Source organism: Centipeda sp. (in: firmicutes) (genome assembly GCF_057271695.1).
In genome coordinates this window covers 1-42,661 of record NZ_DBHIVL010000011.1, presented here as the reverse complement: position 1 = coordinate 42,661, position 42,661 = coordinate 1, and the positions used below count along the sequence as shown (strand labels likewise).

Annotated in this window: 47 protein-coding genes and 1 riboswitch; of the genes, 38 read left to right on the top strand and 9 right to left on the bottom strand. The window is 50.3% G+C overall.

Going from position 1 to position 42,661, the window contains the following annotated elements:
- Positions 1 to 88 precede the first annotated feature (88 nt).
- The 37 genes from ACO6BQ_RS03320 (at position 89) to ACO6BQ_RS03140 (ending at position 33,325) form a co-directional block, all read left to right on the top strand.
- Positions 89 to 412: a hypothetical protein gene (locus ACO6BQ_RS03320; protein ID WP_489119504.1), complete on the top strand. Its 324-nt coding sequence runs from the start codon at positions 89 to 91 to the stop codon at positions 410 to 412.
- 6 nt (positions 413 to 418) lie between these two features.
- Positions 419 to 805, top strand: a complete 387-nt coding sequence (locus tag ACO6BQ_RS03315; protein ID WP_489119503.1) for a hypothetical protein — start codon at positions 419 to 421, stop codon at positions 803 to 805.
- A gap of 33 nt (positions 806 to 838) precedes the next feature.
- Positions 839 to 1,762 (top strand): pentapeptide repeat-containing protein, encoded by a 924-nt coding sequence (locus ACO6BQ_RS03310; protein WP_489119502.1) that lies wholly within the window; start codon positions 839 to 841, stop codon positions 1,760 to 1,762.
- A 14-nt stretch (positions 1,763 to 1,776) separates the two neighbouring features.
- Positions 1,777 to 2,127, top strand: coding sequence for a hypothetical protein (locus ACO6BQ_RS03305; RefSeq protein ID WP_489119501.1), 351 nt, complete (start codon positions 1,777 to 1,779; stop codon positions 2,125 to 2,127).
- 267 nt (positions 2,128 to 2,394) lie between these two features.
- Positions 2,395 to 4,677, top strand: coding sequence for a DNA topoisomerase 3 (locus ACO6BQ_RS03300; RefSeq protein WP_489119500.1), 2,283 nt, complete (start codon positions 2,395 to 2,397; stop codon positions 4,675 to 4,677).
- Positions 4,678 to 4,713: 36 nt separating this feature from the next.
- Complete coding sequence (locus ACO6BQ_RS03295) at positions 4,714 to 4,806, top strand: DUF7129 domain-containing putative zinc-binding protein (RefSeq protein ID WP_489119499.1); 93 nt, start codon at positions 4,714 to 4,716, stop codon at positions 4,804 to 4,806.
- Between the two features lie 184 nt (positions 4,807 to 4,990).
- Positions 4,991 to 5,446 carry a single-stranded DNA-binding protein gene (locus tag ACO6BQ_RS03290; RefSeq protein ID WP_489119498.1) on the top strand — a complete coding sequence of 152 codons (456 nt, stop codon included), beginning with the start codon at positions 4,991 to 4,993 and terminating at the stop codon, positions 5,444 to 5,446.
- 198 nt (positions 5,447 to 5,644) lie between these two features.
- The gene (locus ACO6BQ_RS03285; protein ID WP_489119497.1) at positions 5,645 to 6,358 is read left to right on the top strand and encodes an HAD family hydrolase; all 714 of its coding nucleotides are present in this window, start codon (positions 5,645 to 5,647) and stop codon (positions 6,356 to 6,358) included.
- 235 nt (positions 6,359 to 6,593) lie between these two features.
- Positions 6,594 to 6,905, top strand: a complete 312-nt coding sequence (rplU, locus tag ACO6BQ_RS03280; RefSeq protein ID WP_314663675.1) for a 50S ribosomal protein L21 — start codon at positions 6,594 to 6,596, stop codon at positions 6,903 to 6,905.
- Positions 6,906 to 6,908: 3 nt separating this feature from the next.
- Entirely contained in the window at positions 6,909 to 7,229 is a 321-nt protein-coding gene (locus tag ACO6BQ_RS03275) for a ribosomal-processing cysteine protease Prp (protein WP_489119496.1), read from the top strand.
- Positions 7,226 to 7,528, top strand: coding sequence for a 50S ribosomal protein L27 (gene rpmA / locus ACO6BQ_RS03270; RefSeq protein WP_006691870.1), 303 nt, complete (start codon positions 7,226 to 7,228; stop codon positions 7,526 to 7,528). Before ACO6BQ_RS03275 ends, rpmA begins: the two co-directional genes overlap by 4 nt.
- A gap of 111 nt (positions 7,529 to 7,639) precedes the next feature.
- Positions 7,640 to 8,923, top strand: coding sequence for a GTPase ObgE (gene obgE / locus ACO6BQ_RS03265; RefSeq protein WP_489119495.1), 1,284 nt, complete (start codon positions 7,640 to 7,642; stop codon positions 8,921 to 8,923).
- 17 nt (positions 8,924 to 8,940) lie between these two features.
- Entirely contained in the window at positions 8,941 to 9,240 is a 300-nt protein-coding gene (locus tag ACO6BQ_RS03260; RefSeq protein WP_006691872.1) for a YhbY family RNA-binding protein, read from the top strand.
- Positions 9,237 to 10,361 carry a glutamate 5-kinase gene (gene proB / locus ACO6BQ_RS03255; protein ID WP_489119494.1) on the top strand — a complete coding sequence of 375 codons (1,125 nt, stop codon included), beginning with the start codon at positions 9,237 to 9,239 and terminating at the stop codon, positions 10,359 to 10,361. Before ACO6BQ_RS03260 ends, proB begins: the two co-directional genes overlap by 4 nt.
- Before the next feature lie 9 nt (positions 10,362 to 10,370).
- Positions 10,371 to 11,624, top strand: a complete 1,254-nt coding sequence (locus ACO6BQ_RS03250) for a glutamate-5-semialdehyde dehydrogenase (RefSeq protein WP_489119493.1) — start codon at positions 10,371 to 10,373, stop codon at positions 11,622 to 11,624.
- Between the two features lie 190 nt (positions 11,625 to 11,814).
- Positions 11,815 to 12,435, top strand: a complete 621-nt coding sequence (gene nadD, locus ACO6BQ_RS03245) for a nicotinate-nucleotide adenylyltransferase (protein ID WP_489119492.1) — start codon at positions 11,815 to 11,817, stop codon at positions 12,433 to 12,435.
- Entirely contained in the window at positions 12,419 to 12,994 is a 576-nt protein-coding gene (yqeK, locus tag ACO6BQ_RS03240) for a bis(5'-nucleosyl)-tetraphosphatase (symmetrical) YqeK (RefSeq protein WP_489119506.1), read from the top strand. The genes nadD and yqeK overlap by 17 nt, the downstream gene beginning before the upstream one ends.
- Before the next feature lie 34 nt (positions 12,995 to 13,028).
- Positions 13,029 to 14,078 carry an LCP family protein gene (locus ACO6BQ_RS03235; protein ID WP_489119505.1) on the top strand — a complete coding sequence of 350 codons (1,050 nt, stop codon included), beginning with the start codon at positions 13,029 to 13,031 and terminating at the stop codon, positions 14,076 to 14,078.
- Between the two features lie 14 nt (positions 14,079 to 14,092).
- On the top strand, positions 14,093 to 14,437 hold the full coding sequence (rsfS, locus tag ACO6BQ_RS03230) for a ribosome silencing factor (protein WP_489119491.1): 345 nt from the start codon (positions 14,093 to 14,095) through the stop codon (positions 14,435 to 14,437).
- A 5-nt stretch (positions 14,438 to 14,442) separates the two neighbouring features.
- The gene (locus ACO6BQ_RS03225; protein ID WP_489119490.1) at positions 14,443 to 15,351 is read left to right on the top strand and encodes a CvfB family protein; all 909 of its coding nucleotides are present in this window, start codon (positions 14,443 to 14,445) and stop codon (positions 15,349 to 15,351) included.
- A gap of 89 nt (positions 15,352 to 15,440) precedes the next feature.
- The gene (locus ACO6BQ_RS03220; RefSeq protein WP_489119489.1) at positions 15,441 to 16,391 is read left to right on the top strand and encodes a chemotaxis protein; all 951 of its coding nucleotides are present in this window, start codon (positions 15,441 to 15,443) and stop codon (positions 16,389 to 16,391) included.
- A gap of 104 nt (positions 16,392 to 16,495) precedes the next feature.
- Positions 16,496 to 16,984 (top strand): 5-(carboxyamino)imidazole ribonucleotide mutase, encoded by a 489-nt coding sequence (purE, locus tag ACO6BQ_RS03215; RefSeq protein WP_489119488.1) that lies wholly within the window; start codon positions 16,496 to 16,498, stop codon positions 16,982 to 16,984.
- A 125-nt stretch (positions 16,985 to 17,109) separates the two neighbouring features.
- Positions 17,110 to 17,823, top strand: coding sequence for a phosphoribosylaminoimidazolesuccinocarboxamide synthase (gene purC / locus ACO6BQ_RS03210; protein WP_489119487.1), 714 nt, complete (start codon positions 17,110 to 17,112; stop codon positions 17,821 to 17,823).
- A gap of 5 nt (positions 17,824 to 17,828) precedes the next feature.
- Positions 17,829 to 19,280, top strand: coding sequence for an amidophosphoribosyltransferase (gene purF / locus ACO6BQ_RS03205; protein WP_489119486.1), 1,452 nt, complete (start codon positions 17,829 to 17,831; stop codon positions 19,278 to 19,280).
- Positions 19,281 to 19,286: 6 nt separating this feature from the next.
- Complete coding sequence (purM, locus tag ACO6BQ_RS03200; protein WP_489119485.1) at positions 19,287 to 20,336, top strand: phosphoribosylformylglycinamidine cyclo-ligase; 1,050 nt, start codon at positions 19,287 to 19,289, stop codon at positions 20,334 to 20,336.
- Positions 20,329 to 20,961: a phosphoribosylglycinamide formyltransferase gene (purN, locus tag ACO6BQ_RS03195; RefSeq protein WP_489119484.1), complete on the top strand. Its 633-nt coding sequence runs from the start codon at positions 20,329 to 20,331 to the stop codon at positions 20,959 to 20,961. Before purM ends, purN begins: the two co-directional genes overlap by 8 nt.
- Positions 20,958 to 21,551: an IMP cyclohydrolase gene (locus ACO6BQ_RS03190; RefSeq protein WP_315452559.1), complete on the top strand. Its 594-nt coding sequence runs from the start codon at positions 20,958 to 20,960 to the stop codon at positions 21,549 to 21,551. Before purN ends, ACO6BQ_RS03190 begins: the two co-directional genes overlap by 4 nt.
- 10 nt (positions 21,552 to 21,561) lie before the next feature.
- Complete coding sequence (gene purD, locus ACO6BQ_RS03185; RefSeq protein ID WP_489119483.1) at positions 21,562 to 22,821, top strand: phosphoribosylamine--glycine ligase; 1,260 nt, start codon at positions 21,562 to 21,564, stop codon at positions 22,819 to 22,821.
- A gap of 163 nt (positions 22,822 to 22,984) precedes the next feature.
- On the top strand, positions 22,985 to 24,322 hold the full coding sequence (locus ACO6BQ_RS03180) for an MATE family efflux transporter (RefSeq protein WP_489119482.1): 1,338 nt from the start codon (positions 22,985 to 22,987) through the stop codon (positions 24,320 to 24,322).
- Positions 24,323 to 24,443: 121 nt separating this feature from the next.
- Positions 24,444 to 24,682, top strand: a riboswitch (cobalamin riboswitch).
- 149 nt (positions 24,683 to 24,831) lie between these two features.
- A complete protein-coding gene (gene nikB, locus ACO6BQ_RS03175) occupies positions 24,832 to 25,776 on the top strand; it encodes a nickel ABC transporter permease (RefSeq protein ID WP_489119481.1) in 945 nt (314 codons plus the stop codon).
- A complete protein-coding gene (gene nikC, locus ACO6BQ_RS03170; protein ID WP_314663725.1) occupies positions 25,773 to 26,585 on the top strand; it encodes a nickel transporter permease in 813 nt (270 codons plus the stop codon). The genes nikB and nikC overlap by 4 nt, the downstream gene beginning before the upstream one ends.
- Positions 26,586 to 26,596: 11 nt before the next feature.
- Complete coding sequence (locus ACO6BQ_RS03165; RefSeq protein ID WP_489119480.1) at positions 26,597 to 28,162, top strand: ABC transporter substrate-binding protein; 1,566 nt, start codon at positions 26,597 to 26,599, stop codon at positions 28,160 to 28,162.
- An 18-nt stretch (positions 28,163 to 28,180) separates the two neighbouring features.
- Complete coding sequence (locus tag ACO6BQ_RS03160; RefSeq protein WP_489119479.1) at positions 28,181 to 28,978, top strand: ABC transporter ATP-binding protein; 798 nt, start codon at positions 28,181 to 28,183, stop codon at positions 28,976 to 28,978.
- Positions 28,959 to 29,789, top strand: a complete 831-nt coding sequence (locus ACO6BQ_RS03155; RefSeq protein WP_489119478.1) for an ABC transporter ATP-binding protein — start codon at positions 28,959 to 28,961, stop codon at positions 29,787 to 29,789. Before ACO6BQ_RS03160 ends, ACO6BQ_RS03155 begins: the two co-directional genes overlap by 20 nt.
- Positions 29,790 to 30,020: 231 nt before the next feature.
- Positions 30,021 to 30,647 (top strand): DUF47 domain-containing protein, encoded by a 627-nt coding sequence (locus ACO6BQ_RS03150; protein ID WP_489119477.1) that lies wholly within the window; start codon positions 30,021 to 30,023, stop codon positions 30,645 to 30,647.
- Positions 30,640 to 31,638 (top strand): inorganic phosphate transporter, encoded by a 999-nt coding sequence (locus ACO6BQ_RS03145; protein WP_489119476.1) that lies wholly within the window; start codon positions 30,640 to 30,642, stop codon positions 31,636 to 31,638. Before ACO6BQ_RS03150 ends, ACO6BQ_RS03145 begins: the two co-directional genes overlap by 8 nt.
- Before the next feature lie 70 nt (positions 31,639 to 31,708).
- Positions 31,709 to 33,325 carry a uridine kinase family protein gene (locus ACO6BQ_RS03140; protein WP_489119475.1) on the top strand — a complete coding sequence of 539 codons (1,617 nt, stop codon included), beginning with the start codon at positions 31,709 to 31,711 and terminating at the stop codon, positions 33,323 to 33,325.
- 56 nt (positions 33,326 to 33,381) lie between these two features.
- Here the strand turns inward: ACO6BQ_RS03140 and ACO6BQ_RS03135 are convergent, their stop codons facing one another.
- The 9 genes from ACO6BQ_RS03135 to hisG form a co-directional block, all read right to left on the bottom strand.
- Positions 33,382 to 34,770: a pyruvate carboxylase subunit B gene (locus ACO6BQ_RS03135; RefSeq protein WP_489119474.1), complete on the bottom strand. Its 1,389-nt coding sequence runs from the start codon at positions 34,768 to 34,770 to the stop codon at positions 33,382 to 33,384.
- Between the two features lie 205 nt (positions 34,771 to 34,975).
- Entirely contained in the window at positions 34,976 to 35,680 is a 705-nt protein-coding gene (gene hisIE / locus ACO6BQ_RS03130) for a bifunctional phosphoribosyl-AMP cyclohydrolase/phosphoribosyl-ATP diphosphatase HisIE (protein ID WP_489119473.1), read from the bottom strand.
- On the bottom strand, positions 35,680 to 36,447 hold the full coding sequence (gene hisF / locus ACO6BQ_RS03125; protein WP_489119472.1) for an imidazole glycerol phosphate synthase subunit HisF: 768 nt from the start codon (positions 36,445 to 36,447) through the stop codon (positions 35,680 to 35,682). Before hisF ends, hisIE begins: the two co-directional genes overlap by 1 nt.
- A 20-nt stretch (positions 36,448 to 36,467) precedes the next feature.
- On the bottom strand, positions 36,468 to 37,190 hold the full coding sequence (gene hisA / locus ACO6BQ_RS03120) for a 1-(5-phosphoribosyl)-5-[(5-phosphoribosylamino)methylideneamino]imidazole-4-carboxamide isomerase (protein WP_489119471.1): 723 nt from the start codon (positions 37,188 to 37,190) through the stop codon (positions 36,468 to 36,470).
- Complete coding sequence (hisH, locus tag ACO6BQ_RS03115) at positions 37,187 to 37,816, bottom strand: imidazole glycerol phosphate synthase subunit HisH (RefSeq protein WP_489119470.1); 630 nt, start codon at positions 37,814 to 37,816, stop codon at positions 37,187 to 37,189. Before hisH ends, hisA begins: the two co-directional genes overlap by 4 nt.
- 9 nt (positions 37,817 to 37,825) lie before the next feature.
- Positions 37,826 to 38,425: an imidazoleglycerol-phosphate dehydratase HisB gene (hisB, locus tag ACO6BQ_RS03110; protein WP_489119469.1), complete on the bottom strand. Its 600-nt coding sequence runs from the start codon at positions 38,423 to 38,425 to the stop codon at positions 37,826 to 37,828.
- Entirely contained in the window at positions 38,422 to 39,486 is a 1,065-nt protein-coding gene (gene hisC / locus ACO6BQ_RS03105) for a histidinol-phosphate transaminase (protein ID WP_489119468.1), read from the bottom strand. Before hisC ends, hisB begins: the two co-directional genes overlap by 4 nt.
- Positions 39,470 to 40,825: a histidinol dehydrogenase gene (gene hisD, locus ACO6BQ_RS03100; RefSeq protein ID WP_489119467.1), complete on the bottom strand. Its 1,356-nt coding sequence runs from the start codon at positions 40,823 to 40,825 to the stop codon at positions 39,470 to 39,472. The genes hisC and hisD overlap by 17 nt, the downstream gene beginning before the upstream one ends.
- The gene (gene hisG, locus ACO6BQ_RS03095) at positions 40,822 to 41,487 is read right to left on the bottom strand and encodes an ATP phosphoribosyltransferase (RefSeq protein ID WP_315451805.1); all 666 of its coding nucleotides are present in this window, start codon (positions 41,485 to 41,487) and stop codon (positions 40,822 to 40,824) included. The genes hisD and hisG overlap by 4 nt, the downstream gene beginning before the upstream one ends.
- 154 nt (positions 41,488 to 41,641) lie before the next feature.
- Between hisG and ACO6BQ_RS03090 the strand changes: the two genes are divergently transcribed.
- Positions 41,642 to 42,598, top strand: coding sequence for a D-2-hydroxyacid dehydrogenase (locus tag ACO6BQ_RS03090; protein ID WP_489119466.1), 957 nt, complete (start codon positions 41,642 to 41,644; stop codon positions 42,596 to 42,598).
- Positions 42,599 to 42,661: the final 63 nt, after the last annotated feature.

The window sequence follows — 42,661 nt, the reverse complement described above, 5'->3', positions numbered from 1 at the left end:
ATACGAAAAGATAGACTGTTGCACAAAGATAAATTTACCTTCGTGCAACAGCCCCGCGTGCATGGTATACTCTGATTGAATCGTAACATTGGCGGCGGAGGATGTGGCGGCAGTGGAGAGCAATCAGCAGAAACTGGCACGCTTGAAGCGGCAGCTGGTTGAGACCAAAAAGCAGATGGATGCGGTTGCGGCAGATATGGATAAAGAGCGCAAAAGAATTCGATACGAGAAGTTTTTGCGTTTCGGTCTCATTGCGGAGGAAGCCGGTATTCTGGATTCCTGCAATGAGAACGACCTATATCTGCTGCTTATTATGAACCGCGAGTATCTGTGCCAGCATGGAAAAATAGTCGAGTCCGGCGGATTTTCCTCCATGCACAATCTAGGTCAACCAAAGATGGAAAGGAAATGATTCTGAGTGGCGAAGAAGAACGCAATGGATCGTCTTGCCAAAAAGCAAGAGCAGTTGGATGATCTGCTGACGAAGAAAAAGGATACTGAGAAGCGTATCGAGAAAATACGAAAAGAAATGAGCGAGATCAACAACGCACAGAATAAAAAATGGACGGATGCGCTGCAAGCTTCTCTGAACAAAAACGGAGACTCGATTGACCTCGCACGTATTCCCGTTGATGATGTACTTGCATGGCTGCAATCACGCTCCAGCGAATTGTCGCCGATGGGATCGCAAGAAGCACCTGTGGAAGAATCTACGGGCGGGACTTCTGAGGAGAATTCTTCTGTGGGCGACTCTGCAATATCTTCGCAAGAGAATGGTTACGAGTCCGAAAATACGATGCCGTAGTTTTTGACAAGAATGTGGCGAGGATGATAGTATATGGAAAAACGGCAGGTATCTCCGGACGAGGTGCGCCGGATTCTAAGCGATCATGACCTGTGGTGGAAAACGAATCACGAATCCGGCCAACAAGCAGATTTTACAAATTGCGATTTGCGTGGATTTGATTTTTGCTCCCCAAATAAGATTCATCCGTTTCACTCCATGATTTTTCGTGGAGCCGACTTATCGGGAGTTTCCATGGAGCGGCTGCATTTTAAGGACTGCGATTTCACGGATGCCAACTTAAACCAAGCCCGCATAACGGGCGTTCGTTTCGAAAGTTGTGATTTCTTAAACGCAAGAGTTACAAAAACTACTATGTTTAATTGCAGAATCGATCAATGCGATATGCAAAGTACACGGTTAGGGGACTCGAGGTTTATTCACTGCCAATTTTTTGATAATGTGCTTCGTGAGGCTAATATCAGCAATGTTTCTACCGAAAAAAATTGCCACATCGAAGGAAATCGTTTTTTGTCAGTAAATCCGGTTGGAGCAGATTTTTCAACTTCCATATTCACTGACAATAGGTTTTTGAATACAACATTTATACGGTGTAACTTTGACGATGCACTTTTTAAGAAATGTGATTTTACACGCAGCGGGTTTATGGACAGCTATATTGAAAAATGTCAGTTCCGACAATCTGATTTGCAAAACCAGTTTATGCAGGTGCAGTTTATTTCCAACAAGGGAGACACTCTTCATATTGCCTGTGATTTAGGATTGCGTACCGTAATCAGCAGAGATCTGTTTGATGATGAACTTCCTATGAAGGTTGATCGTTTTCTCAAAGAGGTTTCGTCCGAGCGTGTATCTACTGACACGGAACGAGCACTTAAAGACATCCTGATTACGTTGGGAAAAACATTTCAAGAAGCGTGCAATAAGTATAGAAACACCAATAATAATGTAAGATGATAGGAGATGTTGATATGCAGTATTGGGTAGATGCAAAACGGCTGAACGATTTTATTAACATGCGTGGACTTACCATCGAACAGGTAGAAGCTGAGTGTCATGTGAAAAAGCGGCACGATCTTTTTATGAAACTCGTAACCGAGGGCGGTCCAACACGAGATTTATTTTTGCTGGGAGATATTGGGCGAGCTATTGATGTGCCAACCCCTGAATTTGCTAAAGCTCACATAGGTGAAGAGGGGGACAACTCGAACGATGTTCAGGTTTTACAGGCACAAAAATCATGGCCGCTCGATTATGACGAGAGTCATTATATTGACCAAAGTATAGGGCTGGAAAAGCTGAAGGAATATAATTTGATTTAGGGAAACAAAAATTTGACGTTCGTGTTCATGGCAACGATTTGTATCGTTGCATTAAAGGCATAAGAAAACCCGCCTGACCCTGGCAAGTTTCGGCGGGTTTCTCGTTAAGCATGTATAGGGGGCTGACCGTTTACACGATAGCACCTTTTCTGTATCTATTATACGACATCGTTCCCTCATCATCAAAGCATAATTTTGGCACTTGAAAAATGATAGGATTTTCACGCTCCTTTTCGGGATATACTTATCCTGAAAGGGGCTTTGTATATGCGACTGTTTATTGCCGAAAAGCCAAGTCTAGGCCGAGCGATTGCAGAAAATCTTGGAAAGGGAGTTTCCAAAGACGGCTGCATCGAGATAAACAACGGTCAAGACATTGTTACCTGGTGTTTTGGTCATATTTTGGAGCAATACGATCCAGGCGAATATGACGAACGCTACAAAAAATGGATAATGGAGGATCTCCCCATCGTTCCTGAACAGTGGAAGCTAAAAGTCAAAAAAGAGGCTGCAAAGCAATTTAAGATTATCAAGGAGCTTACAAAAAAAGCGGACTACATCATCAATGCCGGGGATCCTGATCGTGAGGGGCAGCTGCTGATTGATGAGGTTTTGCTCCATATCGGAAACAAGAAGCCAGTGAAACGAATTCTTCTGAACGCACTGGATCAGAAAAGCGTGGTACAGGCGCTTGGAGACTTGCGCGACAACAAGGATTATATCGGTCTCCGCGACAGTGCCCTCGCTCGCAGCCAGGCAGATTGGCTCGTCGGCATGAATCTTTCACGCGCCTATACGATCAAGAGCCGGGATGCTGGGTATGATTCCGTTGTTCATGTTGGTCGCGTCCAAACGCCGACGCTTGCTCTCGTTGTACGCAGGGAAGAAGAAATACAACATTTTAAGCCGACAACACACTATGCGCTGCAGGTGATCTGGCAGCATGAAAACGGTCAGATTCCAACCATGTGGAAGTTCAAGCCGGATATGGAAGGGCTTGATTCGGAGAATCGGCTGCTTTCAAAAGATATTGCGGATGGTCTTCTTTCAAAAATCCAGTCAGCGGCGAACCATGGAGATGGTGCGCAGATTGTTGTTGTCGAGCAAAAGAAAAAGCAGGAGGGACAGCGCCTTCCATACAGTTTGTCCACGCTGCAGGTGGAAGCAGGTCGGAAATACGGTCTGACACCGCAGCAGGTGCTTGACACAATGCAGTCACTCTATGAGATGAAGCTGACAACATATCCGCGATCAGATTGCGAATATCTTCCGACCAATCAGATGGGCGATGCACTCGTTATTCTAAAAAATATGGGGAACATCGAAGAAGATCGTCTGGCCGAGTTTGCGCAGTGTGCTGATCCGCAGATTGTATCTCGTGCATGGAATGATGCGAAGATCTCTGCGCATCACGCTTTAATCCCCACTACTGTTCCTGTGGACATGGCAAAACTGTCCGATGAGCAAAAGAAACTCTACCTTCTTGTGGCCAGAGCTTACCTTGCACAGTTCTATCCAATCCACGTCTACCAAGCAACAAAAGTTGTGATCTCTTGTGCGGACGAGGAATTTGCAGGAAACGGAAAAACTATCCTGACAATGGGCTGGAAGGAAATCTACCAGAAGGATAAAAAGGATTCGGATGACAATGATGAGGAGGCTCCTGTCCTTCCAGCCGTTGCAGAAGGTGATGTCGTACGTTATGAACAGGGGACAGTCAAGGAGAAAATTACAACACCGCCGAAGCGTTTCACAGATGCTACGCTACTTCAGGCAATGAAGGAGATCCATAAATACGTCAAGGATAAGGAGTTGGCAGCAAGCCTAAAGGAGTGTAAAGGGATCGGCACAGAGGCAACGCGTGCTGGAATTATTGAGGGACTGAAGAAAGCCCGTTTTGTCACAACAGAGAAAAAATTTCTCGTCCCTACTGACATGGGGCGCATGGTCATATCCATATTGCCGGACAAAATTACATATCCAGATACAACGGCATTATGGGAGGCCGATCTGGATCGCATCGCAGATGGATCTATTCCTCTGAATTCTTTTTTGACGAAGCAAGTCGATATTCTCAATTCATTGCTTACTGATGCGAAGAATGTGCAGATGCAGACCAACAAGGATCTTCCAATATGTCCAAACTGTGGAAAGACAATGCGTCTTCGTAAAGGAAAGTTGGGTAATTTTTGGGGGTGCTCTGGCTACCCGGACTGTAAAACGACGGCACCAGATAAAAAAGGAAAGCCTGATTTCACCGTCAAGAAAGAAGAACGGCATACAGATAAATGCCCATCCTGTGGAAAGAAATTACGTCAAATCAAAGGAAAATTCGGGACGTTCTGGTCATGTGAGGATCGGGAGGGCTGCAATGCTACATTTGCAGACCATAAGGATAAGCCTGTGATTGTGAAGTGTCCTGGATGTGGAAAGGGGTATTTAAGAAGAGCTGAGAGTAAGAAGAAAAAAGGTGCGTATTTCTGGTATTGCTCTGATCGCTGCGGAGCAGCCCCAATCTGGGATAAAAGTGGTCTTCCAGATCTTCCATGACGGAGACATGGTACAGAAGGGAGGAGGTGAGATATAATGGTGCATATAGCTATATATGAATGCCCAAACTGCGGGCATCGTCAGGATCATTCCGGCGCATGCGATAAATGTGGCACACAGACGAAATGAGGAAGCTGTGCTCATAACCTGTTAGGAGAAAATCTGAAAACCATCAGACAGCTTCCTAATAGTTTATGAAAATATCATAATTGCATCATAACTCATACTAAAACCTTCATATACATACATCAAATCTGTTTTCAGTTCGTAAAAGTATCACAATAATTCTTAAACTATTCATAGGAGGAGCATCATGAATATAGTTGCATTAAGCGGTCGTCTCGGAGCGGAAATCAGCGAACACATTACGCAGAGTGGCAAATACGTTATTCATTTTCCGCTTGCTGTTCGTAAGAGCTTCAAAAAAGATGAAAAGGGAAATTATCCCGTCAACTATTTCCAGATCGAGGTATGGGGAGCGTTGGCAAAAACTTGCAAGGAGCACTTATCCAAGGGACAGCTTGTCAGTGTATCCGGTCGGTTGGACGCAAAGTCTTATGACGATAAAAAGGGACAAAAGAGATACGCAACGATGGTTGTTGCAGCTACAGTGGACTTCCTGACACCGAAACAGGCATCTATGGTTGATGCAAATGCACTCAATTCTATGGCAACGGATCCAGATGAGCTGATCCAGGAGGAGGAGCTGGGGGATGAATCTCTCTTCCGGCAAGTCATGTCTTCCGATGACGACGATATTCCTTTTTGACAAGGAATCCTCTGACCCTCATTTGACCCCTAAAATCCAGAAAAAGATGGAGAATATGGAGAATCCGTAGAATAGAGAGAATGAAAAGGGCTGAAATACAGGGGTTGCAAAACAATGTTAATATGGTATAGTTGAGCTCGAATGAAGTTAATTCAGACGCGCCATCTTGATGCATCTATCTTATGAAATGAGGTTATTATGAGCATACGAGGTGTAGTATTTGATGTTGACGACACGCTGTACGATATGGCGCAGCCTTTCTATGCAGCCATGAGAAGGCTTTATGGGGAGCGCGCCGAGTTCGACCTGCCCGCACTTTTTCTGTCATTTCGTCAATACAGCGATGAGCGGTTTGAGGAATCGCAGACCGGAAAAATCAGTATGGATGAGTTCTACATCTACCGCATCCGTATGACACTCCAGGAGGCCGATGTTCAGACGACGGATGCGCAGGCACTTGCATTTCAACGTGTCTACATGGGGCTTCAGTATCAGATTAAACTGTCGCCGATCATGGTGCGGCTGTTGACCGATCTCCGCACACGCGTGAAGCTCGGTATCATCACAAATGGTGAGTCCGCCCATCAGCGAAAAAAAATCGCCTCCCTCGGCATTTCCAAATGGATGAAGGAGGAGACGATCATCATCTCAGGCGATCATAAATTCCACAAACCGGATCAGCGTATTTTTCAGCTGATGGCGGAGCGTATGGAGGTGGATGGGGCACAGCTTCTCTATGTCGGCGACGCTTTTGATCTGGATGTCGTAGGCGCTGTAGAAGCAGGATGGAATGCGGTCTGGTTCAATCGACGCGGCCGAAGTGTACCACAAACCGCAGCAGGGCTTTCTTTTTCCGAAGTTCCCTCAGAGGAAAAGCTGCTCTCGATGGTTATGAAGGCGGTACGCGGGTAGGCAATCAATTCATTGAAATAAATGAAAGGGGCTGCTGCATGAGTTATGTGTGGTGTCAATTTACATAAAACCACCGTGGATCAAGGGTTGACAGCACCACACGAATATGCTATTATCCACTAACGTAGGCGTATAGCCTGGTTGGGCGTGAGCCCATCCCCAACCGCACGACGAGGTCATCGAATCGGTCTTACCGAACCGTAGTCGGCGAGTAACCATATAGGGAGGTGTTTTCATGTATGCAATCGTAAAGACGGGCGGCAAGCAGTACAAGGTCGCTGAGGGTGATACCATTTTTGTGGAGAAGCTTGAGGCGGGCGAGGGCGAGGCTGTCGTTTTCGATCAGGTTCTCACTGTTGTGAGCGAGGGCAGCGTCAAAGTCGGTCGTCCGATGGTGGATGGCGCGAAGGTGACTGCTAAGGTCGTGGCACACGGCAAGGGCAAGAAGATCCTGGTCTTCAAGTACAAGGCGAAGTCCAATTACCGCAAGCGTCAGGGTCATCGTCAGCCGTTCACGAAGGTCGTTATCGAGAAGATCGAGGCGTAATGCGTGATTTTGGTTGAAATCCTCACGAATGAAAATGGATTGATAACGGGGTATCGTGTCACCGGACACAGCGGCACGGCGAAGCACGGACGGGATATTGTCTGTGCCGGTGTATCTGCTCTGACCCAATCTGCGCTTCTTGGTATCATGGAGCATCTGCATCGCACCGTCAACTATGACATTGCGAGCGGAAATCTCGAAATGCGGCTCATCGAGTCACCGAATGATTGTACCGAAGCGATTCTGCGGACCATGTATATGGGACTTGCAGAGATTGAAAAGATCAGTCCAAAGGGTATTCAGATTCAGGAAGTAAAGGGGTGAACAGATTGTTCTCGTTTGATTTGCAGCTTTTTGCACATAAAAAAGGGGTCAGCTCGACCCGCAATGGTCGCGACAGCCACTCCAAGCGTCTTGGCGTGAAGGAGCAGGCAGGCACGCACGTGACAGCAGGCAGCATCATCGTTCGTCAGCGTGGCACGCATTTCCATCCTGGGCACAATGTCGGCATTGGCAAGGACGATACGATCTTTGCAAAGATTGACGGCAAGGTTGCCTTTGAGCGCAAAGGGCGTCATCAGCGCCAGATCAGTGTGTATCCGCTTGCGGAGGCCGCTGTATAACTTTGTCATATGTGGATGCCTGTGCCCGTTATGGGTACAGGCTCTTTTAGAAGCTGTTTTCACAAGTGAAATGCTGCACTTGCGAAAGCAGCTTCTTATGTAGGGGGACATATGCAGTTCATAGACCGCGCACAGATCACGGTGAAGGCAGGAGACGGCGGACACGGAAAATCCGCATTCCGCCATGAAAAATTTATGCCAAAAGGCGGTCCGTCGGGCGGAGACGGCGGACGCGGTGGGGATGTCATTTTCCGCGCCGACCGCAACCTGAATACGCTCCTCTCGTTTCGTTTTCATCGTAAGTTTAACGCGAAGAACGGTGAAAACGGCGAACATAAGAACCAGTTTGGCAGAAACGCGCAGCACCTCTATGTCGATGTCCCGCCCGGTACGATTGTGATGGATGAGGCGACGGGGGAGGTACTTGCCGATCTCACCGAAGTCGGCATGGAGGCTGTAATTGCACGAGGTGGACGCGGCGGACGCGGCAATGCAAAGTTTGCAAATTCTGCAAACCGTGCCCCCTCCTTTGCCGAGTTCGGCGAGCCGGGCGAAAGCCGCAAGCTGCGGTTGGAACTGAAACTGCTTGCCGATGTCGGTCTTGTCGGCTATCCGAGCGTCGGTAAGTCGAGCCTCGTTGCATCCTGCTCTGCCGCACGCCCTGAGATTGCAGACTACCATTTTACCACATTGACGCCCGTGCTCGGTGTTGTGCAGACGGACTATGAAAAGAGCTTCGTCATGGCAGATATCCCGGGACTCATTGAGGGAGCCGCAGATGGCGTGGGGCTGGGGCACGATTTCCTGCGTCATGTGGAGCGCACGCGCCTGATTTTGCACATCGTCGATGCCTCCGGCATTGAGGGGCGTGATCCTGTCGAGGATTATTACAAGATCAACAAGGAACTTGCGCGCTACAGTGAGAAAATTGCAAAACGCACGCAGATCCTCGTCGCGAATAAGATTGACCTGCCATCTGCCGAGGAGCATTTGCCGCGTCTGAAAGATCTTGCCGAGCGTGAGGGGATGGAGTTCTTTGAAATTTCCGCTGCAACACACACAGGAGTGCAGGAACTCATCGATCACGTTGGTACATGGCTGGATGACTATGTGCCCGAACCCGAAGCAGAGGACAATGATGTTGCCGTATTCGATCAAAATGCCGAAGATGACGAGAAGGTAACGATCTCACGCAATGATGCAGGAGACTTCATCGTGTCCGGCAAGGCACTCGAAAAGCTCGTTGCCATGACAAACTTCAACAACGATGAAGCTGTTCGTCGCTTTCAGTATATCTGGCGTCTCAAAGGCTTGGACGAAAAGCTGCGCGCACGCGGTATCAAAGAGGGCATGACAGTTCGTATCGGGGATATGGAATTCGACTATCAAGACTGAGAAATGGAGGAAAGGATTTGCTGCGAAACACGCTGACCAGTAAGCAGATTCGGAAACTGCGCTCACTCGGCATGACGGAGGAAGCCATCGTCATGATCGGCAAGGAAGGTGTGACACCGACGGTCGTCGCCTCGGCGCGTGAGGCCATCAAGAAACGCGAGCTCATCAAAGTTCGTGTCCTGCAAAATGCACCGGACGAGCCGGAGGATGCGATCACCATGCTTGCAGAGCGGGCAGACGCGAACCTCGTGCAGGTCATCGGCAGAAACGGTCTCCTCTTCCGACGCAACTTTGATAAGCCAAGGATCGAACTATGAATGCAAGAGCGCGTCTGCGTGAGGCAAAACGCATTGTTGTCAAGGTGGGGACGAGTACCCTCACCCATCCATCGGGCGGGATGAATCTTCATCGCATGGAGCATCTCGTACGCGAACTCATTGACGAGGCAAATCAAGGGAAGGACATCCTGCTCGTTTCCTCCGGCGCGATTGCCGCAGGAATGAACACACTTGGGCTCAAGGAGCGTCCTGCAAACATTCCTGCGCGGCAGGCACTTGCTGCAATTGGGCAGGGGGCACTTCTGCACATCTATGAGAAGTTCTTTCACGAATACGGACGGACAATGGCACAGATCCTCCTCACAAAGGAGAATGCCGCACGCCATCACCAGTATATGAACTCACGCAATGCGCTCCTCGCACTCCTTGGGATGAATGTCATCCCCGTCATCAATGAAAATGATGCTGTTGCCGTCGACGAGATCAAGATCGGGGACAATGATAATCTGTCGGCTGTCGTCGCCGCGCTTGTTGATGCGGATGCGCTCATCATCCTTTCGGATATTGACGGTGTCTATACAGCGAACCCGCGCACAGATGCGTCAGCACGACTCATCTCTGAGATTCCGGAGATCACGCCGGAGATTGAGCAGATTGCCGGCGGTGTCGGCTCTGCGCAGGGAACGGGCGGTATGCAGACCAAGATTGAAGCTGCAAAGATTGCCCAGAATGCCGGTGTGACAATGGTGATTGCACGTGGCGATGAGGACGGTATCATCCGTTCCATCCTGCGCGGCGAAGAAATTGGCACCCTGTTTCCCGCACGTGAAGCGCACCTCAAGACCCGCAAGAGCTGGCTTGCATTCGGAAAGCGTCTCACAGGTGAGATTCTCGTGGATGAGGGTTGTATTGCCGCCATGCGGCGCGGAGCAAGTCTGCTGGCGGTCGGTGTGACAGCGGTATACGGTGACTTCTCAGCAGGTGAGACAGTGCGCGTCCTCAGTCCCGCAGGACAGGAGATCGCACGTGGCATTACAGCATATGATGCCGCAGATGTGATGCGTCTGATGGGACACAGAACAACGGACTTTCATGAGCTTGTGGCAGATGGTGCACATGAGGAGATCATTCATCGGGACAATATGGTTCTGATGGTATAAGGAGTGTTCATGGTGATGGAGCAGGAGATTCGTGCGCAGGCAGAGACAGCAAAGGCAGCATCCTATCGCCTTGCAGCACTTCGGACGGACGCACGCAACAAAGCACTCTGCGCAATGGCAGATGCCCTGATGGCACACATAGACAAAATCCTCCATGAAAACGCAGCAGATGTGGAGGATGCCAAAACATCCGGGATGCGTGCTTCCTATCTGGATCGTCTGCGTCTTGACGAGGCGCGTATCGCCTCTATGGCAGAAGGGCTTCGTTTGACCGCCGCTCTCCCTGACCCGCTGGGAAGAGAGGACTACTCGGTGCGCCGTCCGAACGGGCTTGAGATCCGTCGTATGCGCGTGCCGCTTGGTGTCGTCGGTATGATCTACGAAGCTCGTCCGAACGTGACGGCAGATGCGATCGGACTCTGTCTGAAGTCCGGGAACGCCGTTCTCCTGCGCGGCGGTTCCGATGCGCTGCGCTCGAATCTTGCCATCGCAGAGGTGCTTTCGCACGCCGCCTATGCGGCGGGGATTCCGCAGGGAGCAATTCAGCTGCTCGCGATGAAGGAACGCGCCGCCGTCGATGTCATGACACATCTGACAGGACTGCTCGATGTCATCATCCCGCGCGGCGGGGCTGGTCTAATTCGCCGCATTGTCGAGAGCAGCACCGTCCCTGTCATAGAGACAGGAGCCGGTGTCTGTCATATCTATGTGGATTGTGCGGCAGATATCCCGATGGCACTCCACATTGTCGAAAACGCAAAGGTTTCGAGACCCTCTGTCTGCAATGCCGCAGAGACCCTTCTGGTACACGAAAAGATTGCGGAGGTTTTCCTTCCACAAATGGCGCACATCCTCCATGCGAATGGTGTAGAACTGCGCGGCTGCCCGAAAACGTGTACAATTCTCTCGGACATTGCGGCGGCAAGCGAGGAGGATTGGTCTACGGAATACGGCGACCTCATCCTGTCAATTCGCATGGTCACAGATATGGAGGAGGCAATCGCACATATCAATCAATACAATACGGGGCACTCCGAGACCATCGTCACCGATGACATTCGTGCGGCACATGATTTTCAGCAGCGCATCGATGCTTCGACAGTCTATGTGAATGCCTCTACACGCTTTACGGATGGCTTTGAATTCGGCTTTGGCGCAGAGATCGGCATTAGTACGCAGAAACTCCATGTACGGGGTCCGATGGGACTTGAAGCCCTGACGAGTACAAAGTATCTTGTCTACGGCGAGGGACAGGTACGCTGACGATGTTTGCTGCGACAACGAGGACGTGCTACAAATGCACCGCCTGATTGGATATCTTCGGACACTGTGTCAATATACGGCAACGGCAAAGGGACGACATGATATTCTCGACTATCTGTATGCGGTTGTCACGTTTTTCATCATCACCGCTTTGGTACTCGTGATTCTTCAATTTGTGAGGTAAGCAGAGATGGGAAGCCGCATTGGAATTATGGGCGGAACATTTGACCCCATTCATATGGGACATCTCATCACAGCAGAGATGGTGCGCTCGGCAGCCTGCCTGGACAGGGTTCTCTTTATCCCGTCTGCGCGTCCGCCGCATAAGGATGGAACGCGCGCAGCGTCCCCCGAAGATCGGCTTGCCATGGCAGAGTGTGCCATACAGGAAAATCCGCGTTTTTCGGTATCGGATATCGAACTGCGCCGTGAAGGGCCTTCCTATACGGTGGATACCATTGCGGAGCTCCAACATCGACTGGACGGAGCGGAGCTCTTCTTTATTACCGGAGCGGACGCAATGAACGATCTCTATCGTTGGCATGAGCCGAAACGCCTGCTGTGTTCCTGTCAGTTCATCGTGGCGACGCGGCAGGGCGTTCCACTCGATGAGCTCCTGCTCGCAGAAAAATTTACGGCAGAGGAGCGCAGTCACATTCAGGTGCTGCCAACGCCGCATTTGGAAATCTCCTCAAGTGCGATTCGCACACGCATCCGTGTGGGACTTTCCATTCGACATCTGGTGCCGCGTGCGGTAGAAGAATATATTGAAGACAGGGGGCTGTATCGTGAGCATGACAAAGAGCTATGAGGAGATGCGTGCCATTCTTGAGCAGCAGCTCACCCCAAGCCGTTACAAGCACTCTCTGGGGGTTGCTGAGACAGCGGCGACAATGGCGCGCCGTTTTGGCATGAACGAAGAACGCGCACGCGTGGCGGGCCTCCTGCATGACTGCGGTCGTGTCTATGAGACATCTGAACTGCCAAAAGAGGCACGTCGTCGCGGAATTCCCATCGGAAAAATCGAATCTGCCACGCCGCTTTTGCTCCACGCCTATGTGGGGGCTTATCTGATTTACGAGGTCTATGGAATTAACGATGCCGTGATTGCACAGGCGGTCTGGCGACATACCGTCGGCGGCACGAACATGACGGCACTGGACAAGATCATCTACTATGCCGATATGATCGAGCCATCGCGCGCCTATCCCAAAGTGGAGCATTTGCGCGAACTCGCGCGTACGGCCTCGCTGGATGAAATGATGCTGGTCGGACTGACGGAGTCCATTCTCTTTGTTGCACAGAAGGGTGGGCTCATTCATCCGGATACCGTTACGGCACGAAATGAACTTCTTCTTGAGCGACGCTGAATGATTCTATTGCATGGATAGAGAGGGGGGGATGATGTCGGAATACGACGCAGAGGAACTTGCTGCTCAATTACAAAGTGAAAACTCACGTGAAAATATCAACAAGCGCCGCAGTCAGCGAAAACGCAAACGCCGTATGGCATTTCTGCGCGGCATTATTCGCCTCATCTGCACTATTATCCTCCTTGCAGCACTCAGTATCGGAGGATACTACGTTATCGGATGGGGAGTACAGGCGTACCGTGATGTGCGCGATATGTATGAGGCATACCTGATCCGTCAGGAAGCAAATCGCGGAGAGGTTGACGTTCGCTTTGACGGCTATACAAATGTACTGGTACTCGGTCTGGATGATGCGGTCAATATGGATGACGACGAGGAAAAACGAGCCGATGCAATTCTCCTCATCAGCATGGAGAATGCAACGGGCAAAGTGCGTATCCTCAACATCCCGCGCGATACATGGGTGGTCATGGCGCAAAACAAAGGCGAAACCAGACTTGCCAATGTCTACGCCATTGGCGGAGCCCCCCTGATGGTACGGACGATCAACCAGATGTTTGACATCTCCATTCATCAGTACGTTATCATCGATCTTGCGACATTTGCACAGATTGTGGACACGGTCGGCGGTATCGACCTCTATATCGAGCAGAACATGGACTATGACGATCCCGAGGCGCAGCTTTCGATCCATATGCGGCAGGGGTATCGCCATCTAGACGGAAAGAGCGCAGAGCACTATCTGCGCTATCGGAGCGACGACCTCGGCGATCTCGGGCGGACACAGCGGCAGCAGAAATTTGTCAAGGCATTCTATGCCAAGCTCCTGCGCGTCGATACACTGCCAAAGATCCCGACCATCGCAGATATCCTGAAACAAAATGTCACAACCAGTGCGGAGCTCTTCGACTCCGTTCACATTGGCAATGTCATTCGGAAACTGAGCAGCGATCCGCCGCGCACAATCATGCTGCCCGGTGATTTCTCACGAAGCGATGATACCATCTGGATCATGGATCGCGCGGCAACGGATGAAATTATTCATGAACTTTTCCCGCCGGAGACAGCGGGTACGGAGTAACAGGAGGGAACAGCTTGACAGAGCAGGAAAAATGCCGTGTGATTTGCGCGGCGGCAGATGAAAAAAAAGCACGCGATATCGTGCAGATGGACATGATCGGTCTGATGTCAACGAATGACTATTTTGTCATCTGCTCGGCGAATACCGCCACACAGGTACGCGCAATTACAGATAACATTGAGAAAAAAATGGAGGAAGCGGGGATTTCATTTCTCCACATGGAAGGCTATCGTGAAGGAGAGTGGGTTCTGCTCGACTACGGTGATACCGTCGCGCACATCTTCCAGCAGGACGCACGCGAATACTACGCGCTGGAACGCCTGTGGGGCGATGCCAAGCTGACGCCATACGAGGAATAGGAAAGATGCAGGAAAGAACGCGAAAAATGGGGTATAACCAGCGCCCATGCAAATACGGTCCGAGTCAGGTCGCCGAACTCACCGCCGTACGAGAGAGTGAACTTGGCGTATTTTTGGATGCAGAGACCGGGAACACCAGTGACGACATCCTGCTGCACCATGTTCAGCAGACAGCCCCCGTCAAGATTGGTGATCGCGTTCGCGTCTTTCTTTACCTCGATCCAAAACGCCGCCTCACTGCGAGCATGCGGACGCCCCGCATGAAGGAGGGGCAGGTCGCTCGTCTGCGCGTCATCAACGTCACAAAGGAAGGTGCGTTTCTTGATGTCGGGGCTGAGCGCGGTATCTTTCTCCCCTACGCAGGGATGCGAGGCCGCCCCCAGGTCGGTGAGACCGTCTGGGCAAAGCTCTATACCGACAAATCAGGACGCCTTGCCGTAACCATGGAGGTCGAGGATGAGCTGCGCCGCGCCTCACGTCCCGCAAAAGGCGTGCGTGTAGGAGACCGCCTGAAGGGTTCCGTCTACAATATTACGGAACGCGGTGCATTTCTCTTTACCGAAGAACGCTATATTGTCTTTATCGACCACCGCGAGATTCCCAAACGGCCGCGTGTCGGCGAAACTGTGGAAATGCGTGTGACCTACCTGCGTGAGGACGGGCGACTGAATGCCTCCCTACGACCACCAAAGGAAACGGCACAACAGGAGGATGCAGATCGGCTCCTCGCTCTCCTGAACGAACATAACGGCAGGATGCCTTATACCGATGCAACATCGCCGGAGGTCATTCAGGACCGCTTTCATATCAGCAAAGCATCATTCAAGCGCGCGCTTGGCCGATTGCTGAAGGATGGGCTCATTGAACAGCGTGATGGATGGACATATTTATCCGAGAAAAACAAAAAGTCCTAGTTTTTTATCAAAACAGGCAGGATTTTTTTCCTGAAGGGCGAATAGAGAGCTTAGCAAACAATGTTTACAAGCATGGGGGAGAGAGATAAATGCCAGAGACGGTTGCAGAAGAGAGAAAAGGTATCCTGCTTGAGACAGGAACGAACGAGTTTGAGATTGTCGAGTTCAGCATTGGGAAGGTGAACTACGGCATCAACGTTGCAAAGGTCCGTGAGGTCATTACGCGCACCCCGGTCACAGCAATGCCTGAGGCACATCCCTATGTCGACGGACTGTTTACGCTCCGCGGCAAGGCAATCCCGCTCGTCAATATGGCGCGGTGTCTGAATCTCCAGACGGCAGATGAGCTCCAGAACATCATCGTTACGGAGATCAACAACTACGATATTGGCTTCCTCGTCGGCAGTGTCTACCGCATTCACCGCATTTCGTGGAAGAATATGGAGCCGGCACCGAATGTCGGTGAGGGATCGCGTGTCGTCGGTATCATCAAGATGGAGGATCGCATTGTTCTCCTGCTTGACTTTGAGACCATCATTGCTGAGATCAACCCGGAGATCAACCAGAAGCTCACAACGGTCACGGAGGCAACACAGGATGCCAAAACGCGTCGTGGTACAGCACATATCGTGGTTGCAGAGGATTCCAAGATGCTGCGTGACCTCCTTGTGAACACATTACATGAGGCGGGCTACAAGTTCATCCGCGACTTCGGAAACGGGCAGGATGCATGGGATTACTTGCAGGATCTTGCACGCAAGAATGGTCCGATTGAAAACCATGTACGCATCATTATCTCCGATGTTGAGATGCCGAAAATGGACGGACATCGTCTGCTCAAGCTCGTGCGCGAGGATAACCGTCTGAGCGAGGTTCCGCTCGTTCTCTTCTCCTCCCTCATCAGTGAGGAGATGAAGCGCAAGGGCGAAAGTCTCGGCGCATCCGGACAGGTGTCAAAGCCGGAGATCAACCAGCTTATCGATCTGCTGGATACGCTCATCTTTGGCGAGCCGCTTCATGATGCCATCAATGAAAACTAAATTCGGGTAATATAAGGACTGCTGTACTTCTGTACGGCAGTCCTTTTCGTTCTATTGACATGACTCTAAAATCTCGTTATCATAGAGGTTAAGGAGATGGTAAAATGAAGGTAGCAGTCCTCATGGGAAGCGACTCCGACTGGCCAATCTTAAAGCCGGCGGTGGAGCTCCTGAAACAATTTGGCATCGAACCGGTGGTCAAGGTTGCCTCGGCGCATCGCACGCCCTCCATTGTGCGTGATTTTGTCATGGAAGCCGACCACAACAAGGAGTTTGCGGCATTCATTGTGGCGGCAGGAGCTGCGGCACATCTTGCAGGTGTCGTAGCAAGCTACACGATCAAACCCGTCATCGGTATCCCCGTCAATGCAACACCGCTGAACGGCATGGATGCGCTGCTCAGCACGGTACAGATGCCGTCGGGGGTTCCCGTTGCGTCCATGGCGATCAACGGTGCAAAGAACGCCGCAATCTTTGTCGCGGAGATTCTTGCAGTGTACGATTCTTCCATTGCAGAGGCCTTGATGGACTATCGTGAAAAGATGGTACTTGAAGTCGAGGCAAAGGCAGATCGGGTTGCAGCACAGCTGTAAACACATTAATGCACATAGGATAATGTCCTGTATTTAGGGAAGCACTGATAAATTCAGCCGCGCCATTTTGACGGACTTCATTTTATCAGCGATTCCTTAGGAGAAATGGAAAGGCAGGCCGAATAATGGAGCGCAAAGAGGCTCTTTACGAGGGTAAGGCAAAGATTATCTATGCAACGGATCATTCCGATAAATACCTCGTATACTATAAGGATGATGCAACCGCCGGCAACGGTGCAAAGAAGGGAACGATTGCCGACAAGGGTGTCATGAACAACAAGATGACGGCATTCTTCTTCGATCTTCTTGCCAAGGAAGGAATTCCTCATCACTATATCTCCATGCCGAGTGACCGTGAGATGATTGTCAAGAAACTCACGATCATCCCACTTGAGGTCATCATCCGTAATGTTGCCGCAGGTTCGCTTGCTCAGCGTCTCGGACTTGAGGAAGGTGTTCCGATGCCGTTCCCGATCATTGAGTACTGCTACAAGAACGACGATCTCGGCGATCCCATGCTCAACCGCTATCATATCCGTGCGGTGAAGATTGCAACAGATGCTGAGCTGGACGAGATTGAACGCATGTCCCTGAAGATCAACGATGTCCTTACGAAGTTCCTCAAGACCAAACGCGTCGACCTCATCGACTTCAAGCTCGAATTTGGCAAAGATGCAAACGGGAATATCATCCTTGCCGACGAGATCTCTCCGGACAACTGCCGTTTCTGGGACAGTGATACGAAAGAGAAGCTGGATAAGGATCGTTTCCGCCGTGATCTCGGCAATGTAGAGGATGCCTATAAGGAGATGCTCCACAGGCTGACGGGAGAAGCATAAGAGAGATGTACGAAAAAGTGCCAAAGTGGAAGGAAGAATGCGGCATCTACGGTGTGTACTCCCATGCGGAGGACGTGTCCGAAATGACGTATCTTGGTCTCTTTGCGCTCCAACACCGCGGACAGGAGAGCGCGGGCATCGCACTCACGGATGGCTATTGGATCGATGTCAAAAAGGGCATGGGTCTGGTCAGCGAGGTATTCCGTGAGCAGCTGCCTCATCTCGATCATGCTAAAATCGCCATTGGACACGTCCGCTATGCGACGACGGGCTTCAGTCTTGCTGCAAACGCTCAACCTCTGCGCGTCAACTACGCAGGTGGAGCACTTGCCTTGGCTCACAACGGCGACCTTACGAATGCTGCGCTGATTCGCCGCGATCTTGAAAGCAAAGGGACGGTCTTTCAGACAACAATTGATTCCGAGGTGTTTGTTCATCTCATTGCACGCTCACAGAAGACTTCCATCGAGGAGCGCATCCTTGAGGCAGTCAGTGTGGTGCGCGGTGCTTTCTGTCTTTCGATCATGACAGAGGACAAGTTGATCGGCGTGCGTGACCCACAGGGCTTCCGACCACTCTGCATCGGACGGACAACGGATGGCGGATGGGTTCTGTCCTCAGAGACCTGCGCCCTTGATGTCAACGGTGCCACATTCGTGCGCGATGTATTGCCGGGTGAAATGGTCGTCATCGACAGCGACGGGCTCAAGTCCTATCGCTTTTCCAATGGGGAAGACATCGCTTCCTGCATCTTCGAATACATCTATTTTGCGCGCCCGGATTCCATCATTGATGGGCAGTCCGTCCATGCGGCACGCTTTGAGATGGGACGCGTTCTTGCACGCGAGTCCGGTTTTCGCGGCGATGTCGTCATCTCTGTCCCGGACTCCGGCACAACTGCAGCGACCGGTTTTGCCTATGAGGCAGGCATTCCATTTGCCGAAGGGCTGATCAAGAACCGCTACATTGGACGCACATTCATCCAACCGACGCAGAAACAGCGCGATGCGGCAGTCAAGCTGAAACTGAGCCCCGTACGTTCCGTTGTGGCAGGAAAGTCGGTCATCATGGTGGACGATTCCATCGTGCGCGGTACGACGAGCGGAAAGATTGTGCGACTGCTGCGAAATGCCGGAGCGCGTGAAATTCACGTCTGTATCAGCAGTCCACCGATTACCGATCCGTGCTACTATGGCATTGATACATCCATCCGCAAAGAACTGATCTCCGCGACCAAGAGCGTGGAGGAGATCTGCGAATTCATCGGGGCTGATTCACTCCATTTCATCTCAATCGAAGGGCTGCGGCAGTGTGTTCCGGCACTCAATCCGGATCACATGTGCTACGCCTGCTTTAACAACAACTATCCTGTTCCCGAAGAGGATGCGACGCTCGACGAGGATGATAAGCTCATACTCGAGCGGAGGCGGATTGCACAGCGTGAAAGGGGGCTTTGAGAGCCGATGGAGAGAATGACCTACCGTGATGCGGGCGTTGATATCGATGCAGGAAACGAGTCTGTATCTCTGATTAAGGATGCCGTCCGTGCGACCTATCGCTCGGAGGTGATGGGTGATCTCGGCGGCTTTGGTGGGCTGTTTGCCCTGAATACCAAGGACTATAAAGAGCCGGTTCTCGTATCGGGAACGGACGGTGTCGGAACGAAGTTGCGTCTCGCTTTCCTACTGAACAAACACGATACGATTGGGCAGGACGCAGTCGCGATGTGCGTCAACGATATTCTCGTGCAGGGGGCAGAACCTCTTTTCTTCCTCGACTATCTTGCCGTCGGCAAACTCGAGCCGATCCAGGTTGCCAAGGTTGTTACAGGTGTTGCGCGTGCCTGCAAGGAGTCCGGCTGTGCCCTGATCGGCGGTGAAACAGCAGAGATGGCGGGGTTTTATCCCATAGGAGAATACGATATTGCAGGGTTCTCCGTGGGCGTTGCAGAACGCTCCAAGCTCATTACCCCCGCTCGTGTAAAAGCAGGCGATGTCCTGCTCGGTCTGCCGTCGTCAGGGGTACACTCAAACGGATACTCCCTCGTACGCAAAATTGTCTTTGAGCGCAAGGGCTTCAAAGGCGATGAGTATATGGAAGAACTCGGTCAAACCATTGGCGAGGAACTGTTGACTCCGACGCGCCTCTATCCGCGCATCTGTCTGCCGCTCATTCGAGAGTTTGATATTCACGGCATGGTGCATATCACAGGCGGCGGTTTCTACGAAAATATCCCACGCGCCCTGCCGGAGCATATGGGGGCAGAGGTAAACGGTGCAGCATGGACAATCCCGCCGGTCTTCCGCCTGCTACAGGAGTGGGGGAATGTTGACTGGACGGAAATGTACCGTACATTCAACATGGGGATCGGTATGGTACTCATTGTTTCATCGGACGAAGCGGATCGTATCACCGCTCAGTTGAATGCGCAGAATGAAACGGTATACCACATCGGTCATGTAACAGAAGGGGCGCATGAGGTCGTCATCAAGGGCGGTGTCTTTGATGCGTGAGGAAAAGCTTGGCATACTCTGCTCGGGACGCGGTTCCAATCTGGCATCGATTATCGAGGCGATTGAGCGTGGAGAAATTCCTGCTGAAATTGCGGTCGTCATCGCAGACAAGCGCGATGCCTATGCACTCGAACGCGCGCGGACGAAGGGGATTCCCGCCGTTGCCGTCGTCTATCGGGACTATGCGGATCGTGCGGACTTCGAGCGCGCCATGCTGGATGAGCTGCATGCCCACGGTGTAACCCTCGTAATTCTTGCAGGATTCATGCGGATTCTCTCTCCCGTTTTCGTACATGCGTATACGGGTCGTATCTTGAACATCCACCCTGCACTCCTGCCGAGCTTTCCGGGAGCACATGCCCATCGTGACGCACTTGCTTACGGCGTGAAGGTCAGCGGCTGCACCGTTCACTTCGTGGATGAAGGAATGGACTCCGGCCCCATCATTCTACAGGCGTCCGTTCCTGTGACGGAGGACGATACCGAGGAAACACTTGCGGCACGTGTTCTGGAACAGGAACATCGGATATTCCCGGAAGCAATCAAACTCTATGTGGAAGACAGACTGCGTACGGATGGGCGAAGGGTTCACATCCTGCCCGCCGCTGAAGGAGGATCATTATGAAGATAAAACGTGCTCTGATCAGTGTATCCGACAAGACGGGTGTGGTGGAATTTGCACGCGTACTGCATAAAGCAGGAGTCGAGATTGTCTCCACGGGCGGAACAATGAAGGCACTCCGTGAGGCGGGTATCCCTGTCATCTATGTCAGCGATGTAACAGGCTTCCCCGAGATCATGGACGGACGCGTCAAGACTCTGCATCCATTCGTGCATGGCGGTATTCTTGCCGTCCGTGGCAATCAGACACATGAGAAGGCATTGCGCGAGCTGAAAATTACGCCGATCGATCTCGTTGCAGTCAATCTCTATCCCTTTAAGGAAACGGTTGCAAATCCGAATGTCACACTTGCTGAGGCAGTTGAGCAGATTGACATCGGCGGTCCTGCAATGATTCGCGCTGCAGCGAAAAACTTCAAATTTGTCACCGTGATTACAAACCCAGCGCGCTATGCGGAGATTGCGGAGAAAATCGAGAAAGACGGCGCGGTCGACGGCATGACACGGATGCGTCTTGCACATGAGGCGTTTGCCCATACTGCTGACTATGACAGCGCAATCAACGCATATCTTGCCGGGCAGTTGGAAAAATGAGGAAGACGACGTGAACATTCTTGTAATCGGATCAGGCGGTCGCGAGCACGCGCTTTTCTGGAAACTCAAAGAGAGTCCGTTGACAGACAGCATCTATGCCCTGCCCGGAAACCCGGGAATGGGGGAGCAGATTGACATCTCTGCGACGGACAACGATGCAATCCTGAAATTTGCCAAGGAGAAAGAAATCGGACTTGTGGTCGTCGGTCCCGAGATTTCTCTCACAAATGGGCTTGTGGACGAGCTCGAGAGTGCAGGGATTCGTGCATTTGGTCCACGCGCAAATGCGGCAGAGCTTGAGGGTTCAAAATCCTTCGCAAAGGATCTCATGAAGAAGTATGGGATTCCAACAGCACGTTACGAAGTCTTTACTGAGGCAGAACCTGCGCGCGCATATATTCGCAAAGAGGGCGCGCCAATCGTTGTCAAGGCAGACGGCCTTGCCGCAGGGAAGGGCGTCATTGTTGCCATGTCGGAGCAAGAAGCACTCGATGCCATAGATACAATCATGGAGGATAATACCTTCGGCAAGGCGGGAACACGCGTCGTTATCGAAGAGTTTATGGAGGGGGAGGAAGCATCGCTGCTTGCCTTCACCGACGGGAAGATCATCCGTCCCATGATTAGCGCGCAAGATCATAAGCGTGCTCTTGACGGAGACAAGGGGCCAAACACGGGCGGAATGGGCACCTATGCGCCAGCCCCTGTCATGACACCGGAGATGACGGAACGTGCAACAGAGGAGATTCTGAAACCGACAATTGCTGCCATGGCAAAAGAGGGCAGAGTCTATCGAGGCTGTCTTTATCTCGGTCTGATGATTACAAAGGACGGACCAAAGGTCGTCGAGTTCAACGCACGCTTTGGTGATCCCGAGACACAAGTAGTTCTGCCTTTGCTCGATGGTGACCTCGTCCAGATCATGTGCGCCTGTTCTGATGGAACACTCGCGGATGTGCCTATACATTGGAAAAGTGGGGCAGCCGTCTGTGTCGTCTTGGCGGCAGGCGGATATCCTGCATCCTATGAAAAGGGGCATGAGATTTGTGGCATCAGAGCTGCAGAGGACACGGGCGCGCTTGTGTTCCATGCAGGGACGGCGGAGCAGAACGGCAAAATCATCACGAACGGTGGGCGCGTACTTGGGGTCGTCGGCATGGGGGAAGACATCACGTCTGCGGTGAAAAAATCCTATGCCGCAGTCGAGAAAATATCCTTTAAGGATGCCTATTATCGTAAGGACATTGCACATCGTGCATTAAATCGCTAGTTATAAAAAAGTTGGGGTCGCCGTTATCTTTCGGCGCCCCTTATTTTTATGCAGAAATTATCAGTGCTTCCCTAGATTTATATTCACAAATTGTTGACAAGTATTATCATTCTGTGATAGTTTTGTTAAATTGGAATACGGGGATAAACAGGGAGATGGTAGCGTGCTGACATCCTATGACAAAAATTATCTGAGAATAGGCCTTCCTGCTGCACTGGAAGGTGTCCTGATGATCTTTCTGAGCAATGCGGACATCATTATGGTTGGCAGCCTGGGAACGGGTGCCATTGCTGCCGTCAGCATCTTTTCACAGCCACGCATGATGCTCCTGACGGTCGCACGTTCGGTCGCGGCGGCCGTCACCATACTAATTGCGGAACGATTTGGCCGCGATCAGCACGATGCCTATGGTGATATTCTCAAAAAAACAATCGTTCTTGTTTTTGTCGTCCTTGGACTCGCACATATCGGGTTCTTCATCTATCTCGATCCAATTCTCCTGTGGATGGGAGCACAGAAAGACTATCTCTCCGACGCGATGATCTACGGGCTCTGGACGCTGCCCGCTGTCTTCATCACCTCCATGACGACGCTCATGCAGGCGGTCATGTTTGGACGCGGGGAGTCCATGCGTGTCCTCTCGATCAACATACAGGGAAACGTCGTCAACGTCATCCTCAATGCACTCCTGATCTTTGGTCTTGGACCATTCCCACAACTCGGTGTTCTTGGTGCTGCACTTGGAACAATCGGCGGAACACTTTGGTCATTCTACCTCACCCTGCGTGTACTCTATGCATGGGGCATCTTTGCGCAGGGAAATTATCGTCTGACGCGCGTCTATCTGCGTGAATTCCTCAGCGTATTCGGTGGTATCTTCAGTGAGCAGGGATTTGAACGCATCGGCATGGTCGTCTATACCCGCATGGTTGCGGAACTGGGGACGATTCCGTATGCCATCCATGCAATTGCAATGAACTTCTGTGATTTCTATTACAGCTTCTGCAATGGGATGGGAAAGGCAAGCACGGTTCTCGCCGGACACAACAGAGACAGCCACAAGCAGAATGAATGGCGCCGCTATCTCTGGACAGGGATGCGTTGGGGTCTGATTTTCTCCATCATTGTATTCCTCATAACCTTCTTACTGCGTGAGGAAATCTTTGCCGTCTATGCACGTGATGCAGCTCTCCTTCCTCTTGGCAGCCTGATTATCGCATACGTCGCAGCGGTCAGTTTTCCCGAGGCGTACCAGATGGTCTGTGCCGGTATTCTGCGTGCAAGCGGAAAGACAACACAGGTAGCAGCCTATTCCTTTATTAGCATAACGGTACTGCGGCCAATTATCACCTATATTTTCCTCTGTAAGTACAATATGGGACTTGAGGGTGCATGGCTTTCACTGGCACTCGATCAGAGTATGCGCGCCATCTGTGCAGCCATACTCCTGCGCAAGGTATATCATGAAAGAAATTCCAAGCATGCATTGAATCCATGTTAAGAAAAAATCAAGATGAAGTACAAGGGACTTTCTGGCTGTCCAAATACAATAATCTGAAATAGGTGTCTTGACAAGTATATCTAATATGGATATACTACGTTTGGACTTATGTTGAAAACTGAATATATGACGTTGCGAGTGTCGACGGATGAGTATTACTTTGTACGCATTCTGTTGAGCGATGAGAGGAAAATGGGTGGAATGCCCATGCTGTCCCGCAGCCGTAAATAGGGAGTGGTCTTCCACAGGCGCAGAGCCTGTGCCTGTAAAAAGTCACTGGGGTGTAAATAAACATCTTGGGAAGGCGGAAGAACGCGCTGATCTATGAGCCGGAAAGCCTGCTCGCAATAAGATTCATTGATGGACTCACGAGAGATGGGGAGATGGATGCACGATTTTCAGCACTGGGGGAGTGTTGCAAGGTCGTTGTTTTTTGTGTGCATTCTTCTTCCTGTCTCAAAAGAGACAGGAAGTTTTATTTTGCAAATGACAACAAAGGAGTTGGGGAGTTGAGTGCAAAAGCAATCCTGATGCGTCTGGGGCAGATGATCATTACTCTGCTGGGGGTCAGTTTTCTGACGTTCAGTCTGACATTCATTGCACCGGGCGATCCTGTGGATGCAATTCTCGAGACAGGCGATACGATTGTCTCACAGGAGACAATTGAGCAGACCCGCCACGAGCTGGGGCTGGATCGACCGTTCCACGAACAGTATCTCAGTTGGCTGAACGGTGTGGTACACGGGGATATGGGGCGTTCCTACTCGGCAAAAATGCCAGTGCAGGAAAAACTGCTGCAGAATCTTCCAGGAACACTGCTGCTTGCAGGCACGGCAGTGGTGATGATGCTCTTGATCTCCATTCCGGCAGGAGTGATTTCGGCACTGTACCGGAATCGATGGCCGGATCAAGTCATACGATTCTTCACCTTTCTCGGTGTCTCCATGCCGAGCTTCTGGGTAGGACTTATTCTGCTCTATGTGTTCGGTCTGAAGTTAGGGCTTTTCCCGATTGCAGGCGGAGAAGTCAGCCTTGATCGTATGATTCTCCCTGCCTTTACACTTGCCATCCTGCTATCGTCGAAGTATACGCGGCAGGTACGTACGGCAGTGCTTGAGGAGCTCGGACAGGACTACGTTATAGGTCTCAAGGCACGCGGCATGTCGATGCAGCGCATCCTCTGGCGACACGTTCTGCCGAATGCCTTCCTGCCGCTCATCACACTGCTGGGCCTTGCCATTGGCTGGCTGCTCGGCGGCGTTGCCGTCATTGAGATTGTCTTTTCGTGGCCGGGCATCGGACGCGTTGCTGTGCGTGCGATCGAAATGCGCGACTATCCGCTCCTGCAGGGCTTCGTCCTCTGGATTGCAACGCTCTATATGTTTGTGAATCTCATCGTTGATATATCCTATGCGTATCTTGATCCGAGGCTCAGGAAGGGGGCGAAGTCATGACGCGGGATCAACTGCTGTTTCGTATCTATACAGGCATCATCCTGCTGATTGTGCTTGTCGCTATCTGTGCGCCGCTGATCTCGTCATACGATCCGTATGAGTCGCAGATTCAGAATTCACTTCTGCCGCCATCCGCTGAGCATTACTTCGGCACAGACAAGCTCGGACGCGATATCTTTACGCGTATCCTCTATGGTGCACGCATCTCTATCACGATGGCACTGATCGTTGTGATTATTTCGGGTGGTCTTGGGACATTGATCGGTGTGATCTCTGCCTATGTCGGCGGCAAGGTTGACAATGCCATCATGCGTCTGACCGACGTGTTCCTTGCATTTCCTGGCATCGTCCTTGCCATTGCAATTGCAGGTGTGCTCGGCGGCAGTGCAGTCAACGCAGTTCTCGCCGTTGTTATCGTGGGCTGGACAAAGTATGCGCGTCTTGCGCGCAGCCTGACCCTCAAGGTAAAACAGCAGGACTATCTCTCTGCAGCGATTACGAGCGGAACACGCCCGATTGCGATGATTCGTCGGCATATCCTGCCGAATATCATACCGATCATCATTGTGACCGCCGCACTTGACATCGGCGCACTCATGATGGAACTTGCAGGTCTCTCCTTCCTCGGATTTGGCGCACAGCCGCCGACACCGGAGTGGGGGCTCATGCTGAATGAGGGACGTCAGCTGATTCAGACGGCACCCTGGCTTATGATTTTCCCAGGACTTGCAATTGCTTCTGTGGTTGCAATCTTTAATCTATGGGGAGATAGTCTGCGGGATATTATGGACCCGCGCAAGGCAAATTAAAGGAGGAAAAAATGGGAAAGAAAAAAAGATGGCTGACAGCTCTACTGACAGGCTGTATGGCAGCTGCACTCCTGACGGGCTGTGGCGGTGGTCAGTCGGCAGGGGACAAGACGACGCTGAAGGTCGGTGTGACGAACTTCGCGGATACGCTTGAGCCGACCGAGAACTATTTCAGCTGGGTTGTTATGCGCTACGGCATGGGCGAGACGCTTGTCAAGTTCGACGAGAAGATGAACGCGACGCCGTGGCTTGCTGAGAGCTGGAAGATTGGCGACGATAAGCTGACATGGACGTTCAAGATTCGTGACAATGTCAAGTTCTCGAATGGAAAGCCGCTGACGGCGGAGGCGGTCAAGGCTTCGCTTGAGCGCTCCTTTGCGAAGAACAAGCGTGCGGAGACCTTCTTCAAGTACACGGAGATGAAGGCGGACGGTCAGACACTCACGATCAAGACGGAAAAGCCGTCACCGAGCATGCCGGGCTTCCTTGCCGATCCTCTCTTCCTGATCGTGGATGTGTCCAGCGAGGGAGAGCGTGACTTTGCAAAGCAGGGTCCTATCTGCACAGGTCCCTATGTCTGCGAGTCCTTCGTCAAGGAAAAAGCCGTCATGAAGAAGAACCCGTATTATTGGGATGGGGAAGTACCGTATGAGACGGTCGAGATCCCGTCAATCGATGATCCGAATACGCGCGCAATGGCACTGCAGTCGGGTGAGGTCGATATGGCCGTCAACATCGCTGCCGGCGACATCGGGCTCTTCAACGACACGGCGAAGTTCCACATCGACCGTATTTCATCCCTGCGTACGGTTCTCGCCCGCATCAACAATAAGGGGGTTCTCGGTGATCCGAAGGTACGTGCTGCGTTTATCTCAATGACGGATCGCAAGGCGTACAACGAAGTCATCCTGAAGGGAACCTTCATTCCGGGCAAGGCTCCGGTTCCGCCCTCTCTCGACTATGGATTCGATCAGCTCACCGACCCGAATGCCTACAATGTCGACCGTGCAAAACAGCTCCTCGATGAGGCGGGCTGGAAGGATACGGATGGCGATGGCATCCGTGACAAGGACGGCAAACCGCTTTCCGTTGACTTTGTTATCTACAATAGCCGTGCAGAGCTGCCGATCTATGCAGAGGCAGTCCAGGCGGATGCGAAAAAAGTCGGCATTGATGTCAAAATCAAGCCGGTCGACTACAACCTGCTCGACAAGATTGGTATCAGCGGCGAATATGACCTGCTGATCTCGAATATCACAACAGCGAACACGGGTGATCCGGAGATCTATCTCAACTGGTACTGGCGCACGAATGTCAATGGGGACAACCCGCAGAACGGCTCCGGTTACAGCAATCCCGCATACGATGCGAAGTGCGCGGAACTCGCCGTTGAATTTGATCCTGCAAAGCGCCGTCAGATCATGATCGACATGCAGCAGATCCTGCTCAACGATGCAGCGGGACTCTTCCTCGGCTACCCCGAGACAAACATTGTCAGCTCGACAAAGATCTCGGGTGCGATTATGCATCCGGCGGATTACTACTGGATCACGAGCAAGATCAAACCTGCGAAGTAATAAGGAGGAGAAGCCCGAATGTTGATTGAGGTGCGAGGGCTAAAAATCGCATACGAAGGCACGGAAATGGTGCACGGTGTGGACTTCACCCTCAAGGACGGGGAAGTGCTGACCATTGTCGGCGAAAGCGGCAGCGGAAAGACCACCGTCATTCGGGCGATGCTCGGCTGCCTGCCGCATGTCGGCAGAGTAACGGCGGGCGAGATCCTCTATGACGGGAAGGATATGACAAAATGCAGCTCTGAGGAGTGGCGTCACGTGAGCGGCAAGACCGCTGCGATGATCTTCCAGGACAGTGGCAGCATGATGGATCCGATTCGTACCATTGGCGAGCAGTTCGTCGAGTACATTCAGACCCATGATACGATGGGGGCGAAGGAGGCAACGGCGCAGGCGCAGGATATGCTTGCACGCATGCATCTGTCCAATCCCGCAAATGTAATGAAGAGCTTTCCGTTTGAACTCTCGGGCGGCATGCGTCAGCGTGTCGGGGTCGCAATGGCGATGTTCTTCAAACCGGCACTCCTGCTTGCTGACGAACCAACATCTGCGTTGGACGTGACCACGCAAGCACAGGTCGTCAATGAGATGATGGATATCTGCCAGAAGGATGGCACATCCATTGTCCTTGTGACGCACAACCTCGGTGTCGCGGCCTATATGTCAGATCAGATCATGGTCATGCAGAACGGTAATGTCATCGAGCATGGCACTGCTGAAGAAGTTATTGAACATGCACAGAAGGACTACACGAAGGAGCTTCTGCGTGCCGTACCACAGATTGGAGGGGAGCGTTATGACACAGTCGGAGCGTGAGATTATCCTGCGCATCGAACACCTTACGAAACGCTTTCCATTGGAGGGCGGCAAGGTACTAACTGCATGTGACGATGTTTCCTTCCCCGTATATCGTGGGGAAATCCTAGGCATTGTTGGTGAAAGCGGCTGTGGCAAAAGTACACTTGTGCGCACGCTGATGCAGCTTCATGCACCATCCGAGGGTCAAATCTTCTTCAGGGACAAGGAGATTACGGGGCTGAAGGGCGAGGATGCCCGCAATATGCGGCGCAATATCCAGATGGTCTTTCAGGATCCTACAACATCCTTCAATCCGAAAATGAAGATCAAGGACATCATCTGTGAACCGTTGCGGAACTTCGGACTCCTCAAAGGGAGCGCACATGACAAGGCAGCTGAGCTGCTGCGTCTTGTCGATCTGCCCGAGGACTTTGCCGAACGCTATCCCGCAAATATGAGCGGGGGACAGCGTCAACGTGTAGGAATTGCGCGTGCACTGGCATTGGAGCCGGAGATTCTGGTCTGTGACGAGGCGACAAGTGCTCTTGACGTTTCCGTTCAGGAAACAATTGTAGAGCTTCTGGTACGTATTCAGCAGGAACGAAATCTGACAATCCTGTTCATCTGTCATGACCTTGCACTCGTGTCACGTTTATGCACGCGTGTTATCGTCATGTACTTTGGAAAGGTTGTGGAGCAGCTGGATGGACAGGAGCTTGCTCACGCAAAGCATCCCTACACCCAAAAGCTCCTCTCGTCCGTATTTACACTCCTGCCGAAAGGGAAATCTCCACGCATTGTCGTTCCGAACGTGGAGATTCCTGCATAGGCATCTTTTCAGATAACAGATAGATAATCATACTAGTAGAAGAGCAGTGGGCAGACACTGCTCTTTTACATTGCACTCATCCTATCGCAGACTGCATAAATATTGAATCACAGAGCAAAACGTTTTCAAATTTTATCTTGCTGTCAATCTGAAATAATGATATTATTGAGCTGTGAGTCTTTATGAATATATCCCTCCGACTTCAATCTTCTTAGGGAGGAATCTGGATTTATGTTTAATTTCAAACAGAAAGACGATGAATTCTTTGATCTGTTCCTGGAGAGTGCAAAATACTTTCAAAAAGGTGCATTGGTCTTAGATGATGTTATGAAGGATTATACTTCCGCAGCGACAAAGGTGGAGGAAATCAACCGTATTGAGCATGAAGCAGATGCCATCAATGACCGTATCATCGACAAGCTGAATCTTACATTTATTACACCGATTGACCGCGAGGATATCTATGCCTTGGCAAACAATCTTGATGATGGTGTTGACCTCTTGCAGGGGATATTGCAGCGATACGAGATGTATCGAATGGGTCAACCTATGACCGGAGCAGTTAATCTGACAAACCTCCTGATCTCTTCAACAGAAGAAGTTGTACGTGCTGTTTCCTATCTGGAAAACATACGAAAGAATCAGGTACAAATTCTGGATGCCTCCCATAAGATTGAACGCTATGAAAGTGAAGGGGATCTCATCTATCGGAGAGAAGTAGCCTATCTGTTCGATAATGAGAAAGATCCCATTGAGCTTATTCGTTGGAAAGATGTGCTAGAGCAGTTGGAGGATACGCTGGATCATTGTGAACTCATTGCGGATATGCTGCGGGGAGTGGTAATGAAATATGCCTGAATTCCAGCTTTTGATCTTCTTGGTCATACTTCTGGCACTTGTATTTGATTTCATCAACGGATTCCACGATACGGCAAATGCGATTGCCACCTCTGTTTCGACCAGAGCAATCCACCCGCAACATGCAATCATCATGGCTGCCGTTCTCAATTTTTTTGGTGCCATGTACAGCACAGGAGTCGCAAAGACCATTGGAGCCGACATTGTAAAATCGGCCTCTCATGTAGATGAACACATACTGATTGCAGCACTCTTTGGCTCTATTGTGTGGAACATTATTACATGGAAGTTTGGTCTGCCATCCAGCAGTTCCCATGCGCTCATTGGCGGATTGATCGGCGCAGTACTCATGTCAGCCTCTGGAATGGACGGGCTGAACTTTTATGGCATCGGCAAGATTATTCTGTCCCTGATACTCTCGCCCCTTATCGGTATGGCATTGGGGTGTGTCATCATGCTCCTCTTATTCCGTTTCTTTGGGCGATTTCGTCCCACAGCAATCAACGGGAAATTTAAGAAAATGCAGATCTTAACAGCAGCTACGATGGCATTTTCTCACGGATCAAACGATGCCCAAAAATCCATGGGTATTATGACACTTGCACTCCTTGCAGGTGGATATATCGATGTTTTTGAGGTTCCGACCTATGTCAAGGTACTTGCAGCAACCGCTATGGCTTGCGGAACAGCAGTAGGAGGCTGGCGCATTATCAAGACGATCGGTGGAAAAATATTCAAGCTTCAGCCGATTTCCGGATTTGCGGCAGACCTGAATTCCTCCATCATTATATTTGGTGCGACACTCTTACATCTCCCCGTGAGCACGACACATGTCGTTTCCGGCTCCATCATGGGCGTTGGGGCGGCAAAACGCATCAATGCGGTTCGTTGGGGCGTTGCGCAACAGATGGTTGTAGCATGGGTAATGACGATTCCGTGCACAGCGATCATGGGTGCTCTTACCTATCAAATTGTGACACTTTTCATTTGATGAGAATTTGTAAAATCCTGCTCGTTTTATGAGCAGGATTTTTATATAAAGACAAGGGAAGGGGATCTTCATGGATAGAAACCTGATAATGATGGCGAAACAGGTACAAAGCACCTATTCCAGCCCAATTGTTGCAGCGAAAATTAACGGTGAAGTGCGTGATATTCAGACCGTTTACGAGGATACTGATCAAATTGATTTCATCGAATTGGACTCACCATTGGGTTGGGTCATCTATCGACGTTCTGTGCTTTTTCTTTTGATTGCGGCGGTAAATGAACTTGATAAAAATAGTGATGTAATTGCAAAATTCACTGTAAATAAAGGACTGTATTGTGAAATAAAAATACCGAATCGCACGATTGATCTACAGTTTATAAAAGAAATAGATCATCAGATGCGAGCTATGATCGCAGCCAATCTCCCCATTGTTAAACGCAGTATTCCGCGACAGGACGCAATTGATATCTTTCAAACACTTGGGCGAACGGGGAAAGTAAACCTAATTTCTGCACTCACAAAGCCAATCATCAGCATATATACCTGTGAAGGATATACAGACTATCTATACGGTCCAATGCTTCCCGAGACAAGCGAACTTGGCAGGTTTGAGCTAGACTACGAACCCGACGGTGTGTTGATTCGCACACCGGATGAAATGACGAATGGACGAGTCAGAAAGCGTACCAATCAGCCAAAATTTGCATCAATCCTTTCCGAATCAAAGGCATGGGCGGATATTCTGGACTGTCGCTTTATCTCTGATCTCAATCGAATCAACAAAGAAAATACGATAGGAGATCTCATTCGTGTTTCAGAGGCACTACAAGAGAAACGCATCGCACAGATTGCAGACCATATCTCCTCTCATCGTGAGAATATCCGTCTGATCCTGATTGCAGGACCGTCCTCATCCGGAAAGACCTCATTTGCACAGAGACTACGGGTTCAGCTGCGTGTCAACGGGCTTCGCCCGATTATGATTTCTTTGGATGACTATTTCCTCAACCGCGAGGATACACCGCTGAACGAAAAGGGGCAGTATGATTACGAATCCCTTGACGCACTCGACACAAAGCTCTTCAATCAAAACATGATCGACCTTCTTGAGGGGAAGGAGGTCCAAATTCCACGTTATAATTTCATAACAGGGAAAAGGGAATGGAAAAAGGAGGCTGTTCTGTCCATTTACAACGATCAACCTATCATTATTGAAGGAATTCATGGGCTGAACGAGTATCTGACAAAGGATATCCCACGTATCAATAAATATAAAATTTATATCAGCGCATTGACACAGCTGAATATCGACGCACATAACAGAATTCCAACGACAGAAGTACGTTTTCTTCGCCGTCTGGTGCGTGACTATCAATTTCGTGGAGCAAAGGCTCTCAAGAGTATTCGTCAATGGCCGGACGTTAGAGCAGGAGAGGAGAAGTACATATTTCCATTCCAAGAAGAGGCAGATGTCCTGTTCAACTCGGCACTGATCTATGAGATCGGTATTTTGAAGAAATATGCCGTTCCACTCTTGGAAGAAATTCATCGAGGGAAGGAAGGTTATACTGAAGCTCGCCTGATTCTACGTTTTCTTCAATATGTCGATGAAATCAACGCCATAGACGATATTCCCAACAACTCCATTCTGCGAGAATTTATCGGGAAATCCGTATTCTTCTCATAAAAAAGCTCGGGCTCTTTTCATAGAGCTCGAGCTTTTTTTGAGAAACCCCTTACAGATTACTCTTTGACATAAGCGGTGATCGGCTTATAGTGTTTCTGGAAGAACTCCTCCGCGACCTGCGGGAAGAGTGCATAGGAGAGGACATCCTCATCCGACGGGTTGATATAGCCCTTGTTCTTGAGCTCTTCTTTGAACTCTGCGAATGTCGTGGCCTTTGCATCCTCGATGGAGCAGTCATCAATGATCTCGTCAGCAGGAATACCAAGCGTATCCGTCAGGAAGTTGCGATCGATGTCAACCGGCGTCTTGCCAAACTTGCCGCGTGCGAGATCCTTGAACTCGGTCGGAACCATCTTGTAACGCTCACCAGTCATGACGTTAAAGGTAGCCATCGTACCGACAATCTGCGAGGACGGCGTAACGAGCGGGGGATAGCCGACATCCTTGCGAACGCGCGGCATCTCATCCAGCAGATCCTGATACTTGTCTTCCATGCCCGCTTCCTTGAGCTGGTTCGCAAGGTTGGAAAGCATACCGCCGGGAATCTGGAAGTCCAGCACGTTCGGATTCACATCGAAGTAGCCTTTGAGATTGAAGGTCTTAATGAGATCCTGCTTGACACCAAGGAAGTACTTGGAGATCGGTGTCATTGCATGACGATCGAGTCCCGTATCGCGCTCCTCGCCCTCGAGCATTGCAATCATCGTCTCCGTACACGGCTGGGACGTATCGCTTGAGAAGGGCGCAAGTGCCGTATCAATGATATCAACACCGGCCTCAATCGCCTTCAGATAGGTCGCATGACCGAATCCGGAAGTGCAGTGCGTGTGAAGGTCAATGGGGATCTGAACCGCAGCCTTGAGCTTCTTGACAAGATCCTCTGCCACATACGGCTTCAGAAGTCCTGACATATCCTTGATGCAGACGGAATGGCAGCCCATCTTTTCAAGCTCAATCGCCAGCTCAACAAAGCTCTCATTCGTGTGAACAGGGCTGATCGTATAGACCAGACAGCCCTGAACATGCGGTTTCTCAGGGCACTTGAGTGCTGCATCAATCGCGACTTTGAGGTTACGAATATCGTTGAGTGCATCAAAGATGCGGAATACACCGATACCGTGCTCGGATGCCTTCTGAACGAACTTCTCTACCACATCGTTGGAGTAGTGATTATAGCCGAGCAGGTTCTGACCACGGAGAAGCATCTGAATCGGTGTCTTGAGATTTTTCTTCAGAATATCCAAGCGCTCCCACGGATCCTCATCAAGGAAGCGCAGGCAGCTATCAAACGTAGCACCGCCCCATGCTTCAAGAGAATTGTAGCCAATGGCATCAAGTGCCGCGAGCTGCGGAAGCATGTCCGAAATTCTCATGCGGGTTGCCAACAGTGACTGGTGGCCGTCACGGAGGACAGTCTCAGTGATTTTGACCGGATTCTTTGCCATAAAAGAACACTCTCCTTGATTAAAAGTATAATCAAAAATTATATAACCCAACATCTAAATTATAGATTCAAATTGCGTTATTGTCAATGACAAGTTATAAAATTCACATATTTTTATACAGCTTTTACGATAATCTTTTTGTCCCTCCCTCCAACTATCCATAATTACCATTATGGATAGTTGGAGGGAGAAATCACTGTAAAAATTACATATCCGGTCGCATTCCTGTTTTTCCGGCAAACTTATGATAGTTGCCGCCGTTATGTCTCCGCTTCAGTTCTTCGAGCAAATCCTCCGGTGTCATATTGTGGTACGCGAGCAAAACCAAGCAATGATACCAGAGATCTCCCATTTCATAGAGCACATCCTCACGAATGTTGTTTTTAGACGCGATAATTGTCTCTGCTGTTTCTTCGCCAAGCTTTTTTAATATCTTGTCTTGACCTTTATCAAAGAGATAATTCGTATAGGAGCCTTCGACCGGATGCAGACGGCGGCTCTGAATCACTTGATAGAGATCGGACAGAATCTCCGCAAGCGGCATCTCATCTCTCGTGCCAACAGGAACAATACTGTTTTCACTAGCAGGATAGAGTTTTCTGCCGTTAAAGCATGAATATGTCCCTGTATGACAGGCCACACCCGTCTGTTTGACACGCAGCAGAATCGTATCACCATCACAGTCATAGGAAAGTTCCAGCACGCGCTGCACGTTTCCGGAGGTTTCGCCCTTTTTCCACAGCTTCTTGCGGCTGCGGCTGTAGTACCATGCGAATCCAGCTTCCATCGTTTTCTCAAGAGATTCACGGTTCATGTACGCGAGCATGAGGACTTGGTTGTTTTCTTCCTGCACAACAACAGGAACAAGCCCGTGTTCGTCAAAATTCACCATTGAAATATCAACACTCATCAGAATCGAACCTCCAGTCCGCGCGACTTCAAATACATCTTCACTTCATTTATGGAAAGTTCTCCATAGTGGAACAACGACGCAGCCAATACAGCATCCGCTTTTCCTTCGGCAAGCACATCATAGAAATGCTCCAATTTGCCGGCACCTCCGGAAGCGATGACGGGTACGTTGACATTTTCTGACACAGCACGTGTGAGTGCAATATCATAACCATTCTTTGTGCCATCAGCATCCATACTGGTTAACAGGATTTCCCCCACACCAAGCGCGACAATATCCTTTGCCCAAGAAACACAGTCCATTCCTGTCGGTGTTCTGCCACCGTTGACATAGACCTCCCACGAGTCTATGCCATTACGTCGTGCATCAATTGCAACGACAATACATTGACTTCCGAACCGCAAGGCACCCTCGCGTATGATTTCCGGATTTTTTACTGCCGCTGTATTGACAGAGATTTTATCCGCCCCTGCGTTCAGCATACGGTGCATATCTTCTAAATTGCGAATCCCACCGCCAACGGTAAGTGGGATAAAAACTTTTGAAGCGCAGTCAGATACGACATCGACCATTGTGTTGCGTTCTTCATGTGACGCCGTAATATCCAGAAACACGAGCTCATCCGCACGTTCTTTATCATAACGTTCGGCTAATTCCGTCGGGCTTCCCGCATCCCTTAACCCGACAAAATTCGTCCCCTTGACAACGCGCCCATCCTTGACGTCGAGACATGGAATAATACGCTTTGCAAATGTTTTTTTCAAGACGAAATTCCTCCTTAATCTCAACGAGCTGCGGCAATCGCCTCAGGTAAGGAAAGCGTTCCTTCATAAATGGATTTTCCGGCAATTACACCGATAATACCGTCTGCCTCTCTGACTTTTAAGGCATGAATATCTTCCAATGATTTTACGCCACCGGAAGCGATGATATCTATACCGGACGCTGCCGCCAACTTTGCAGTTGCCTCAATATTAACACCGGAGAGCGCTCCATCCCGTGCGATATCGGTGTATATAATTGTCTTCAAACCATAGGAAGCAAGCTCTTTCGCTAGGTCGACAGCAGAAATACCGCCCGATATGCCCCACCCATCCACGGCGGCAATGCCATCCTTCGCATCAATGCCAACAGCAATGCGATCGCCATAGAGCCGACAAGCCTCTTTCACGAGGTCGCGGTTCTGTACCGCAGCAGATCCAAGAATCACGCGTATCACACCAAGATCTAAGGTGTCTTCTATCGTTTCGAGCGTGCGAATGCCGCCGCCCAGCTCAACGGGAATTTGAACATTGCTGAGAATCTTCTTGATGACCTCAGTGTTTTTCGGCTTGCCGGCAAGTGCTCCATCAAGATCAACCACATGCAGGTACTCAGCACCCTCCCGCTCCCAACGCAGTGCAACCTCTTCGGGTGTGCTGCTGTAGATTGTTTCCTGTGCAAAGTCGCCTCTGAGGAGACGGACACATTTGCCGTCACGCAAGTCAATCGCGGGGAAAATAATCATCTGCTTCCCTCCTGTCCGTGACGAATAAAGTTCTGAATGATGTTTAGTCCAATATCCCCCGATTTTTCGGGATGAAATTGTGTTGCCATGATATTTCCGGCAGATATGGATGCTGTAATTTCCTCTCCATAGAAGCAGGTCGATGAAACTATATCCTTATCCTCCGGTACTGCATGATAGCTGTGCACAAAATATACATAGGATTCCTGTGGTACCCCTACAAACAATCCATTATCCCTATGTGCCTGCGCGATATCGAGTGCATTCCAGCCCATATGCGGAATCTTTTCATGCGGTGCAGATATCTTTCGCACACAGCCATCCAAGAAACCAAGCCCCTCTACACCGGAGGATTCTTCACTGCCTGCAAAAAGAATCTGAAGACCGACACAGACGCCAAGCAGCGGCATCTTACGATCAACGCATTCGCGAATGGCAGGGATCAAGCCGGATGCCTTGAGCTGCATCATGCAGTCGCCAAAAGCTCCTACCCCTGGCAGGACGATTTTGTCCGAAGCAAGAATGTCGTCGGCTTTTCCGCTCACACGAACCTTCGCGCCCAACGCGGCAAAGGCCTTCTCAACGCTGAATAAATTTCCGGCTCCGTAGTTTATAATTGTAATCATAGCGTTTCCTTACAGAACACCTTTGGTCGACGGAATCATATCCCCCAGTCGCGCCTCCTTCTCTGCGGCGATTCGAAATGCGTGCGCGACCGCCTTAAATATTGCCTCCACTTTGTGATGTGAGTTCCTTCCGTAGAGAATCTTCACATGAAGTGTGAGTCCCGCATGAAAGGCAAATGCACGCAGGAACTCCTCCGTGAGCTCCGTATCATAGCCGCCGATCATCGGTGTCATCGGCGTTTCCCCGGGATCGTAGACGAGAAAAGGACGCCCGCTGATATCCAGAGCCGCCAATACAAGCGTCTCATCCATGGGCAGATAGAACGATCCATACCTTGCAATACCGCGCTTTTCTCCAAGTGCGGCGTGAAATGCCTGGCCCATCGCAATACCGATATCCTCAACGGAATGATGTCCATCGACTTCAATATCGCCATCACATTTTACAGTCAAATCAAAGAGCCCATGAGATGCAAAGAGTGTCAACATATGATCGAAGAAGCCAATGCCCGTATCAATCTCAGACACGCCCATTCCGTCCAGTCCGACGGAGACATGCACATCGGTTTCCCCTGTCTTTCGATGTATGTCTGCATTGCGTGTATTCATGGATTTCCCTCCACAAAAGACTTCATAACACGATATACCGCATCATTTTCATCCGGTCGGCCGATGGAGATACGCAGCATATTCGCTAACTGCGGTGCTTTTCCAAAACTACGTACCCCGATGCCACATTGGATGAACTCTTCATTGAGTTCCTCTGCATGAGGATAATGAAGCAGAATAAAATTGGTATGAGACGGATAGACCGTTACCCCCGCGAGACGTTCATATTGTTCCCGCATACGCTCGCGCTCTGCACAGATCATCTGAATCTGCGGCTCAAACTCCGACCGCATTTGGAACACAGTATCTGCTGTCACTAAGGACAGCACGTTCATATGATATGGCATATAGGTCTTTGCAATCATCTCGATCACATCCCCATGCGCCAACATATAACCGACACGGCATGAGGCAAGCGCATACGCCTTTGAAAAGGTGCGCGCAATCATCATATGCGGATATTTTTTCAGAAGCGGAATGGACGTATTTCCGTAAAACTCGACATATGCTTCATCAATCAGAAAGGCACATGAGATATGCTCCGCAATGTGCTCAATTGCATCGAGCGGCAATACGCCCCCCGTCGGATTATTCGGGTTGCAGATGACCGCAAGCGAAGCATCGTTTTGATTGACCGTCTGAATAAACGCATCTACATCCAGTGTAAAATCATCCCGCAGCGGAACAGCAATCCCCTCTGCATCTGCTGCAGCCGCATAGATTCCATACATGGAGAACGAAGGCGTTGGATAGACAATCTTATGCGCTTTGTTTCCACCAAATGCATGAAATACCTTCTCTATGATTTCACTGGAGCCATTTCCTATGATGACGTTTTCCTGACGATATCCATAGGACTCCCCGATCTGCTCACAGAGCAAATTGTATTCCTCATTGGGATAGCGTGCAAAAGCAACACGCGACAAGCGTGACAGGATACGCTCCTCGACCAAGGGAGGCTGTCCGATATTGGACTCATTGGCATTGACTTTGATGCACCAGTCCAGCTCACAGGTCTCGTAATTTGGCATGGACGCCAATCCATCACGATAGTTCAACATGTTCTCCCCTCCTGATCTGAATTGCACGCGCATGGGCATCAAGGCCTTCCGTCTCAGCGAGACGGATAATATCATCGCTGACCTCATCCAGAGCTTTTTGCGTATAAGAGATGATACTCGTGCGCTTCATAAAGGTCTCGACGTTCAGAACAGAATAAAAGCACGCAGTCCCCCCCGTTGGCAGCACATGATTTGGACCCGCAAAATAGTCCCCGAGCGGTTCCGGCGAATACGCTCCGACAAAGATAGCACCAGCACATCGAATCTGAGGCAGCATATGGAAAGGTTCTTTGACAAGAAGCTCCATATGCTCCGGTCCCGATATATTTGCAAGAACGACTGCCTGCTCCATATTCTCCGTCACGATAATACATCCATTGTCCTCAATCGAGGCACGCGCAATGTCCTTGCGAGGAAGGCTTTCCAGCTGACGCTGTACTTCGTTCAGAGTGTGCTCTGCCAAGGCCCGATCATTCGTGATAAGGATGCTTGAAGCAAGCGGATCATGCTCTGCCTGACTGAGGAGGTCGGCTGCAATGTACTTCGGAGAGGCACTGTCATCTGCAAGAATCAGAATCTCGCTCGGCCCTGCAAGCATATCAATATCTACATGACCATATACTTCTTTTTTTGCCAGTGTAACGAAGATATTGCCGGGGCCTGTAATCTTATCGACACGCGGAACACTCTCTGTCCCATATGCCATCGCCGCAATGGCCTGCGCTCCACCCATTTTGAAGATCTTACGGATACCAAGGAAACGTGCCGCAACGAGAACATACGGATTGAGCACACCGTCCTTGGTTGGGACAGACATGATAATTTCCTCTACCCCCGCAACCAGTGCCGGAATTGCATTCATCAGAACGGACGAAGGATATGCTGCCGTCCCCCCTGGGACATAGATGCCAACGCGTGAGAGCGGAAGAATCTCCTGCCCAAGGATTGACCCATGCGCGCGGTAGGTCATCCACGAGTGTGGTTTTTGCTCCTCGTGGTAGGAAAAGATATTATCCGCCGCTTTTTTCAGTGATGCCACAACCTTCGGGTCGGCACTGTGCTCCGCCACCTGAAATTCTTCCTCGGACACCATCAAATGATCCGATGTCAAATCAACGCAATCCAGTAATTTCGTATAGTGAAAGAGTGCATGATCGCCCTTATGACGTACTTCCTGAACAATACGGTGAACCAGCTCTGTCGCAGAAAGATCCGCGCCGAAAAGTTCTTTATTGCGCGCGCGAATACGGTCACTCAGTACAACCTCATCAAATGCCTTCTTCTGAAGCAGTCGCCCCGCTTGTTCCATGCCAATATCTGCAACAGATACGATATTCACCGTACTTCCCCACCTTCCAAAACTTGCTTCAGATCATTTACAATGCGATAAATACGATCAAATTTCAGCTTGAAGCTCACACGGTTGACAATCAGTCGAGCACTCACATCCATGATGTGGGCAATTTCCTCCAAATCGTTTTCGACCAGCGTTGTCCCTGTTTCTACGATATCGACGATGCTCTCCGAAAGCCCCACAAGCGGTCCCAGTTCAATCGATCCGTTGAGTTTTATATACTCCATTTGCATTCCCTGCTGTGCAAAGAATTGCTCTGCAATATGCGGATACTTGGTCGCCACCCGCGTATGTGCATAGTCCAACAGGCGGCTGCGGCGTTCTTCCCGTGGAACTGCCATCATCAGCCGGCATTTTCCAAAGCCGAGATCGAGCAACTCATAAACATCCTGCCCGGACTCCACCAAAACATCCTTGCCAATCACGCCAATATCCGCAGCACCATATTCGACATAGGTCGGGACGTCGGAAGTCTTTGTGATAATGAACCGAACCTTGCATTCATCATTTGATATAATGAGTTTGCGGGATTTTTCACTCAGGTGCTCCGCCGTAACGCCGACCTGCTCAAACAAATTCGCAGAAAGAGAGAACAGCTTTCCTTTTGGCAATGCTATAGTCAGATAATCGTCAACGTATTTCGCCATATAATCCCTTCTCATCCTTTAGTCAATTAAAGAACTAATATTAGTGTATAGTACCACGTTGCTGCCTGTAGGTCAATCCATCAAAAAAGGGTTTTCAACAATCATCGCGAATAATATTAGAAAATCCATCCATACGTACGAAAAGGAGTCGCAGATGACACTTCAAATACTATCATTTGTGCGATTAAGCGACAAGCAAATGGATCTGATCCACCAGAGCTATCCAGATTGCACGCTCAGATGCATACGTCCAAAAGACTTGAAAGACGATCTCTCGGATGTTGATATCTTACTGGGATATGATGCGCAGATGGAGATGGAGAAGTATCTCCCCCAAATGCCGCATCTAAAATGGATTCACACATACAGTGCGGGTGTTGAAAAACTGCTCTCACACGATGATTTCTGCCGGTCTGATATACTGCTGACAAATTCACGCGGAATTCACGGCATCCCCATGGCGGAACACGTTCTCGGAACAATGCTCGCGTCCAGCCGCTGTCTCATCGAGGCATGGGAAAATCAAAAAGCGCATGTTTGGAAACGGCTAACCGATCCCGATGAGCTGTTTGGTAAGACTGCCGCTATCATCGGCTTGGGAAGCATTGGCAGAGAGGTTGCAAAACACCTCAAAAACATGGGAATGCGGATCGTTGCCGTAAAACAAAAGGAGTCCACAGAACCATTCGTGGATCAGCTGTTCACCATAGATCATCTGTCCGATGCTCTGTCCTGCGCGGATTATGTAATCGTTACGCTCCCGCTGACACCTCAGACAAAAAAATTGTTTAACACACATACCTTTCATATGATGAAAGAAAACGCCTTTTTTATCAATGTCTCCCGCGGTGACGTCGTAGAGGAGGACGACTTGGTGGAGGCTCTCAGATCGAAATGCATACGGGGTGCGTCTCTGGATGTCTTTGCCACCGAGCCGCTTCCCGAGGATTCCCCACTGTGGAGTGTTCCGAATCTATTCATTACACCGCATTACTCTGCAATCTCGCCGATGTATCTGGATCGCTCGCTCAAGATCTTTCGCAACAACTTACAGATCTTCCCACAGCGCATTGGAATGCTCAACGTAGTAGACAAGCAGCGCGGCTACTGAGCCATTGATTCAAGGAATCGCTGATAAAATGAAGTCCGTCAGATTGGCGTAGATTTTTTCGTC

What these genes read in the sequence shown, in the direction of transcription:
- ACO6BQ_RS03300 (WP_489119500.1), top strand. Translation starts at nt 2,395, where the DNA reads ATGCGACTGTTTATTGCCGAAAAGCCAAGTCTAGGCCGAGCGATTGCA.
- purE (WP_489119488.1), top strand. Translation starts at nt 16,496, where the DNA reads ATGAAGGTAGCAGTCCTCATGGGAAGCGACTCCGACTGGCCAATCTTA.
- ACO6BQ_RS03235 (WP_489119505.1), top strand. Translation starts at nt 13,029, where the DNA reads ATGTCGGAATACGACGCAGAGGAACTTGCTGCTCAATTACAAAGTGAA.
- nadD (WP_489119492.1), top strand. Translation starts at nt 11,815, where the DNA reads ATGGGAAGCCGCATTGGAATTATGGGCGGAACATTTGACCCCATTCAT.
- ACO6BQ_RS03190 (WP_315452559.1), top strand. Translation starts at nt 20,958, where the DNA reads ATGAAGATAAAACGTGCTCTGATCAGTGTATCCGACAAGACGGGTGTG.
- ACO6BQ_RS03225 (WP_489119490.1), top strand. Translation starts at nt 14,443, where the DNA reads ATGCAGGAAAGAACGCGAAAAATGGGGTATAACCAGCGCCCATGCAAA.
- proB (WP_489119494.1), top strand. Translation starts at nt 9,237, where the DNA reads ATGAATGCAAGAGCGCGTCTGCGTGAGGCAAAACGCATTGTTGTCAAG.
- ACO6BQ_RS03160 (WP_489119479.1), top strand. Translation starts at nt 28,181, where the DNA reads ATGTTGATTGAGGTGCGAGGGCTAAAAATCGCATACGAAGGCACGGAA.
- purF (WP_489119486.1), top strand. Translation starts at nt 17,829, where the DNA reads ATGTACGAAAAAGTGCCAAAGTGGAAGGAAGAATGCGGCATCTACGGT.
- purN (WP_489119484.1), top strand. Translation starts at nt 20,329, where the DNA reads ATGCGTGAGGAAAAGCTTGGCATACTCTGCTCGGGACGCGGTTCCAAT.
- nikC (WP_314663725.1), top strand. Translation starts at nt 25,773, where the DNA reads ATGACGCGGGATCAACTGCTGTTTCGTATCTATACAGGCATCATCCTG.
- purC (WP_489119487.1), top strand. Translation starts at nt 17,110, where the DNA reads ATGGAGCGCAAAGAGGCTCTTTACGAGGGTAAGGCAAAGATTATCTAT.
- ACO6BQ_RS03295 (WP_489119499.1), top strand. Translation starts at nt 4,714, where the DNA reads ATGGTGCATATAGCTATATATGAATGCCCAAACTGCGGGCATCGTCAG.
- purM (WP_489119485.1), top strand. Translation starts at nt 19,287, where the DNA reads ATGGAGAGAATGACCTACCGTGATGCGGGCGTTGATATCGATGCAGGA.
- ACO6BQ_RS03135 (WP_489119474.1), bottom strand. Translation starts at nt 34,770, where the DNA reads ATGGCAAAGAATCCGGTCAAAATCACTGAGACTGTCCTCCGTGACGGC.
- ACO6BQ_RS03310 (WP_489119502.1), top strand. Translation starts at nt 839, where the DNA reads ATGGAAAAACGGCAGGTATCTCCGGACGAGGTGCGCCGGATTCTAAGC.
- hisIE (WP_489119473.1), bottom strand. Translation starts at nt 35,680, where the DNA reads ATGAGTGTTGATATTTCAATGGTGAATTTTGACGAACACGGGCTTGTT.
- ACO6BQ_RS03305 (WP_489119501.1), top strand. Translation starts at nt 1,777, where the DNA reads ATGCAGTATTGGGTAGATGCAAAACGGCTGAACGATTTTATTAACATG.
- hisG (WP_315451805.1), bottom strand. Translation starts at nt 41,487, where the DNA reads ATGGCGAAATACGTTGACGATTATCTGACTATAGCATTGCCAAAAGGA.
- hisB (WP_489119469.1), bottom strand. Translation starts at nt 38,425, where the DNA reads ATGAATACACGCAATGCAGACATACATCGAAAGACAGGGGAAACCGAT.
- rplU (WP_314663675.1), top strand. Translation starts at nt 6,594, where the DNA reads ATGTATGCAATCGTAAAGACGGGCGGCAAGCAGTACAAGGTCGCTGAG.
- ACO6BQ_RS03290 (WP_489119498.1), top strand. Translation starts at nt 4,991, where the DNA reads ATGAATATAGTTGCATTAAGCGGTCGTCTCGGAGCGGAAATCAGCGAA.
- yqeK (WP_489119506.1), top strand. Translation starts at nt 12,419, where the DNA reads ATGACAAAGAGCTATGAGGAGATGCGTGCCATTCTTGAGCAGCAGCTC.
- ACO6BQ_RS03155 (WP_489119478.1), top strand. Translation starts at nt 28,959, where the DNA reads ATGACACAGTCGGAGCGTGAGATTATCCTGCGCATCGAACACCTTACG.
- hisH (WP_489119470.1), bottom strand. Translation starts at nt 37,816, where the DNA reads ATGATTACAATTATAAACTACGGAGCCGGAAATTTATTCAGCGTTGAG.
- ACO6BQ_RS03250 (WP_489119493.1), top strand. Translation starts at nt 10,371, where the DNA reads ATGGTGATGGAGCAGGAGATTCGTGCGCAGGCAGAGACAGCAAAGGCA.
- ACO6BQ_RS03220 (WP_489119489.1), top strand. Translation starts at nt 15,441, where the DNA reads ATGCCAGAGACGGTTGCAGAAGAGAGAAAAGGTATCCTGCTTGAGACA.
- ACO6BQ_RS03285 (WP_489119497.1), top strand. Translation starts at nt 5,645, where the DNA reads ATGAGCATACGAGGTGTAGTATTTGATGTTGACGACACGCTGTACGAT.
- ACO6BQ_RS03090 (WP_489119466.1), top strand. Translation starts at nt 41,642, where the DNA reads ATGACACTTCAAATACTATCATTTGTGCGATTAAGCGACAAGCAAATG.
- obgE (WP_489119495.1), top strand. Translation starts at nt 7,640, where the DNA reads ATGCAGTTCATAGACCGCGCACAGATCACGGTGAAGGCAGGAGACGGC.
- hisA (WP_489119471.1), bottom strand. Translation starts at nt 37,190, where the DNA reads ATGATTATTTTCCCCGCGATTGACTTGCGTGACGGCAAATGTGTCCGT.
- ACO6BQ_RS03145 (WP_489119476.1), top strand. Translation starts at nt 30,640, where the DNA reads ATGCCTGAATTCCAGCTTTTGATCTTCTTGGTCATACTTCTGGCACTT.
- ACO6BQ_RS03150 (WP_489119477.1), top strand. Translation starts at nt 30,021, where the DNA reads ATGTTTAATTTCAAACAGAAAGACGATGAATTCTTTGATCTGTTCCTG.
- ACO6BQ_RS03165 (WP_489119480.1), top strand. Translation starts at nt 26,597, where the DNA reads ATGGGAAAGAAAAAAAGATGGCTGACAGCTCTACTGACAGGCTGTATG.
- ACO6BQ_RS03140 (WP_489119475.1), top strand. Translation starts at nt 31,709, where the DNA reads ATGGATAGAAACCTGATAATGATGGCGAAACAGGTACAAAGCACCTAT.
- hisC (WP_489119468.1), bottom strand. Translation starts at nt 39,486, where the DNA reads ATGTTGAACTATCGTGATGGATTGGCGTCCATGCCAAATTACGAGACC.